This is a genomic window from Cernens ardua, assembly GCF_051251085.1.
In the GTDB taxonomy this organism is placed as follows: Bacteria; Pseudomonadota; Gammaproteobacteria; order Pseudomonadales; family Halomonadaceae; genus Cernens; species Cernens ardua.
In genome coordinates, this window is the sequence record NZ_JBPCZH010000004.1 from 230686 (window position 1) to 288356 (window position 57671).

Below are 57671 nucleotides of genomic sequence, written 5' to 3' on the forward strand. Positions count from 1 at the left end.
CGGTGGTTGCATTGTCGAATGCTCGGCACAGATGTTCGACACGTGAATGCAGAATATTGTTGAAACGCACCAGAGCGGGAAGACGTAGCCCTGCGTCTTTAAGTGCTTCTGTAATATCGACCAGTTTGATAGCGGGTGTGCCTTGCATGCCGAATGGGCGGGCGATTACATCACCATCTTCATCCAAATCAAAATAGCCACTACCCCATTGGTCAATGTTGTAGATACGCTTGGCATCCTTTATCGAGAAGTCATATTGAGAAGCGTTGATAGCCTGGCTTGAATAGGGGGATGAAGACATGAAAACTTCCTTCATTGGGGGATCTGTTGAGTAATGCAGTGGATGTTGCCGCCCCCGAGCAGTATTTCACGGGCAGGTATGCCGATGACGCTGTTGCGAGGAAAGATGGTCTTGAAAATATGGAGGGCCTCGGCGTCTGTTTTCTCATCCAATAGAGGAAATAGAATTTGGCCATTACTGATCAGAAAATTGACATACGAGCCCGCCAATCGCTCGCCGGCCATTCGGGGTATGGCAGCACCAGCCTCAATACCTGCCGCTTCTTCTTCTGTCATGTACAGCGGGCCGGGCTGTGGCAGTTTCCACACTTTTAGCGTGCGGCCTTTCGCATCCGTTTGCTGTTCCAGTATTTTCAACGCTGCACAAGAGCGTTCATACTGCGGATCGTCGGGATCATCCGTCCAATGCAATGCGACCTCTCCGGGGCGAACGAAGCAGCACAGGTTATCAATGTGACCATCGGTTTCATCATTGTAGGTACCGAATGGCAGCCAGATGATAGTGTCTACGCCCAATTGTGTACGTAGTACCTGCTCTATTTCCTTTCTACCAAGGTGCGGATTGCGGTTGGTATTAAGCAAACACTCCTCTGTGGTGATCAGCGTACCTTCGCCATCGACATGAATAGAGCCACCTTCCAGCACAATATCGACCTTTTCTACGGGGAAATGGAGATATTCGGCGATCTGAGCTGCGACGCGGCTGTCTTTTTCCCAATTGTCGTATAACCCACCTTCCAAACCACCCCATGCATTGAATTGCCAATCGATGGCTTTATGCTGCCCTTTTTCGTTAATAACGATAGTAGGCCCTACGTCACGGCACCAGGCATCGTCGCTTTCCATGGGCACAAGTGTAATGTGGCGAGGCACGATTTGCTGCGCCGTATCCATGTACGCTTCGGGGACGCCCATGAACACGGGGGTTTTACGACTGATGGCCTCTGCCACAGCGGCGAATGCCTGTTCAGCAGGTAATGCCTGCGTACGCCAGTTGTCCGTGCGATAGGGCCAGAGCATCCACACCGCACGCTGAGGTTCCCACTCGGCTGGCATACGAAAATGGCTTGTTTCAGATGTGAATACGGCCATCGTTATTTCCCGAGATGACCATCGGAGGTAGCAATAGCGCCATAGAGCGTTGGGCGACGGTCACGGAATAGCCCCCAGGCAGCTCGTTGTTCGGCAATTGCATCCAAATCAAACGTATGCACAAGTACGGTTTCATCGGTTTTATTGGCTTGCTGAACCAGCTCACCGGTCTGATCCGCAATAAAGCACGATCCATAAAATGTCATTTCATAGGGCTGCTGGTCAGCGCCTTTCAGGGTTTTGCTTTGCTCTGTGCCAATGCGGTTGGCCGTAATGACAGGCATCACGTTTGCCGCTGCATGGCCTTGTTGGACGCGTGTCCAATGCGGTTGGCTATTGATCTCGGGGTAGTCGGGTTCACTCCCTATGGCTGATGGGAAAAACAGGAGTTCCGCGCCTTGTAGAGCCATGCAACGCGCCGTCTCGGGGAACCATTGATCCCAACAGATACCTACACCGATGCGTCCGTAACGCGTATCCCACACCTTGAAGCCCGTATCCCCTGGAATAAAGAATTGTTTTTCCTGATAGGCGGGCCCGTTGGGAATATGGCTTTTGCGATACTTACCCAGCCGTGTTCCGTCAGCATCAATAACGACGATGGAATTGTAGTAGGCCTGATGTTCCCTTTCGAAGAAGCTGATTGGAAGCACGACTTCCAGCTCTTGAGCCAGAGCCGTAAAATGCGCCAACAGTGGGCTGGTGGACTCTTCTTCTGCCAATGCGTAATGTTCAGGGCTCTGATCAATACAGAAATAAGGCGAGGCAAAGAGTTCCTGAATCAAAATGATTTGTGCACCCTGCCGATGGGCTTCGCGTATCAGGCGCTCCGCAATGGCAATGTTTTCATCAAGTGTCCATGAGCACGACATCTGGCTCGTTGCTACCGTGACTGGTCTCATGCAGCTGTTCCTGTCAATAAAAGAGATAATGGAATGTGTGGTCACACTACAAGACATGCACCAAGTGCTGTTGTCTGGGTATTTATTCCATGGAGTGTTCTGGCTGTGCGTGGGTTATATTTTTATTATTGCCTGGCGTCGCTGGTAACTTTACTGGTTGTTGCCGAGCAAGGTTATTGTAGTTTTGAAAAAGTACCGTTTTGAGAAACGGTTCATAAGTGCTCTCTATCCATTTTCGATATCACGTATACCAATGCCCCTAACATAGAGATTGGATGAGAAATTGGCTAGCGTATTTCTTGAAAATAAATAAGTTTTTGCCGTTTGATTGCTCGTTTGTGTTATTCAGACCGGCTACAGGGTGAGCGATTGCATTTCCAGTGCATGTTATTCGAGCAGTAATAATAATGTCTTGGCAAACTTATGCTTGCCTTAATCCCCCCGTTTTCCGTTATGATTTATGCAACCTTTACAACTTTAAAGTGACACTCATGGTTGTCCATGGTGTCCTTATCACAAGGAATTGTCATGAATCTCGTAGATATTAGCCAATCGCGTTACAGCACCAAAGCCTATGATCCGGAGAAACCGGTTTCACCTGAAGCCCTGGAGCAATTGCTCGAAATTATCCGCTATACCGCTTCTTCAGTTAATTCCCAGCCCTGGCACTTTTTGGTTGTCAGCAGCGAACAGGGTAAGAAAAAGCTCGCAGAAGCTGTAGGGGAAGAGTATGCCTTTAACCAGACCAAAGTGTTGAATGCATCCCTCACCATCGTCTTCGCTTCCAAACAGTCATTGCCTGATGAATATCTGAATGAGCTGTTGGAACAGGAAGAAAAGGATGGCCGGTATTCAACACCCGAGGCAAAAGAAGGGACTGCCAACGGACGTTCATTTTTTGTCGGGCTACATCGCGAAGCGGGAGATGTTCCCGAATGGACAGCGAAACAGACCTATATCGCCCTGGGTGGTGCCTTGCTCGGTGCAGCGTCGCTTGGCCTCGATGCGACGCCTATAGAAGGTTTCAATGGCGAACGTGTTGATGAGGATTTTGGGTTGAAAGAGAAAAATCTCAAAAGCCTCGTAGTGCTGACTGTGGGGCATCATTCTGATGCCGACTTCAATGCCAAATTACCGAAATCCCGTCTTCCCGGGGAAACGCTGTTTACGCATTTGTAAGCCAAGGCATTCATAAGTATGGAAAAGGGCCGTGGAGAGGTTTATCCACGGCCCTTCTTTTGTTCAGTAAACGGGTTAATCGATGATATGTAGTTGGAAATACGGAGTTATCTATTTGCGTAGAGCTGAATACTCCTGCGATCAGTCCTATTCCTCATCGTCACTGAAAGTATCTTCGTCATCGTCGTCTAAATTGTTTTCATCGTCGTCATCATTGGGAGATGTTTTTTCTCCCAATGCCTGTTGTGACTTCACGTTTTTAGGCGCATTGGCATTTTGTGTGGAAAATATCCCGATAATGAACCCGCTTGTATCGGCGGTATCCATTGATGAAGTTTTTACCCTATCATGTGTTGGACTCACCGTATAACTTGCTTCTGTAATACGTGAGAACGCAACAAGTAGCAAAAGTAGAACCACTATTGCCTGAGCGGCAGGTGGTAACTTCTTCTCACGGGAAGGCTGATACTTCCACACCAGTACCAGGGTGAGAATGGCAAGTATGCACTCGATAATGGTCATGAAACTCCCTTTTTATCCTGATCTATAGTTGTCATGAGTGATTCGCAGGGGGGGCTATCTTCAGATATTCATCCATATTCTGATCTTTAGCGAGTATAGTTCACTCATTTATTTGTAACGCACGAATTTGTACAAGTATTCTTCCTGTACTTCATTGTCGTCCTGTATTTTAATTTTGCATTTATGAGTGACTGAATATACTTGGGAGTGTGTTGTTGTGTGGGCCAACAGTTCATCATCTGCGTGGGAGGCCTCGCTCCGCGTCCATCTGGCGAAAAAGAACACACGTACAGCACTAACGCATGCCTCTCATACGGGGCCGCTCAGGGTTCAACGGCCGTTTTATCCGGAAGGGGAGCTGTGTCATCTTTATTTCCTGCATCCTCCGGGAGGTATTGTCGGAGGGGATAAGCTGTCTTACGAAGTATCGGTGGCCTCTGGAGCTCAGGGGTTGATTACGGCTCCGGGAGCCAACAAGGTTTATCGTTCCAAAGGGCCTAAAGCCGAGATCAATCAGCATTTTCGGGTAGAAAAAGAGGCTACGCTCGAGTGGTTACCACCGGGCACAATCTTCTTCGCTGGTGCGAATGCAGCGTTCACCTCGACTTATCAGTTAGCGTCGGGCGCAGGATTGATTGCTTGTGAGACGCTGTGTTTTGGACGTCCTGTCATGGGCGAGACCTTTGATAGCGGTAATGTGACCTCGCGACTTCAGGTGACATTGGATGAACAACTGGTGATCAACGAGGTATTGCGCGTTTCCGCAGGTGCAGCTGTGTTGAGTGGATATGCGATGCAAGCGACACTGCTTGTTTATCCTGCCACTGATACCCTGCTGTCGCGCGTACAAGCGTTGGTCGCAACCTCTCGCTTTCCCGGTGGAGTAACATTACTTGAGAACATCCTCGTTATTCGCCTGCTGGCAGAAGACAATATTCCATTGGAACGTATGGTCAGAGCGTTATGGGAAGCGGTGCGCCACGACATTGTTGGAAAAGTACCACTTGCTCCGCGTATTTGGGCAACGTGAAATATTCCCCTTCTTTATGACGTGTACTCGTCGCCATAAGTGAGGTAAATACTTGACTATAATAATCCCGATAACTCAGGAACATGTCCCATCTCTGTTCGATCTACTGAAAACCAATAAAACCTATTATCGACATATGCATGAAAGTCCTACGCTAAAAAAAACGTACAGAATGTTGACGGCGCTCCCCCCTGGAGCTCAGCCAGAGAATAAGCGTAATGAAGGCATTATTCACGAAGGTAAGCTAATAGGATTTGTTGAAACAATTGCACATTATCCCGAGCACAATACAGGGATGATCGGCTTGCTTATCATTGAGCAAACGCATCAATGCAAGGGAATTGGTTCTCTTCTTTTGAAGCATGTCCTTGAGGGCTTCGAAAGTCAGGGCATCACAAATGTTTTCCTTAGTTATGCCAGAACCAATGAACAATCGCGTCTGTTTTGGGAGAAAAATGGATTCTCTCCAAATGGAGATGTTGATCAGTTTGACGATATTGATCTAGTGGCGATGGAAAAAAGCCTGTAATAGATTTGAAAGGCTGTTATAAAAAGAAAAATCGTCATAATATCCGCCACGCTGCCATTATTAGGCACGTAATAAAGCGGAGTGAATAAAACCATAACAACGTGTGCCACACAATGTCATTGTTATTTAATGCCATGATTATAAATGAGATAACGTCATGGAGCTGACTCCAAGAGAAAAAGACAAACTGCTGCTGTTTACAGCGGCACTGGTGGCTGAGCGCCGTTTGGATCGCGGGCTTAAACTGAATTATCCCGAGTCGGTAGCGATGATCAGTGCCGCGATCATGGAAGGTGCCCGTGACGGTCAAACAGTAGCGGAGTTGATGTCTTCGGCTCGGCATGTACTGAGTCGTGAACAAGTCATGGAAGGTGTCGCTGAAATGATCCCGGAAGTACAGGTAGAAGCCACGTTTCCAGATGGCACTAAACTCGTCACGGTTCATGATCCGATTGTTTAGCCGTTGGTGCTGAAAGGATAGTGGTAAGTCGATCAGCATCTTCAAGGCGCAAGGAGCGTAGTGCTGTGGCCATGCCTGCGGCTATCTGTAGACCTTGTTACTTGTATCTTCCCTAATAAGTACAAAAGTAAGTACAAGAGGAAAAAATGATTCCAGGTGAAATCAAAGTAGCCGCGGGGCATATCGAACTGAATCCGGGGCGCCAGCGAATTACCCTGAGAGTTGAGAATCATGGTGATCGTCCCATTCAGGTCGGCTCACACTATCACTTCTATGAAGTGAACCCTGCCCTTCATTTTGAGCGTGCGTTGGCTAGAGGGTGCCGCCTTGATATTGCAGCTGGAACCGCACTGCGTTTCGAGCCTGGGCAGGCACGTGAAATTACGCTGATCCCTGTTGTAGGCAAGCGGCGTATTTTTGGCTTTCGTGGTGAAATACAGGGAGATCTGGATTAATCATGAGTACGTCCAAGCCCCATCATTCAAACGAAAAAAATGCGACGCCCCTTACTGGCTCCGAGACGCCACAATCGAGCGATCGAACGACGCTATCGCGTCAGGCCTATGCCGAGATGTTTGGGCCCACCACGGGCGATCGCATTAGACTGGCTGACACTGACCTGTGGATCGCAGTAGAGGATGATCTGACTCACTATGGTGAGGAGGTCAAATTTGGTGGCGGGAAGGTAATCCGTGATGGTATGGGGCAGGGTCAGATGTCTGATCACGAGAGTATGGATCTGGTGCTCACCAATGCATTGATTATCGACCACTGGGGCATCATCAAAGCGGATATTGGCATCAAGTCGGGGCGTATTCATACCATCGGAAAAGCCGGCAATCCTGATATCCAGCCGGGCGTCACTATTCCTGTCGGAGCAGGTACAGAAATTATTGCTTCTGAGGGCAAAATTGTAACGGCGGGTGGTATTGATTCCCATATCCACTTTATCGCTCCACAACAGGTGAACGAGGCCATTACAGCAGGCATTACGACCATGTTGGGAGGCGGGACTGGCCCTGCCACGGGTACCAACGCCACCACCTGTACACCCGGGCGGTGGAATATCGCGCGTATGTTGCAGGCATCGGATACCTTGCCGGTCAATATTGGTTTGATGGGGAAGGGGAATGCTTCCCATCCTGAGGCCTTACGTGAACAAGTCGCCGCCGGTGCCATGTCACTAAAGTTGCATGAGGATTGGGGTTCAACACCAGCGGCCATTGATTGTTGTTTGGCAGTCGCCGACGAAGAAGATATACAGGTCGCTATTCATACCGACACCCTGAACGAAGGTGGATTTGTCGAGGATACGCTGCAGGCTATTGGTGATCGGACTATCCATACGTTCCATACGGAAGGTGCGGGTGGCGGTCATGCCCCCGATATCATCAGCGCCTGTGCCTTACCGAATATTTTGCCTTCTTCTACCAATCCGACGCTGCCTTATACCGGTAATACGGTCGATGAGCACTTGGATATGTTGATGGTGTGTCACCACCTTGATCCCGCCATTCCGGAAGACGTTGCCTTTGCAGAGTCACGTATCCGTCGTGAAACGATTGCGGCAGAAGATATTCTGCATGACATGGGAGCGTTCTCCATGACATCTTCAGACTCACAGGCCATGGGGCGAGTGGGTGAGGTTATTCTCCGGACCTGGCAAGTGGCACACAAAATGAAGGTCCAGCGTGGTGCCTTGCCAGAGGATACCGCTGAAGCCGATAACTTCCGTGTAAAACGCTATATTGCCAAGTACACCATCAACCCGGCCATTACTCATGGTATTTCACATGAAGTGGGCTCTGTGGAAGTGGGTAAACTGGCTGATTTGGTCCTTTGGGATCCGGCGTTTTTTGGTGTGAAACCCTCGATGGTGATCAAGGGGGGGATGATTGCTGTCGCCCCTATGGGAGATATCAATGGCTCTATCCCAACGCCTCAACCTGTCCATTATCGCGAGATGTTTGGGGCTTTGGGGGATGCACGCCATGCGACCCGCATGACGTTTCTTTCAGCGCGTGCAAAAGAAGAGGGCGTGGACCTTAATCTGGGGCTTAAAAGCCTGATCGGTGTCGCCAGGGGCACGCGTCATATTGGCAAACATGACATGATTCACAATGGCCTGACACCCGATATCCAGGTGGACTCACAAACCTATGACGTTCGTGCCGATGGCGAGCTCCTGACATGTGAGCCCGCTCATGAGCTGCCCATGACGCAGCGGTACTTTTTATTTTGATTTCTGATGATCAAAAAGAAACACTCGCAGAAAGCGTAGCCGTTCTGGGGGTCCCCAAATACGCGGTATAGTTTGATCCGGTATTGCCATAGATCGAGCTTGGGAAAACACCTGCCCAGTATTTTCGATTGGTCAGGTTTTCGATCATCAGGCTTACACTGAGCCTGTGACCATATAGGTCGGGTTCGACATAACGGGCGCCCATATCAATGGTCGCATATCGACCTGCCCAGGTATGATTTGTTGGATCAGCCGCGCGCTTGCCGACATAGTGCAGGTTGGAGAGCAAGGTAAGGTTTTCCAGTTGTGGCAGTTGATATTCCACCAGCATATTGGCCTGATAATGGGGGACGCCTACCACGTTTTTGCCACTGGTAGATTGATCATAGGCATCCAGCAGCTTGGCATTCAGCCAGGTGACGCCGCCCATGATATGGAGGTGCTGTATTGGATTACCGGTTGCCCATAGCTCGGCGCCGTAGTTGCGCTGCTTGCCTTCATTGCGGTAATAGCCGTCATTTCCGACGAAGGCCAGTGGGCGAGTAATGCGGAAGACGGCGGCATTGACGTCTACACGGTCACTGATTCGGCTCTTGAGGCCCAATTCCCATTGTTTACTGCGGATGGGAGAGAGCAACTGGAACTCGTTTTTGGCACCACTGGGCGCCATTCCGCCTATCTGTAATGAACTGGCGTACGCTAGATAGGTGGTCAGCTGCTGGGAGGGCTTATAGAGGAAAGCAGCGGTCGCGCTATTTCCACCATCGCTGCCTCCAGATGTACGCTCTCCTTTTTTGTTCCACGCCTTGTAGTGGAAGAAGCTGTGGCTGCCGTCCAGTTGCAATGTGAAGTGACGGTTTAAATCGATGGCATCCCCTATCATCACATTCTGCTGGCGAACAGTACTGGATTTGTAATGAGGCAATGAGGGGGTATCAGGTTTGTGGAATGCCTTTGGATGATTCAACGGCGCTGTCCCTATAACGGGGTTGGCCGATACGCCTTGAAAGGCCGAATTGTTGCCGTTAAGTGTGCTCCAGCGAAATCCATTTGTCGCTAACGTAACATGATGTTTGAGCGTGCCGGTATGGAAGCTGCCCGCCAGTGTGGCCAGGTTGCTCAAGACATTGAATTTCCACGCGGTTGCATTGATCCGTGTATATTTTTGTTCGTATGCCGTGGGTGAAATCATCACATTGGTGATGTTGTGGGTTTGCCTGAAGGCATTCTGATGCAAAAGCCCGAAGGTGAGCTGCCAATCGTTACCAAGGTTCTGGAGTACCTTGAAGCTTTGTGTATTGGTACGCATATTGGAGCCGGCATACTTTTGCCCATAGCCTCGCCGCCGTGCATCCATCGCACTGGGTAAGCCGTAATCAACGTAATTCTGGAAGCCACCGGGGAAGCCATGTCCTTCCCAACGATACATGCTGTCATGCAACTGGAGGGTCGTGGATGACGTGGGATGAATATCAACGTCCAGGCTTCCGAGTGTACGGTACAGGTGGGAGTCTTGTGCCCAGGCCTTCCCTTCTTCGTGCAGCAAATTGATGCGATAACCGACATAGCGTGAGGGTGAGCCGCCAAGGTCAAGGCTATTCATGATCCGGCCATGGTTGGTCACGCTCGTCGCGTAGGTATTCTGATATGTGCGCGTGGGACGTTTGGTGTAGTAATCGAAGTCACCAGCCGGATTCGCCGCACCATACTGAGGACCGGTCAATCCGTTGACGATCTCCATGTGATCATACATTTCCATGGGGATCGGTGTAGTGGCAACGATGTTAAAGCCATCCTCGTGCATGTTTTCGATGACACCGCCTTCGAAGCCACGTGATTGAGGTCTGCCTGTCCCATTGCCATCACGAAATTCCATCTGAGTGGATGGAAAGTATTTCAGCGCATCTGCGGTATCTTGCAAACCAAGGGTGCTAAAGAGTTTCTGATTCAATACATTGACGGAAAACGGGGTATCCTGCAAAGGTTGTCTTCCCAACATCCCTACAGTCGCATGATCGGGAAGGAAGGCGTGTTCGGTAGCAGCCTGTTGTATGGCTTCGGGGGAGGCTTTGACCACCTCTGTGTTTAGAATATAAGCAGGTGTCGTTCCCTGTAATGCCTTGTTTTCAGCAGATGGGAGAGCACCCGTACCTGAGAGAGTACCAGTCGCATAAGCATGCAGTGGCTGGATAATGGTAAAACAGAGTGTTGGTACAGTAAGCCAACGATAACGCGGATACCGATTAACGGATGCCATGGTGATATTCCCTTGTCATTTTCCCTTGAATCGGGACATTTATTCTTGTCGTCAGAACGCTTGCTAATCTGCGTAACTCGTACAGTTCCGGCGTATCGATTTCGTCTAGTGCGCCTGCTTTTTGATATGCTCTTTTAACGTGTGATAACGATGCCCTTTTATTCGTATGGCGCTGTCTATCATTACGGCAATAATGAGCCTAATCATTAAGGATAGTATGAATGCTTCTTGCTGGTATAGCCGTTGTTATGCCCAACAGAAGAATATCCAATTCGTGAGATAAGCGGTGGCTGCACGAAGAGGAAACAAGCCGAACTACATAATTAAAGTGATCAAGGCAGTTGAAATACTCCCAAAAACAAGGTGATGCGTCATGCTCTTTCTCACTCAACGGTTGGTAGATACCACGCCCCACGCTGACACTTCGGTACGTACGACTACATTGGATCTGGATACCCGCATGAAGAGCCGCGCCCGTATCCTGCTCAATGATGGTGAAGAAGCCGGTTTGCATCTGGAGCGCGGACTCCTGTTGCGCGGTGGTGATCTTCTTGCCAGTGAAGACGGTACGGAGATCATCCAGGTCATTGCTGCCGATGAAACTGTTTCCGCCGTTTATACCGATGATCCCCTGGCGTTTGCGACGGCCTGTTACCACTTGGGCAACCGGCATGTACCGTTGGAAATTGGTCGTGGGCGCCTTGCTTATCATCATGATCATGTACTGGATGATATGGTGCGTGGCTTGGGGCTGACGGTCACAACCGAAGACGCGCCGTTCGAACCTGTTTCAGGTGCTTACGCGCAGGGCCATCATTCGCATGGCCATGGACATTCTCATTAGTCCTGACAGTTTTTAATATTATCTTAAGTTAATGTATTTGACTGAGAGTGTCCATACAGGAAAGTATCTGCATGCCATGCCTGTGAGATATAAAACGCCTTTGGTACAACATGGAGAGGCCTGTGTCCCTTAGCCTGATGCGCTTATTGCAATTGAGTAGCCCTTCCTTGCCGATAGGTGGCTTTACCTATTCGCAAGGGTTGGAGTGGGCCACGGAAGCAGGCTGGGTAACAACGGTAGAGGCATTCAGGGAGTGGCAACTGCTTCAGCTGGAGCATTCACTGGTACGCGTGGATTTACCCATTCTACAGCGGCTTTATCAGGCATGTGCCCATCATGACATTGATACGTGTCGTGTTTGGGGGCAATGGCTGCTGAGTAGCCGGGAGACCATGGAAACCCGTCAGGAAGAGCAACAACGTAGCCAAGCCTTGTTCAGGGTACTTCAGGGGCTCTCTATCGCGCCTGAGCAAGACACATGGCGTGCAGCATTGCAGCTTACTCAAGCCAGTGGCTTCGCCTGGGCAGGCTGTATATGGGAGATTCCCTTGCGTGATTTGCTGGCGGGTTATGGCTATAGCTGGCTGGAGAACAGCGTGATGGCGGGGCTCAAACTGGTGCCTTATGGTCAGCAGGCCGCACAGGCTCTTCTGATTGAGATGAGCCAGATACTCGACGAGCAACTATCGCTGGCCATGGCTCTAGAGGATGACGAACTGGGGGGGAGTGTGCCTCTTGTGGCCATTGCCTCTTCGCGCCATGAAACTCAGCACACTCGCTTGTTCCGCTCCTGATGAACTGTTATGAAAGGCAGAGTACAGGTGCTTTTCGATAAAAATATATACAAGAGGGAAAGAATCAATGTCTGACTATAAACAGCCTTTACGTATTGGTGTGGGCGGCCCTGTCGGTTCAGGCAAGACGGCACTGCTGGAAAAGCTATGCAAGGCCATGCGGGACACTTATCAGTTGGCCGTAGTCACCAACGACATCTACACCCGTGAGGATCAGCGTATTCTGACAGAGGCAGGTGCATTGGCGCCTGAGCGTATTGTTGGCGTGGAAACGGGAGGATGCCCGCATACGGCAATTCGTGAGGATGCCTCGATGAATCTGGCTGCTGTTGAAACGCTTTCCCGTGATTTGAAGAATCTTGATATTATTTTTATCGAAAGCGGTGGTGACAACCTGAGTGCAACGTTCAGCCCTGAATTGGCTGATCTCACCATTTATGTGATTGATGTTTCCGAGGGTGAAAAGATTCCTCGTAAGGGAGGCCCCGGGATCACACGCTCTGACTTTCTGGTCATCAACAAGACCGATCTGGCGCCTTATGTCGGTGCATCTCTTGCTGTCATGAAAGAAGATACGGTAAGAATGCGTAATGGGCGTCCATGGACCTTCACCAATCTGGCGAAAGGGGAAGGTCTGGACCAGGTAATCGATTTCATCAGGCACGCTGGTATGTTGTCCGCATGATGCAACGATCCACAATGATAATAACAACTCGATCCCTAAAGTGCGGGCAGACCACGCGCGATGAAAATAAATACAAACAGGCTTCCAAAGCAGCGTATCTTTCCGATACGACGCAACTACAATCAGTGGGTAGCCAATCAGACACTGGAAGACTTTTCACTACGCTTTACGGCCAAATCAGCACGTAAGCGCCCTTCTACTGTTGCAATTACGGCGTTGGGATCGGCAGGTTTTCTGGTACAGGAGGCGATTGGAGGGCAGGCTACCTTACAGTATGGATTCACTAATACGCTGATAGCGTGTCTGGTGGTGTTTGCCTTGTTATTTTTGCTGTCGATCCCGATATGCAGAACGGCGGCGCGTGCAGGGCTGGATATAGATTTACTCACACGCGGCGCAGGTTTTGGTTATCTCGGGTCTACCCTGACTTCCCTTATTTACGCCACGTTTACCTTTATATTCTTTGCCCTTGAATCCACCGTTATGGCTCAGGCGCTGGACTGGTTCCTACATGTGCCCGTATGGATGGGTTATATCCTGTGCTCGCTGATTGTACTGCCGATTGTTTCCCATGGGATCACCTACATCAGCCGATTTCAGGTTATTACTCTCCCTATATGGGTGTCGCTGCAGTTATTGCCGTTCCTCTGTATTTACTACCATGATTCACACGCATGGTCACAATGGACTTCCTATCATTCACCAGGACACTCATCAGGCTTCAATCTTGTACAGTTTGGTGCCATTAGCACAGTACTGTTTGCGCTAATCGGGCAGACATGTGAGCAAGTGGACTATCTGCGTTTTCTACCCGTTAAAAGGCCAGTACGAACAGGTAGGCAACATGTATATACAGTCAGTCCGATGAAAAAAGTGAACGACGAACATACGCCGACCCTTGTTACGCCGTTCTTTTCATCTTCGGGGGATACTGATTCCTCAACTCAACAGACAAAACGCCAGGGTAAATTTCCTGTACGCATGGGCTGGTCGTGGAACGGAGCGCTACTTGCAGGAGGAGCGGGCTGGACACTGATTGGTTTGTGTAAAACATTAGCCGGCTCTTTTCTTGCTGTATTGGCGGTAGACAGTGGCCTGGATGTACTGCGGGCGGCAGAGCCACTACACATGTATCTGGTTGGATTCAGCTATGTGCCCTTCAAGGGAATTCTACTGACGGCATTTACGTGCCTCTTCATCGTCCTCTGTCAGCTGAGAATCAACGTCACTAATGCCTACGCGGGTTCGTTGGCCTGGTCGAATTTCTTCTCACGTCTGACTCATATCCATCCCGGCCGTGTCGTGTGGTTGGTGTTTAATCTGTTGATCGCCCTATTGTTGATGGAAGTCGGGATGTATCGTGCTTTCACCCTGATTTTAGGAAGCTATTCGATTATCGCGATCGGCTGGATGGGTAGTGTGGTTGCGGATATCTGTATCAATAAGCCCTTGGGTTTGTGTCCTGAAAAGATCGAATTCAGGCGTGGGTACCTGTTTGATATCAATCCTGTGGGGATTGGCTCGATGGCCATTGCTGTGTTACTGGGGCTGTTGGCCTATCTTGATTTCCTCGGGAGCACAGCGCAGGCATTGGCTTGTTATCTGACATTATTGACGACACTCGTAACGGTACCCTTGCTGGCATGGTGGACAAAAGGGCGCTATCACCATGCGCGCCCTGTCGATCACATTGTGGAAGGCAGGCAACATGCCTGTTGTATTTGTGGTCATGCGTTTGATGCTGAAGACATGTCCTTTTGCCCCGCCTATTACAGCCAAATCTGTTCATTATGCTGCTCGCTGGATGCCCGCTGTGGGGGGATGTGTAAGGAAAATGCGTCCGCAGCCGAGCAACTGACCTCATGGCTAAAGCGTATTTTACCCACGCCATGGTATCCCGCGTTGAATTCGCGCATGGCACATTTTGTGGGGCTCTTTGGTTCAGTGATGTGCCTGATCACTGGCATGATGACGCTGATCTATCGTCAATTACCGGGCGAAGGCCTGCAACCCGCTGCCATATTACCGGTATTTCTTCAAATCTATACCATGCTGATGATCCTGCTGGGCGTAATTTGCTGGCTGGTCGTACTGGCGCATGAAAGCAAAAAACTGGCGCGGGAAGAGAGCCATCGCCAGACAGCCATGCTGATGGAGGAAGTGGAAGCCCATGAAAAAACGGACCACGCACTGCAAAAAGCCAAGGAAAAGGCCGAGACGGCCAGCCGTGCCAAAAGCCGTTATTTGACAGGGTTGAGTCATGAATTGCGTTCCCCGTTGAATGCAGCCTATGGCTATGCGCAGCTGTTGGAGATAGACCGCAGCATCCCGGAGGACAAACGTCCGGCTATCAGTGCCATTCGGCGCAATACGGCGCATCTTTCTCAATTGATAGAAGAATTGCTGGATATTTCGCGGATCGAAGCAGGCAGGATAGAGCTTAAGCGAGGCCATTGCCGGATCAGGGAGATCATGGGTGATCTGTGCCTGATGGCTCAGAGCATGGCTCAGCAAAAAGGGGTCGTGTTTGAGGTGACAGGGGAGAAAACTCTCCCTGAATGGGTGACAACAGATGAAAAACGGCTACGACAGATTCTGACCAATCTTCTTTCCAATGCCGTAAAGTTCACTAATCAGGGGAAGGTGAGCCTGAGTATCAGCTATCAAAATCAGATTGCCCGCTTCAGTATTCGTGATACCGGTGTAGGTATTGCGGCTGATGATCTGAACCGCATTTTCCAGCCTTTTGAACGGATACTTACTCCCGGCCAGCCCAGCGTTGAGGGGTTGGGCATGGGGCTGACCATTTCCAGACTCCTGGCCGAGGTCATGGGCGGAGAGCTGGTGGCATCCAGCCAGCCGGGGCAAGGGAGCCACTTCCAGCTCAGTCTTATGTTGTCCCGTGTTCAGTCCCAGGCGATCACCCCTGCCACTACACCGTGGGTTGTTGGATACAAGGGGGCACGCAAGACTATTATGGTCGTGGATGATGATGCAGGTCATCGCCAATTGATGCAGGATGTCTTGAGCTCTCTTGGATTCAACGTACGAACGAGTGCTGATGGCATGGATTGCTTGCATCAACTTCAGCAAGTGCTGCCCTCCACACCTGAGCTTGTGTTGATGGATGTCGGGATGCCGGGCATGACTGGCTGGGAAACGGCTGAAGCGCTAAGGCAACAACAATATTCGGGAACGATCGTGATGTTGTCTGCCAGTGCGGATACTCAGGAATCCATGGATATTCCCAGAGATTTTCATGATGACTATATTCTTAAGCCCTTTGTAATGGAGGAGTTGTTGCATACTTTTGCACAACATTTGGCGCTGGAGTGGGTCCATGAACAGCCTGACTTCAGGTACGTGAAAACCTCACCCTCCCTGTCGACGCCCGGAATGGCAGCGCACGCAATAAAAACAGACGTTCAAGATGATAATAATGCGGCTGATGTTCTGGACAAGCGCACTCACCATGAATCGTCATACTCGCTTGATCAATGGCGAGATGAGACGTTGGCACTTGCCGAAGTTGGGCACTTGAGTGGATTACGCCAACAGTTAAAGAAAGCGCATTCAGATGAACGTTTTGATGCAATGCAGTTGAAGGCGCTGGATATGGCTCTTGCCAGACTGGATTTCCGCGACATCATTCGACTACTGGAGAAACAGCTATGACTTCGTTGGATTATCCACAACGTCAGGATGTCGTTCTGGTGGTTGATGATTCTCCTGATTCACTCGGCATGATTCATCAGGCGCTTGAGCAGGCAGGTATTACAACCCTGGTGGCGCTGGATGGTGAACAGGGGATTCAGATTGCCACTCGTATGGTGCCTGATCTGATTTTGCTTGATGCGCTGATGCCCACGCTGGATGGTTTTGAGACGTGCCGTCAACTGAAGGCACGACCTGATGTTGCCGGTATTCCCGTGATCTTTATGACGGGGCTTTCCGAAACAGAGCATGTAGTAAAAGGGTTTGATTCTGGCGCGGAGGATTATGTGACCAAACCCATCCATCCCGCTGAGTTGATTGCCCGAATCCGAGTACATTTACGCAATACACATGAAGCACGTGCAACACGTCGAGCATTGGATTATCTGGGGCAGAGCTCTTTCTCGATGAATGAAGCGGGAGAGTGGGCGTGGGTGTCATCACAGATAGGCCAATGGCGTGAAGCCTATGGTGACGCTGCCGAGACAATACCAGGAATCGTCACTCAATGGTTGAAGCAGACACCTCTACCGGGAGACTTGCAACGCTTGGGTATCGGGCCATGGCGATTGCGATTTTTAGGCCTGATGGAGGAGGCCTATCTGTTTCGATTAACCGCCGACGATGGTGAAACAGAAGCTGACCTTTTAAAGGAAATGCTGCGTCTGACACAACGTGAATCGCACGTGCTGTTGTGGATAGCACAGGGAAAAACCAATCGGGAGATTGCCCAAATCCTTGAATTGAGCCCACGCACAGTGAATAAGCATCTTGAGCAGATCTATCGGAAAATAGGGGTAGAAAATCGTACCCAGGCAGCGGCCATGGCGCTACGTTGTTTGACGCGTTTGTGAGTAGTGCAGTTAGCGTATGCAGTAAGGCAAGGGGAATATAAAAAGGCCGGAGGCGAGTCGCGATCCAACGACATACGCTCCGGCAATGAGGATCTCTGACATACTCAGGTAGTACGTCAGAACGGGCAGGTGCAGGCAATTTGGTTGCCCACACCTATGAGTTGGCTACTACGACATTTCTTTCACTTTGGTGGTTGCACAGAGGGAACAGACAACGCCGTTGAATTCCCGTGAATAGATCACATCCGGACGCTCATAGGTTTGCTCGCAACTGACGCAATGATAATCACCGGCTGCGGGTGCACCGCTTTCATCAAAGCGCGGTGCCTTGATGCCATCATCCGTTTTCTTCAGGTAGAACTTTCCGCCGGTAATGACGGCCATGACGGGTGTTGCTACAAAGGCAACGACAATAGCTACCAGAGGAGAGTATGAAGAGAGCAGAGAACCCAGTGCTCCGAAGTACGCCAGAATGGAAAGCCCTGCCGAGAGAATGAACGCCACAGTGCCTACCGGGTTGACGTTGTACAACATGCCGCGGCGATATTCGGGCAGTTTGGGTGACAACTTCAATAGATATTTATTGATCACAATGTCAGTTGCCACAGTGACGACCCATGCCACAGCGCAATTCGAATAAAAGCCAAGAATGTTGTCGAGTACCGAGAACATATTGCCTTCCATGAGCGCCAGTGCGATAGCGACGTTAACAAATAGAAAGACAAGGCGGCCGGGATAGTGTTTGGTGACGCGAGTAAAAGCATTCGTCCACGCCAAAGACCCGCTGTAGGCATTGGTGACATTGATTTTGATCTGGCTGATAACGACAAGAATAACGGCGAGTGTTAGTGCCGCCCAGCTTGGCATCATTAAACTGAAATCGCCCATGAATTGTTGGATAGGCTCTGATGCTGCAGTCGAACCGATACGGCCGACGACGTATACCGCCAACAAACAACCGATGGCTTGCTTGAGTGCGCCCAGAATTACCCAACCTGGCCCTGCGGCGATAACCGATAACCACCAGCTTTTGCTGTTTTCTGGTGTGCGGGTAGGCATGAAACGAAGGTAATCTACCTGTTCCCCGATCTGAGCCATGAGCGATAGCGCCACACCCGCGCCCAACATGATATCGGAGAGATGCACGCCGCCATCGGATTGGCCAGAATAACTGAGCCATTCGGAGAAAAAGCCCGGATGCGTGCCCAGAAGATACAGTACCGGCCCAATCATCATGATCAGCCAGATGGGGGAAGTCCATACTTGCAGCGTGCTCAGGACTTTCATCCCGTACATGACGAGCGGAATCACAATCACTGTCGAGATCAGGTAGCCCAACCATAGCGGTATATGCAGCCCCAACAGGAGCCCCTGTGCCATGATCGAGCCTTCCAGAGCAAAGAAAATGAAGGTGAAAGTTGCAAAGATGATACTGGTCAGGACAGAGCCATAAAACCCGAAGCCGGCCCCGCGTGTCAGCAAATCCAAATCAATATTGTAGCGTGCGCAATAAAAGGCAATGGGCATTCCGGTGACAAAGATGACGACTGCCGCGACCAATATGCCTAAAAGGGCATTGATGGTGCCATGGGATAGCCCCATGGTGGCACCAATGGAGAAGTCAGCCAGATAGGCGATGCCCCCCAACGCAGTAATTGAGACTACAGCAGGGCTCCAGCGGCGAAAACTACGTGGTGCATAACGTAACGTGTAATCTTCCAGTGTTTCATTGGCGCTATGGCTATGACCACTGTTATTGCTACCTGTGGGTGGGGAGTTCACTTCGTACTGGGTTGTCATTCGGTATCTCCTGAGAGCCTTTCTACCTGCGGTGAATGCAGATCTACTCTCCAGCCGGATTGTTTATAAAAATTGTTGTTATGGGCACTGCTCTTTATAGAGGGGGCTTCCATCCATCCTGTAGGGAAAGATGGGATGAGGCCTGTACTACATTCCCTCTATGGAAGGACTTTTTATTATTCCCTTACATCATGCCTGTTTATCTGATGATTTCAGTACGTCAAATGACGTATATCGCCCGGGGAGGATGCCCAGTAGGCAGCGTGATCATGATTCCGCACAGTATGTTCAGAGGGCTTATCCGTCAGTTCACCCTCATCCGCTAATCGGAATGAAGATCAACGTCTGGTCTTCCTCATGTGAAGGGCCACAATATGCGTCATGGAGACATATCAAGTAGTGCGGATAATGTAGGCGTTGCTGTCGTGAATTATGCGATGCCGCGGTTACATGACCGGGAAGCCGTACTGGAGAATGCTCATGCGATAGCCAATATGCTTATTGGTATGAAGCAGGGGCTTCCGGGGATGGATCTCGTTATATTCCCTGAATACAGCACCATGGGCATCATGTATGACCCGCAGGAGATGATGGCGACTGCGACGACCATCCCCGGGCCTGAAACGGATATTTTTGCCGCCGCCTGTAAAAAAGCGAATACATGGGGTGTTTTCTCCATTACTGGAGAGCAGCATGAGGAACATCCGCACAAGGCACCCTACAACACGCTCGTATTGATTAACAATCACGGCGATATTGTTCAGAAGTACCGTAAATGTATTCCATGGTGTCCGATCGAGGGTTGGTATCCCGGAGACACGACGCATGTCAGTACGGGGCCCAAAGGGTTAAAAATCAGCCTCATTGTGTGTGACGACGGTAACTATCCGGAGATATGGCGAGACTGCGCCATGAAAGGTGCCGAGCTGATTATTCGCTGTCAGGGCTACATGTATCCCTCTAAAGAACAACAGATCATCATGTCCAAAGCGATGGCCTGGGCAAATAACTGTTATGTGGCCGTCGCCAACGCGGCCGGCTTTGATGGTGTTTACGCTTATTTCGGGCATTCTTCCATTATCGGATTTGATGGCCGCACATTGGGAGAGTGTGGAGAAGAGCCAATGGGCGTCCAATATGCTCAACTCTCTGTCAGCCAAATTCGTGATGCCCGGCAGAATGATCAGTCCGAAAATCACCTCTTCAAGCTCCTGCATCGTGGCTATACAGGCGTATTCCATTCAGGCGATGGCGAACATGGTGTCGCTGAGTGCCCATTCGATTTTTATCGACAATGGATAAATGACCCATATACAGCGCAGAAAAACGTGCATGCGATAACACGCAACACGATAGGTACTTCACAGTGCCCCGTAGGTGTTTTGCCCACCGGTGACTAGAAATACTTGTAAAACAATGACAAGAACATTCGGCGTTAGCCGTCGATACCAAGCAAGGAGAGTTATCATGGGAAGTACAGGAAGTGTAAGTGCCTGGGAAGAGGCCCTGTTGGTGGCTGCCATTCAATATCCCGTACCTGTTATTGCAGGCCCGGAAGATATTCAGGTTCAGGTGGATAAAATTTGCCGGGCGGTCGCTTCTACCAAGGCGGGTTATCCTGACCTTGATCTGATTGTCTTTCCCGAATACTCCACGCAGGGGTTGAATACGAGTATCTGGACGTACGATGAAATGCTCCTGACACTTGAAAGCCCAGAGGTTCAGCGCTTCAAGGATGCGTGTCGGGCAAATGATGTGTGGGGGGTATTCTCCATTATGGAGACCAATGAAGATCCCTCCTTACCCCCGTATAACACAGCGATCATCATTAACAATGAAGGTGACATTGCGCTGCACTATCGTAAGTTGCAGCCCTGGGTGCCCATCGAACCCTGGAGCCCGGGAAATCTGGGGATGCCTGTTTGCGATGGCCCGAAAGGTTCGAGGCTTGCCGTTAACATTTGTCATGATGGCATGTTTCCTGAGCTTGCGCGTGAAGCGGCCTACAAAGGTTGTAATGTCTACATCCGTATTTCCGGGTATTCCACACAAGTCAATGACCAGTGGATCTGGACGAATCGCACGAATGCCTGGCAAAACCTTATGTATACCGTCTCTGTAAACCTTGCCGGTTACGATAATGTGTTCTATTACTTTGGTGAGGGCACAATTTGTAACTATGATGGAAATGTCATTCAGCAGGGGCAGCGTAACCCGTGGGAGATTGTAACTGCTGAACTCTTCCCCCGATTGGCAGATAAGGCTAGAGAACACTGGGCGTTGGAAAACAATATTTTCAACCTGGGTTGCCGGGGATACGTCGGTAAGCCCGGTGGAGAACGCGCCAATTATCTGACCTGGGTAGAAGACCTTGCCAATGGTAATTACAAGCTGCCGTGGGATGACAAGGTCAAGGTACGGGATGGTTGGAAATACTACCCAGACGGCGTGAAGCTAGGGCCCATGCCAAAAGAGTAAAGGGAAGGTTGCAAGGCGGTCATGAAGGCGGTCATGAAGGAATTGGGGCACATAGTCCCTTATGAGCAACACCCAACGATGTACGATCCTTTTCAGCTGAGTTCAGTCATGAACCCAGCTGTTTTTTATTGCATCGCTGGCAATGGTGCGTTGTTATTTGACGTGTACAGTGATGGTGCGGGTTTTCCAGGAAGCTTTATTGAAGGACTGCCCATAAATAAGCTGCAGTTTCGCCGTACCCACATGCTGGCCGATAAAGGTATAGGTGTAATGTCCACCTACCCCGACCATACCTTCTTCGTGCTGATTTTCCTGATAATGACCATCGATGAGAATCAGGTTGGAGGGTAATTGTTTCACCATCCATGTATAGCCTGTGGTGGGATTTGCCTCGAGGGAAATATGAGCCAGTTTCCCTACCTGTGCATTTAATGTCTGTGGGGCCGTGCTTTTCATTGTGGTGCTTGCCATTGCAGTACTTGTTATTGCCGTTCCTGCCAATAATGCCATGGATAGGCTGACGGCTTTCATCAGGATACGCATAAAGACCTCCTTGTCTATTGAGTAAATCAAAGTGCCGGGTTCTCCCGCAGTATAGTCTGCTTGCCGAATTCGAGGCCAAAAAAAGCCCGGTCGAGAAAACCGGGCATTATAAGGATCATTGCAAGGGAACAATTACCTGTTGAGACCGATGCTGGATGAATTGGTTCATTTTTGAGTGAAATATTTACAGATTTTATAGTAGCCCTATACACCTGTTAGCAAATGGCTATTGTGTTGATGCTGTTTTCTTCCTTATCCATTCAATTTGAAGCGAGTATAACGATGACAACCAAGATACGCTTTCATGAGGGAACCTCCATTGAGCCGGATGTGGCGGCACTTACGCGAATTTTAATTGATAGCGTTGATCTGGGCGCTTCCATAAGCTTTATGGCGCCATTATCGGTTAAAGATGCATCATATTTTTGGCTCGAAAATGTTAATCCAGAGGTGATCGATGGTCATCGGGTCTTAATGGTTGCCGAAGTAAATGGGCAGGTTTCGGGTACTGTACAAGTGATTACAGCTATGCCTCCCAATCAGCCCCAGCGGTGTGAAGTTGCAAAAATGATTGTGCACCCAGATGCACGCGGCAAAGGCCTGGGACGACGCTTGATGGAAGAAGCCATCGCCTATGGGAAACGTAGCGGGAAAACATTGATGACACTCGATACCCGAACCGGGGATGTCGCTGAGCATCTGTATTCTACATTGGGATTTGAAGTAGCCGGAGTGATTCCTGACTTTTCCTATGATCCCAATGGAAAAGCACTTCGGCCAACGACCTATATGTATCGCTATTTATAGCGTTGAAAACATGTACAGATTCTTGTGACACGACAAGTACTGTCACTCGAACAAAATCTTCCGGATGTATCAGGGCTCCCGGCGTGGTTTGAAGGCCTGATAAACAAGCAGCAAAACTCAAGGCAGCGTTTTTTTGTACATCCAAAACAAAGCCCTCAACCATGTAGGCCGAGGGCTTTTTATTTACTAAGATCCTGCCATAAGCGCGTTGCCAATATCGTATTGCCTGAAATGGATTGAGTGTACGATACGTTCAGGCTTCTGCGGTATCCTCTTCTTTCGGTTTTTTCGTTTTAGACACTAAATCAGCGACTGAGCCAATGATCTCTTTTGGGCGGAAGGGATATTGCTCCAGATGTGATTTGTCGGAAATCCCCGTCATTACCAAAACCGTATGTAACCCTGCTTCCATCCCGGAAATTATATCCGTATCCATACGGTCCCCAATCATACCGGTACCTTCGGAATGCACGCCCAGTTTGTTTAGCGCAGAGCGGAACATCATCGGATTGGGTTTTCCCACGATGTATGGCTTTTTATTGGTTGCACAGGTAATCAAAGCGGCAATAGAGCCTGTCGCCGGCAATGGACCTTCGTTACTTGGCGTCGTCGGATCCGGATTGGTCGCGATAAAGCGTGCGCCCTGATTAATCAGCTGAATCGCCTTGGAAATCGCTTCAAAGGAGTATGAACGTGTTTCACCCAACACGACGTAGTCCGGTTGAGTATCCGTCATGATGAAACCGGCTTCATGAATGGCTGTGGTGAGGCCTGCTTCTCCAATGACGTAGGCAGAACCTCCCGGATGTTGATCCTTGAGGAAGGTGGCCGTTGCCAGAGCCGATGTCCAGATGCTTTCCTCAGGAATATCCAGCCCCGCGTAACGGAGTCTTGCGCTCAGGTCGCGTGGAGTATAGGTGGAGTTGTTGGTCAAGACCAGAAAGGGCGTTTTATTCTTACGCCATTGCTGAATCAGCTCGGCGGCCCCCGGAATCGCTTTGCTTTCGGAGACGAGCACGCCGTCCATATCAGTTAACCAGGCATTGATGGAGCGATGGCTCATGCGTTTTATCTCCTGACAAAAAGGGAAAGGAGCATAGTAAACCGGATAATGGGTTGATTCACCCCACTTTTTTCAAAAATGAGCTGAGAAGGTATGAATTTTATTTACCTGTTACGACATCATGACGTTTCTAACTACCCTTACCACTTTGGGAATATTGATCAACACTTCTTGTAACGACATGATAATCATGGGTGTCAGCGGTTTTTGGGACCACTCTATATGATTAACGTTATATATTGCTTTATCTGTTAGTCGGGCATTTATTTCCAGCTGCCCCTTGTTGCGGTTGGTTGAGTAGTGCATGAGGCACGAAAGAGAGGAAAAGATGATTCGTGAAATCCTGAGAATGGGTGATGAGCGTTTATTGAAAATGGCACCGCCGGTACCTCCCGAGAAAATTGGTACGGAAGAGCTGCATACGCTGGTCAATGACATGTTCGAAACCATGCGTGCCTCGGGGGGCGTCGGTTTGGCGGCCCCCCAAATCGGTGTTGATTTGCAGCTGATGGTTTTTGCCGTTGTACCGAGTGATAAATTCCCTGAGCGTCCAGAGGTGGCGCCATGTGCGTTGCTGAATCCGATTGTGACGGTTGAGGATGAAACACTGGAGAGTGACTGGGAAGGATGTCTCTCGATCCCTGGCTTAAGAGCCAAGGTAGATCGCTATGCCACGATTCGTTACCAGGGAATTGACCCTGATGGTCAGCCGATTGATGTCGTGGCCGATGGTTTACATGCACGCATCGTCCAACACGAACATGACCATTTGATAGGGCGGCTTTATCCATCACGTATTACTGATTTTACTACGTTTGGATTCAACGAAGAGATCGCCAACAGATCAAAAGAGATGTAGAAACTGTATATCAAGACTTAATTTCCGTGCGTATTGGCCGAAAATACAGATGTAGGTTTGAATCCATAGGGAGTCGGGCAGCATGGTGTCGTACACATATATGAATTCCAACGTAGGGAAACTTCTGTTAGCCGCTGATGCTAATGGATTGCAGCTTGTACAGTTTGAAAACACACGTTATCCGCAACAGGTGACCGACGCTTGGCAAGAAGATGCTCAGCATCCCGTGTTGAAAGAAGCCCGTTCCCAATTGGAAGCCTACTTTGAAGGCGAGCGCAGGCATTTTGATTTGCCGCTTTCACTACAGGGAACAGCGTTTCAGAATCGCGTTTGGCAGGCGCTTCAGGAAATACCCTATGGCGATACCTTGAGTTATACCGAACTTGCCACTGCTATTGGCTCCCCTAAAGCCATTCGTGCGGTGGGGGCTGCCAATGGGCGTAACCGTATACCCATCATTATCCCTTGCCACCGAGTCATTGGTAGTAATGGGCGACTCACTGGTTTTGCAGGGGGGCTGGAAACGAAGGCCTTATTGTTGTCACTGGAATGTTCGAGACACTAGGATGAAGCAACCGCTACCCGAGCAGATTGAAGCGCCCCGGCTAATGTTGCGGCAAATTACGCGTGCCGATGCACCATTTCTCTTTGAAGAAATGAAGTGCTCATATCATTACCTTGCTGCATGGGCCTCGTGGGTCAAACCTGATCTGACACTGGCTGATCAGGAAGCCTTTTGCCAACGGTCATATGACGATTTCCTTATGGGGATTGGTGCTACCTATGGGTTGTGGTGTACCGATGAGCTGTGGTGTACCGATACGGCTGAATCTGTATCCAGGCATACACAGTCCACACCGGATGATACTAGAACATTTGTCGGTACCGTGGGGCTATCCTCAATTGATTGGGCTATCCCCAGCGCCTGTATCGGCTATTGGGGAGCAGAAGTGATACAAGGACACGGTTTTATAAGTGAATCAGTAAGAGCAGTGATCCAGCATTATTTTGAAAAAATGAATTTTGAACGCCTTTGGCTGACCTGTGATGTATTGAATGAGGCAAGTCAGCGTGTTGCAGAGCGTTCGGGAATGCAGCGCGAGGCTCTGTATAGGCACACTCGACGTAATCCTCAGGGGGCATTGAGTGATATGTTCTGCTATTCGATCATTCGTACGGATGTCACTGGGGAGCTATCGACAAGAAGGCAAGGATCAGGGGATACTCGTTCAGGCCAGTAATGGCAATGTTTTCTATTCCTTTATCAGGCCTTTCTATGCGCTATTGCGTCTTGACTGGTCAGTGACTGATGGAGCTTAAGCATTCATGACCGATATTCCCCAGAGGTTGGAAACTTCCCGGTTGATTCTGCGTCAACTCGAACCTGATGATGCCGAACCGCTTCATGACGAACTCAAGCGCTCCTATGAGCATCTTGCCCCGTGGCTGGAGTGGCTAACGCCCAACATGACATTGGAAGAGCGCCAGGAATTTTGTGAATGCGCCTTCAATAATTTCCGCGAAGGTAATGGTGCCATCTATGGTTTATGGATCAGGGAGACAGGCCGGCTTGCCGGCGTCATGAATGCGTCCAACCTCAATAAATCGGTACCCAGCGCAGAAGTAGGGTATTGGGGAGCAGTAGAAACAAAGGGGAAAGGGTACATTAGTGAGGCTGTTCGTGCGATCAGTCATCATCTGATTGATGTTTCTGGCTTCGAACGTGTCTGGCTGAGTTGTGATGCCAACAATGTGGCTAGCCAGCGTGTTGCAGAGCATTCGGGTATGCAACAGGAAGGTCGGCTCAGGAATGCACGCCGTGATCTCAAGGGTAATTTGAGCGATACCCTGATCTATTCCATCATCAGGGATTAAAAAAACATCACCCTGTCAGTAGGACTGGCAGGGTGATGTTGTCTGGGATTTTAACTGCCTTCTGCTATCCAAAACTGTCTGATACAGAATGATGAGTAGCCTGGGTGGGTGCGTTCCCGGCAGCTAACCTTGCTCAGGCGTCCGGGTAGGATTTCTTCATATCGATGACGAAGCGGTATTTCACATCGCCCTTCTGCATACGCTCGAAGGCTTCATTGATCTGGTCAATCGTAATCACTTCGACATCACAGCCGATATTGTGTTCGGCACAGAACTCCAATAGCTCCTGAGTTTCGGCAATACCTCCAATCAGTGAACCTGCCACCACTCGGCGTTTCATCACAAGATTCATTGCATTGATGGTGGGTTCGATGGGTTCAATAAGGCCCACAAGAATGTGTACGCCATCAAACTTCAACAGGTTGAGGTAGGGGTTAATGTCGTGAGCGACCGGAATGGTATCGAGCAGATAGTCAAAATAGCCGGCATACGCTTCCATTTGTGAATCATCAGTAGAAACCACCACGTGGTGTACGCCATGGCGTTTGGCTTCCTCCACTTTGGATTCAGAACGGGTGAACAGGGTGACTTCGGCACCCAGTGCAATGGCCAGTTTGACGCCCATGTGTCCAAGGCCACCCATACCGATCACACCTACCTTGTGGCCGGCTTTTACGCCATGGTATTTCAGCGGTGAATAGGTGGTGATACCGGCACACAGAATAGGGGCAGCTGTCGTGAAATCAAGCTTCTCGGGTACGCTTACAACAAAGTTTTCACTCACCACTATCTGAGTCGAGTACCCCCCCTGAGTGGTTGTGCCATCCTGACGATCCGGACTGCCATACGTCATGGTAAAACCTTCGAGGCAGTATTGTTCCAGCCCTTGTTTACAGGCTTCACAGGTCTGGCAGGAATCTACCATACAGCCTACACCCACAATCTGGCCCGGTTTGAAGGCTTCCACTTTGTCGCCCACCGCGGTGACGCGCCCAATAATTTCGTGTCCGGGCACAACAGGGAAGGTACTGAAGCCCCAGTCATCGCGTGCGAAGTGCAGGTCACTGTGGCAAACGCCGCAATACAAAATCTCGATAGCAACGTCGTCAGCGCGTGGGATACGACGGTCAAATGTGAATGGTTCAAGAGGCGTAGTAGAGGACAGTGCAGCATAGCTCTGTGTATTGGCCATAAATCTCTCTCTAATGATTTCAGAACATGGTTGATGGAGGGGTATTAATTGCTTTTTACTAAATAGATGAAGGGTGGATAAAGGCGCAGGTAGTAGGCTGAACATGGCGATATGACATTTCCGACCCCTTCGTTATTCATCTTTTACTAGTGTGATGGCTATAAAGGAATATAGCTAGCTCACTTCTGCTTTATCCTTGCCTGATCCTATGGAAAATAGCATTTTTGCTAACGAATCAAGCGATATGCATGCATAATGTTATGATGTAACGAACAAGGAAGCATTCTGAACGCATCTGTTTTGAATGCACCTGTTTTGAATTTAATTACTCTGAATAACACTGTTTTGAATGAAAGTATCAGGTCATTACATCCACTGCATCTGTGATGGCAGGTGATACATCTGTAGAAACATCCTGTTTATAGTGCCGTCCAGTGGAGAGTTGGAATGTCTATAGATCAGACGTCTTTAGGGGCGCTTGTCACTGAGCTGAGCGGTATGGTAACTCATGAGGGGCTGACCTCGACCCCTCTTGAGGGCGTTAATCTGATGGCAGCTTTCTCACACTATCCTCGTACCCCATTGATGTACGAAGTGGGGTTGATCATTGTGGCGCAAGGGGGAAAGATCGGGTATTTGGGAGAGCGGGAAATCCATTATGGGGCGGGCCATTATCTGGTACAGGCCATGCCGCTCCCTTTTGAATGTGAGACACGCGCGACGCCTGAAGAGCCTTTGCTCGGGTTATCCATTCGCTTGGATCGTTTGCATCTGGCTGAACTGGTTGCTCAATTACCGGCTCAATCCTCCGTTATGCCACCCGACCCTATGGCGGCAGTGGCTTTAAATGAAGAGGTAACGGATGCCGCATTGAGGCTGGTGCGTTGTTTGAAGGATGCTGTTGCTTGTCGGGTATTGGGCGAGGGGCGTTTACGAGAACTCATCTTTGCAGTGTTAAAGGGGCCTCATGGCGATTCCCTGCGTCGCCTGATTGTTGACCGAAGCCATTATCTGCGTATTGCTGAGGCATTACAGTTTATGCAGGAACACTACACCCATGCATTGAGTGTTGAGCAAATAGCGCGTCAGGTGAACATGAGCACGTCGCATTTTCATCACCATTTCAAGCGAATTACTCAGGCAGCCCCTCTTCAATACTTGAAGCAATTGAGGCTGCTTAAGGCCAGGGCTCTATTGGCGGAAGGCTCTCTTCAAATAGGACAAGTGGCAAGTCGGGTGGGATATCGTTCAAGCTCGCAGTTTTCGCGCGAATATAAACAGTATTTTGATAAAAGCCCCATGCAGGATAGCCTGCACAGAGCATAGCGTTAACACAGGGCTTAGCGTTAGCAATGTTGCCTTGAGCATACTGACGCCTACAAGGAGTTGTGTGCATCGTATTGGTGTGTGTCAGCACTCAGTAGGCCATTACTGACATATGCAGATACTCAAATGGATAAGCACTGACCCACTCAGCTTGAACAGGCGCGCTTGCGCATGGCCTGTTCATGTCCAACAATGCGTGTATCAGTTCTCGGTTTCAGTCTCGACTTTTTTGCCGCCGGGAGCCTTGCCCCAGTACTTCAGTTTGGACGTTTGACCAATACCCGGATTGAAGCAATTGCAGGGGTCCAGTTTTTCATAGAAGTTGGCCAGATCCGGTTTTGCGTGGTACAAGTGTCCAACATTGTGTTCCGCCGGATATTCTGCACCCCGTTTGTCGAGCCCCTTCCACATATCGTGTTCGACATCCATGCAGTCGTTCCCTTTTTTCACCACGTAGTCCTGGTGCATGACGTGGCAAAGGAAATGACCATAATAGAGTTTTTTCTCCAGCCGGTTGTCGATCTCGGGGGGAAGGTGTTCGAACCAGTCTTTATCATTTCGGCGCAAAGCAACATCCAGCGCGACAATGTCTTCAACTTCCTTGTGGTGAACCGTACGATAACGAATGGCTGCTCCTGCCGCAGCGAAACGCTGTAGAAATGCCTTGGTGCCCTCTTCATCAGTACACTCGAAGAAATCAGCCTGATTTTCTCCGTATTCTTTCAAGGCATCGGTCAGGAGTTCACGCGTGGATTCCAACTGGTCTGATGGGATGCGCAGCAGTAGATAGTGCTCGAAACGGTCGCGGTATTCACGCATGCGTTTGGGCAAGTGGTCAGGAAAGAAGTGGAAAAGCCACTGACTGAGCCTGTCCGTTAATCCATGAATATTGAAGCGACCAAGAAATGCATCCATGGCGCCTTTCATCGCGAAGATTTTCGGTAGTCGATCCGTCCCCAGTTTCTCAATCATGACGAAGGTATCTTTGCCATAGACGTCTGCGATATCGAAGGCCTCGCGGTGTAAATACTCTCCTGCAATGGGTAATTCCCGATCGGGTGAGAGGAACTCGCGACGAATTTTACTCAAGGCCTCTGTACTGTTGGTACCAATATAGAAGACTTTTGAGGGGATGGCTTCGAAGGTATCAAGTCGGACAGCAAAGAGACTCAGTTTCCCTGCATTACCCGAGGCTTCGTGAAGACGTTGGGGGTCTGCATTGAAGCGGGCAGGTGTATCAGCATCGATGTCACGGACATGTTCCTGATAGTTTTGATCCGAAGCGGCACCTGCATCGTTGGAGATATCGGCTTGTGTGAAATCTCCCTTTTCAAGGCGAGTCAGGATTTCCTCCGGGTCATCGCCCAATTCCACACCCAGGTGGTTAACCAGCTTGAGTTCACCATCCGCTGTACGCTGTGCATAGACAGCCAGCTCTGTATAGGCTGGGCCACGGCGTACTAATGCACCTCCCGAGTTATTTGAAACACCGCCAAAAACGGAAGCCCCGATACAGGATGAACCAATAACGGAGTGAGGCTCGCGGTTCAGTGGGCGTAATTCTCTTTCGAGATGATACAGCGTGGCCCCCGGGAAACAGATCACCTGTTTACCATCATTGATTAGATGGATCTTGTCCATTCTACTAGTACTGAGAATGACGATATCGCGATCATAGTCGTCCCCGTCAGGAGTAGAGCCGCCTGTTAGCCCTGTGTTGGATGCCTGCATGAGAACGATAACATCAGCTTCTTCACAGGCTTTGAGGATTTTCCACTGTTCAACGAGTGTGCCGGGTTGCACGACAGCCAGTGCTGGACCATCGCCAAAACGAAATCCTTTGCGGAAACGCTCAGTGCTGGAAGGCTCTGTCAGCGTATGTTTGCTGCCAACAATGCCTTTGAGACGTTCGATAAGGGATGTTTTTTCATCCTGTGTCAATTTCTTTGCGGGTTTGGGTTGTGCTGCCATGAGTGTAGTCCCCCCCTCCATGTTAAAATTCTTCATCTACCACGTTACGCTCAAAGCGCTGAAGCTGGCGAGTCGATTATTGGGCTCGCCAGTCGAAATCCATCAATAAATACATTTTAACATACCAATAATATATGGTTTTTAGTTTTTCAATACTAAAAAAATATCACTATCGACGTTTGCATGAACTTTCCTTACCCTCTTAGTACTTTAATGAGTACCTGAATTAGTACCTGAAACATGGCAATACCCGAAATATGGGGTGTCGCAATACAATGACTTTAGCTCAGATTAAATGATCACCTGATTTCATACGTTCTGTCGGAAGCGGTCATTGCTGAAACACCTCTCTGCCTATATCTCTCTGCTTATATATAGTGTCAAGGAAGTAAAACATGCGTTTTGGATGTCGATCGATAACTCTGCTGGCCCTAGCGACTACTCTGAGCGCTCTGTCTGGCTGCGCTGTTCTTAATTCACAGGGGGCTACCCAACATGCACAGGGCGAGGGTGCGCATCGTCAGTCGGGCCTGAAGATCGGGAATGCCGCATTACCCGCCTTTGCCCAAACGTCAGGAAATACTGCTGACAGTTCCTCCGCCAGTGATCCCTATGCAGACGCCGGCTCACCAGAAGCGATCATCTATACTCGTGAACCGTATGTGGTTGTCAGACCCGGGGATACAGCCCATTGCCGTCGGTTGGTCGTCCCTGTCGGAAAAACGGTATCTGTGCGCCTGCCAGCCAATACGAAAAGCGGGCTTGCATGGCAATTGGATAATCGTCCCTCCGGTTTAGCATTGCTGACGGCGCCCAAGGCAGAACAACGCGATTCTTCTGATACAAAACTCATTGCAGGGTCGAAAACCGATGTTGTCTATGATTGGCGCTTCAAGGGGGAGTCCCGTGGGCATGGCGTGCTTCGTTTGTTGTATCACAACCCGAACGCACAGCAGGAAGCGGCAAAACGCACTTTCCAGTGTGGTATCACCGTCGAATAGATACTGGCTAAACAATCCAGAGGACAGGCCAGAGGATAGGATAGGCTGCGGGTTCTCACTCTGTTTGAAGCGAGCGAATGGCCGTGCTGTCCTGTTTTGTCAGGAGGAGGGGAGTAGACGACGTATTAGAGCGGACAAGGCTTGTTAGGTCGCCATTACAAAGGTTACAAAACGCGACGATTTTACAATTTAAGTGACTGGTAATGTGGTTACCTGCGGATTATCGTCTTTAGATGGCCTATTTACTTTAGAACAGGGCCCGACTAATGATGATAGAGGTAATGACCATGAGTTTAGCTTATTGCGTAGTCCCCCACTATGACCAGGAAGAGCCGACCAGGGTAAGGGGTTGGTGTGTGGTAGAACGTTCCAGCCACGCGGATAGATCCCTGGGCTGCTATCCTTCTCAGGAAGAAGCCCAGGCTGTTTGTCAGCGTCTTTCCGGGCAGGTAGAAAACGAGGTCGCCTGATCAGGTAAACCCGATAGGGTGAATATTCATATTGTTTTTTCATCGCCAGAAGTGGGCCAGCGTTTTTCCACTTCTTCTGTATCGTATGCTTCCGCCAAGGCCAGTTTCAGTTCTTCCGTGAGCTGTGCCTGATTCAGCCTAATACTGCTATTTGTCTCATGCAGTTTGTCAAGTAACAGGGCAAGGCTTGTTTTAACGGCATTCACTGCAGCATCCACTTCTTCTTCGCTGGCTTCGTGATCAATGGGCTCGGCCCCCAATACCTCCTTGGCGGCCTCAACCACTTCGTCCCCATACTCTTCGCGTAACCATACGCCTACAGGATGTGTAAGCCCCTGTAGTTGCTCATACGAGAGGTTTGCCTTTGCATCCTCGAGTTGTGCAAAGACTTTACCAATGGTTAGTGCTGTAAATCCAACGGCCGAGATCTGTGCCTGCGTGGGGATGGTAGTACTCATGTTTATTCCTTGGTCATGATCCTGTGACTGATCAGAGTCAGCGTAACAGGGATCGCTCTGTTGTCTGTGCAAAGGCTTCACGGATGTTGGCTTCGGGAAGATGCTCGCCGATAATTACGATAACACTTCTGCGCTTTTCTTTGCCCCATGAGCGTCCCCAATCAAAATTATACAGTTTGAAGACTCCTTGAAAGACCAAACGTTCTTCTGCACCATCAATATCAAGTACCCCTTTGTAGCGCAATAAACGATGGCCATGTGTTTCAAGTAGATCGTTCATGAAGATACTGAAGGTATCAATATCGATGGGATACAGGCTTTCCAGCACCATGGAAGAGATACTGGACGTATGTAAACTGTTTGCAGAATCACTCGTCACCGATGGAGCATGGAATTGCTTTTTCTTTTGCCCTGAATGCGACGCTGGCGTGAACAGCAATTGATCCGGTTCAGCTTCCAGTTCGAACCCTTGCAAGCCAAAGACTTCATCAAGAGGAACCTCGCCCTGAGTGATAAACAGGATAGGGGCCCGCCTGTTGATGTATCGCAGCTGTTCGGTTAACGCCTGCTTCTGTTCAGCTGAAATCAGATCACTTTTGGTCACCAGCAATTTGTCGGCAAAGCCGATTTGTGCCTGCGTAATGGGGCGCTCAAGCTGTTTGGAGGCGTGTAGGCCGTCTACCAATGTCAGAATACCTTCCAACTGATAGCGCTCCCGAACAAACTCTTCGGAGAGAAACAGCTGAGCAATGGGCCCGGGGTCGGCCATGCCTGAGCACTCGATGATGAGTCGGTCAAAGGCTAGCTCACCTGAATCCCGCTTATCCAAAAGAGTGATCAGTGTACGCTCAAGATCAGCACCGATAGAGCAGCAAATACAGCCATCGGCCAGCGTCACGATCGTTTCGGCGGCATCTCCAAGCAGTTGATCATCGATACTCGCTGAGGCGAATTCATTTTCAATGACGGCAAGCTTCAAATGGCTATCCGCTGCGAGTATATGCCGGAGCAGGGTCGTTTTCCCTGCGCCCAGTGCACCACTGAGCAAGGTCACAGGGATAAGTGGATATGGGCTTTCTGTCGTTTGATTATCGGCGCCGGAGTGTTCCGGCACCGTCCTGGTGGATGTCATGAGGGTATCGCTTAATCAATGGGACGGGTTTTTTCTTCAAGCCATTGGCCGACCTTTTCATCCAGATGGGGCGTGAGGCGTGCTCTCACCTCTGCATGATAGTCATTCAGCCAATCCACTTCTTCCTGAGTCAACAGTTCCCGGATGATAGGGCGAGTATCGATGGGGCATAATGTCAGGGTTTCGAACGTAAGGAACTCGCCGAATTCACCATCCGCTGTGGTGAGCTCCCTATTGGCCACCAGGTTTTCGATACGAATACCCCAACGACCGGCGCGATACAGCCCGGGTTCAATAGAGGTAATCATGCCCTTGCGCATGGCGCGCTCGGGGGTTGGCGGTGTTGGATAGGCAATACTTTGTGGCCCTTCATGTACATTCATGAAATATCCCACACCATGGCCGGTGCCGTGGCCAAAATCGAGTCCCTGTGCCCACAGCGGTGCCCGTGCGATCGCATCAATGGAGGGCGCCTTGATACCCTCGGGGAAGCTGGCACGGGAAAGTGCAATCATTGCCTTGAGAACGGTCGTGTAATCACGCTTTTGCTGTTCATTGGGCGTGCCGATGGCGATGACACGGGTAATGTCTGTCGTACCATCAAGGTATTGTGCCCCTGAATCGATAAGTAGAAGGCCATCGCCCTTGATCTCCGAATAGTCATTCGGCAAGGCACGATAATGAGGCAATGCGCCATTTTCGTTGAAACCGGCGATCGTTGGGAAACTCAGAGAAACATAGTTTTCCTTGGCTGCACGGCGTGCTGTCAGTCGTTCGTCGACTGTCAGTTCCGAAACAGATTCACCCGCAGCGAGAGCTCGTTCGAAGTCCTCGAAAAACTCACACAGCGCAGCACCATCCTTTTCCATGGCGTGACGCACATGGGCAAGATCAGCATCGCTTTTACACCCTTTCGCAAGTGTGGTCGGGCTGATACCGGTAATCAGTTCGGCGCCTTCTGGCAGGGCTTCATAAAACTTCAGACTGACTTTTTGTGGGTCGAGCGAAATAGTGGCATCTTCTGGCAACGTTTTGAGCGTATCCAGTATTTCCTCATAGGCCACCAGCGTAATCCCTTCCTCTTTCAATTCGGTTTGCAGAGCTGATGGAATCTTGTCCAGATCGACGAAGAGCAGGGCCTGATCCTGACCGATCAGCGCATGAGCAAGAAACACGGGGTTATAGTCCACATCACTGCCACGTAGTGTGAAAAGCCATGCAATATCATCGAGGCTGGATAGTAGCTGCCATTCTGCATCGCGCTTTGTGAGCGCGTCACGCAATTGAGCAAGTCGTTCAGTCCGCGGGGTCCCCGCATATGGATCGGGGTGGGCATAAATGGGCTCTTTAGGCAATGGGGCGCGGTCTTGCCAGATGTCGTCGACAACATCGATATCAGTGATCAGAGTAATACCCTTGGGGGCCAATGCTTCCTCGATCTGAGCGGCTGCCGTAACCGATACAACGGCGCCATCGATCCCAACCCGGGCTCCTGAAGGGAGAACCTCGGCCAGCCAATCATAGTAAAGGCGGTCATGGGTCATCTTCTCAAGGTGGATGCCAGTACCCTGCAGTTGTTTTTCGGCCTGTACCCAATAACGGCTATCCGCCCATAGTGCGGCATCATCAGCCAGTATGACCAATACTCCAGCAGAGCCGGTAAATCCGGACAGCCATTCACGTTGTGAAAAATGTTCCGGTACATATTCAGATAGATGAGGGTCAGAAGAGAGTGCAATCCATGCGTCCAGTGAGGCTTCTTTCATTTTTTGACGCACAGCGGCCAGGCGGTCAGGAACCGTAGTGAGATGAGTGATGGAAGTGTCCAAAGTAATAATCTCTTAATATTAATGGCTAATGGAATTCGTGGCGTGTGACTGTTATATCTTTTATATCACGACAAACCGGTGTGGGGTGGATGACCCTACCGTACACTGGCAGTTCAGGCATAAGACCAATTGTTAAGAACCTTGACCATGCGCAGTGACATGCAAGCTGGCGAGGGTTTCAGAGGGGAGGATCTTGCGGCTTCCCCAGTTAAAACATGGTGCCCGCCAAAGCAAGGTGGTACCGTTTTCTTTAATTTTAAGATGGATGAATACATTGTCCAGCATTCAGCCACGGAGTTTCCAGTGATGCCAAATACCTTTGCAATCATTTTTATGGGTGTATCAGGCTCTGGCAAGTCTACAACGGCGGAAGAGTTCGCAAAATTTATCAGGTGTCCCTTCGCTGAAGCTGATGATTTTCACTCCAAGGCCAATATTGCCAAGATGTCAGCGGGTATTCCGCTGCAGGACGAAGACCGCTGGCCATGGTTACGCTCCATTCAGGAGTGGATTTCGAACGAAAGCGCACAAGGCCACAATGTTGTATTGACCTGTTCTGCACTAAAGCGTAGTTACCGTGAGTTACTCGGTCAGGCCAATGCGAAAGTACGATTTGTCTTGTTGGATGTTGATCGTGACGAATTGGTCAAACGTATGACATCAAGAGAAGATCACTATATGCCTGTGTCATTACTCGATTCGCAATTGGCGACACTTGAACGTCTTGCACCTGATGAGCCGGGGATTACCCTGGATGCCAACATGCCGACACAGGATATTATCGCGAACGTTTCCGAGTTTATGGATATTGAAACGGCAACCTCCTCTTGATTGTATAATGGTGGGCAGTTTCTATTGGTACTATAACGATACTGGGCCGGGCATGAGCGATACTGGGCCGGGCATGAGCGATACTGGGCAGGGCATGAGATGAGTATCCTGTGTAGCTGCCCAGACGTTGTGCTCTCGCAGAGTGTATTTCGTGCTCCGTTCCGCGCTATGGATAGCTTCATGGTAGTTCGTCCTCAACCCCATTAATGTATGGGGGGACAATGCATGCGCAATTTGGCGTGCTGTTAGCGGTTTTTGCCGTTTTTAGATGTTGTGTTTTCGATATTGTGTGACAGATGAGTCCACATTTCACGTTATTTGTTGTTTGTTGCCTTCCATTCATTACGGTTTTTTATTTACATTGTGGTTATTAACATTGTTTTTTATTTATCTTGTTGATCATGTCTTTTGAATATTGTCTTTATCCCATGACTTCCACTTTTTCTCGCTTGTTCCAAACATTCGGTTTGCAACGTTTTGGTATTCACCGTCTGCGTCATCATGCTCTGTCGGGATTGATGATGTTGGTATTGATGACAGGCATATCTGCGTTATGGGCACCAGTTGCCTCAGCCATCGTAGTGTCATCCCAGGGAGCTGTTTCTCCCAATTTCATGTACAGCTTTTCGGGTTATGTTGTTTCTGAATCACGCATGTGGGTACCTGTAGGTTCGCACTTGCGTGTAGATCTGGTGGATACGACAGATCCCGCTCACCAGGTTGTAGTGGCATCCAGTGCCAGTTCCTTGCGGCGCGCGGTGCCAATGCCGTTTCATTTGAATTATCATCCGACCCGGATTATTCGAACCCACCACTACGGGTTAACAGCAACAGTTACCTCACCACGTGGAGCACGCCTTTGGCAGACGGCTTCGCCTCAGGCAGTCAGCTTTGATCAGCGGCTTCAAGTCCTGGGTTCTCCATTCGTTCTCGGGGTTACACGTGGTTAATGGTTGTTTATAAGCGGAAAGTATGGGAAAAATAGCCCTCCATGGTTTTCGTTTTTTTATTGCCATGATGAATATCAACAACCCCCAGCAAGTGTCCGGTGGCGGTATACCGTTGTGAGTGCTCATGCTTTGGGCTATTTGTTTAGGCCGCTCAAAGCTGATTTCTCGACACTTTGGGTACTATATATCCGCGCTGGTTTATGACTTGAGGTCATCGATGGGTCTACGAGGCAAGAACCCCTTCCGTGCGCTAAGGCGATGTTTAAGCGTCTATGCACGCCCCATGAAAAGTGATCATGGACGAGGAGGTCTGGTAATCAACCCTTTCAGAGGTGTTGGCTCCAGTCGTGAAGTATTCGTCATGGGCAGGGTGTTTTATCAACATGGCTTTGGTTCCAGTATTCGCGAAGGAACGTTCTATCGGGATGTGATTGACTCTTTGCGACGTCTCATGCGGCGTGGCATGGGGGGGATCAACGTTACTGTGCGATTCAATGATTCTCAAACCATTGTCAGCACCGATGATGATGGCTACTTCCGTGCCACTGTTTCTGTGGATGAAGGCCTTGAAGTGGGGCGGGTCTGGTATGAAGCAGAGCTCCGAGTGCTTGATGACAACTCGGTGAAGGCATCGACTGAAATATATATACCGCCTGCCGATGTCGATTTTGGTGTCATTAGTGATATTGATGATACGGTGATGCATACCGGTGTTGCCAACAAGGCGATCATGCTCTTTCGCCTGTTTCTTGAAAAGGCAGACAGGCGCGCGGCCTTTCCCGGTGTGGCGGCTTTTTATCAGGCACTCTATAACGGGGATGATCACCGTGAGCGCCCGTTGTTGTATGTCTCCAGAGCGCCCTGGAGTATCTACGAGATGCTCGAAGAATTTTTCCGTATCAATCGTATTCCCGCGGGCCCTGTGCTCTTCTTGCGAGAGTGGGGAATGTCACTGACACGGCCATTTCCTCGGCGAGCCAAGGATCACAAGCGCATCATGATTCGACGCATGCTGGCACTTTATGAGGATCTGCCCTTCATTTTGATCGGAGACAGTGGCCAGCGGGACCCAGAGGTATATGCCACCATCGTACGTGAATATCCGACGCGTATAAAAACCATCTATATTCGTGCAGTGAGTGAAGACAGCAGTCGTGATGAAGCCATTCAGCGTCTTGCCGACGACGTGTCTCAGGCAGGCAGCACGCTTGTTCTGGCAGAAGATACAGCCACCATGGCACGCCATGCGCTGTCCCAGGGGTATATTTCCAAGGAAGCATTGGCTGACGTGCTAACGGAAGAGCAAAGCGAACGTTCCTTCCGTTTCTGACGTTCGCTCGGTCAAAGGGGCGTGGGGCCCCCTGTTTCCCTATTCGATGGGGCCACCCTTGATGGTTTTTTCCATACCCGCCATGATATCGGCGCCGGTTTCAACGGAAAGCTCCTCGTACCACTCCTGAGTAAGCGTTGGATTCTTTCCATGCGTAATATCACAGCGCTTGTGAGCGCGTTCTATAATGGATGCTGTGCGAGATACACGTTGCTGATCAAACTGCGCCAATGCGGGCGCGATCTCCCCATCATTGGCGGCCAGTAGTTCGGTCAATACCCACGCATCTTCCATGGCCTGACAGCCACCCTGTCCCAGATCAGGCGCCATCGCATGCGCGGCATCCCCAATCATCACGACGGATTGGTCATGAAAGCGATCTACCGGCTGGATATCGTGGATTTCAACACGCGCAATACCATCGGTGTCGCATTTTTCGATCAAATCCTGTACCGGTTTGGCCCAACCGGAGAAGTGCTCTTTCAGTTCATTCCGGTACGAGGAAGAAACATTCGGCGTTCCTGCAGGCAGTGGTACATCGAGGAAAAAGTAGAATCTGTCTTTACCCATCGGCATGAAGGAAACACGTTTGCCATCACCGACAAATTGCGTCCATTCATCAGGATCAAGATCAATATCACTGGTCTTGATTCGACCATTCCAGTTGACGTATCCGCAGTATTGACGCTCTATCTGCCTATCCAGAATCTGATTTCTCAGTCGTGAATGGGTACCATCTGCCGCAATCAATAAATCAGCACTTTCAGCCTTGCCGTTATCGAACAGTACTTTTAGCCCTTGTGGAGTATGCTTATACCCCTTGCAGCGCTGGCCAAGGGTAATGTTTTCGATCCCAACAGCCTTGACCAACATATTCTGCAAAGCGCTTCGTGCAACGGGTTTTGCTGCCCGCCCTACACTGTTATAGAGCGGTTCGAGGCTGAATCTGGTGAGCCGTTTCCCCTGATGATCATAGTAGCTCATGGTTTTCATGTCACCGCTGGAGCGGTCCAACTCGGAGCCCAATCCCAGCGCATCCAGTACTTTTACGCCATTGGGCCACACTGAAATAGCAGAACCAGCAGGCGCCAATAATGCGACCCTGTCATAAAGATGCACCTGATGCCCTTGACGCTGCAATGCTATAGCGGCCGTTAATCCTCCAATTCCTGCACCCGCTATAACAATATTCAGCTGCTTCATCGATGGCTCCTCATTCATGACTGGTGAGAGATAGTAGTGGTATGCCGAATGATCATCTCTCATTCTTGTTGTGATTAGTGATCAATAATACGGTCCTGGATCATCAGGGAATTGTATGACTTGCGAATCCCAAGACTCAAGAGCAATGCGGGAAGAACGCATTACCGAGGCTATTCTGTCCAGAGAAAATTACCCTGATAAATATTATAAAGCACTCCACAAGTGATAAGTAGTGACTATGGATAAGCCATGACTACGGATAAGCAGTGACCTGCTGGCTAGCTCATACAAGTACGGCAAACGGCTAGTTGTAGGCTATGTCATCACCCGCAGGCGTGCCGTGCAGGGCTTGATTCATGTGCCAAAGATAGGATAGGTGCTGCTTTGCATGCTTGCGTAGGCTTCTTTTAGCCATTTTTCTGAAGTTCCCTTACGATGGCGATCACTGAAGATTTCGAGCGAAACAGGGCCTTGATAGCCGATCTCGAACAGGGCTTGATAAAAGGTGTCGAGCTTGAACTCTCCTGATCCCGGTAGCCTTCGACCGTGCTGGCTCCAGTCTGCCAATTGTCGCTTACATACATCATCATGGCATTGTCCCAGGAAAACGTCCCTATTGGGGGCATCCGCCAGATGTACCAGAAACAACCGATCTGCAGGAATATGATATAGGTGATCCAGCGGATCATTGCGAGACAACAGGTGAAAGCTATCAATGACCAGCCCTAGTGCGGGATGATCAAGCTCCTCGATGATCTTCCAGGCCTGCCAATAGCTATAAATGGTATGGCCCCAGGCCAACGCCTCATACCCAATGCGTTTTTGGCGTGCCTGCGCCAATTCAGCAGCAGCATGCAAATCGGCCTTGTGCCGTAGCGGGTTCGGATTGGCCTTGGCATTGCTGGTACTGCTCATTAGAAGAAGGTCTGTCTCCAGCACCTCCATAATCGAGAAAAAGTACGCCAAACGCTCACTTTGCTCTGAATAGTCACCCATCCCCGTGAATTCTTGCAGGGGCTGTAGGCAGATGGGCGTAAGTCCGAGGGTATCGAGTTGCTCTTTTATTTGTCGGACATCCAGCCGACTACTTTCAATATCGGTAATGTGAATATCGACGCCCTCGAATCCTGCTTTCGCAATGAGCGAAAGTTTGTCCGATAAGTCACCCTCCAATGCGGTGGTCGCGATGCTCGTCAGGGTATGAAGTGGCTTTGCCATAGTGTAAAGGCCTCGGTATGTGTCACTTCCATCATGAATGGCAGGGAAATGGCAATTCGGGCACGCAATGGTGTGAATACAGTGGGTGAGTTTCCACTCGGGAAACTAGCGCTTTTTTAGCCTTTTTGAATACCACACTGTCCAAAGAATAAGTATGCCATATATTCCGTACCCTACCACTGGAGAAACAATCATATAAGTGCCGATGCTCATCATGAAGACCAGAGCACAGGAGAGCAGTGCACTCAGTATCAGGCCTGCTCCCCATACAAGCGTCATCAGGATCAGTGGGCGACGTTTTTGAGGATGCTTCATTGCCAGATTGAATTGGGCAATATGCTCCGGATTACGTGCTTTTATCTGTGCTCGGGCGAGTACAAGTATAAGAGGGCGTTTGATCAGTACCGATCCAAGGAAAAACAGGCCAATGAGGGCATTAACGAGATTTTCCCTGATTTGCAAGAATTTGGCTGAACCACCCCCCGCCATTGCAAGTAGGGAAAGAGCGATACCTGCGATCACGAAGATGGATATTGCATCGATGCGTTTTTCACGAATGATTTGGACCAATGACCAGATAATAGGAGGAATGGCAGATATGATCAGCGCATGGGTATTTCCCACAGAAGGCGATAGCCAGTCATAAACAAGATAAGGCAGTAGTACGCTGACTCCCATTTCCAGCAGAAAGGGACTGATGCGTTTGCTTGGCATGGTTTGAATCTCGTTCGTCGAAGTTGGATCGTGTTTTCAAGCCGATTTTAAGAAAAATAGCCCTTGGGAATGTCAATAAATCGTGTATGTGGAGAAAATTTTCAGGTTTTCCTCGAAGGTGAATCGAAGTCACGCTATTATGATGGCTAACTTTAAAATTACCTTAAATGACTGTGATCCCTTGATGAGCCTCTCTTTTTCGTCCCAGCCTATCAAAATACATTTTCCTTTCAGTCCATCTCGTCTTATCGGGTTTATCGTTTCCTTCCTGCTGTTGCCGGTCATGCTGTCCATGACGTCTTTGGCTCAGGCACAGGAAGCTCCTTTGGGTGTTGAATCCCCCTCCTGGATATTGATTGATGGTAATTCGGGGCAAACGCTGGCTGAACATAATCCGGATCAGCGTCGCTCTATTGCGTCTCTAACCAAATTGGTGACCACTCTCGTGGTGTATCGCGCGATTGAAGCGGGACAGCTCCACTGGAATGAAATGGTAACGGTTCCTCAGGCTGTCAGACAGTTGGGTTCTGATACTTCTCGCATGTACCTGATTCCCGGGCAGCAGGTGTCTGTGAATGATCTGATGCATGGGTTGATCATTGTGTCAGCCAATGATGCAGCAGTAACACTTGCGATTGCCGAAGCAGGAAGCCTTGATAATTTCGTTGCGAAAATGAATGCGACGGCACGAAGCCTTGGCATGCATAACACGCACTTCGAAAATGTTGATGGATTAACAGAGGCGGGTCACTACTCAACGGCACGAGACCTCAGCAAGATTGCCATGACAGTAGCCAACGAATTCCCGGGGTATTTTCAGATTTCGTCACAACCCTCATTCAAATGGGGAACGTTCCACGGTGAAGCGACCAATGCACTGGTGGGGCCCCACAGTAATATTGATGGTATGAAAACCGGCTACACGCAGGCGGCAGGTTACTGCGTGATTGCTTCAGAACACCGCCCCAATGCTGACGGTAGCTCTCACCGTATCTTTGCCGTTGTGCTTGGGACCGATACCTATAACCGTCGTTTTCAGGATGCCAATAAACTGTTGGATTACGCCTATAATTATTTTTATGACGTGAATGTAGCGAGTGCCGGTGTTCCCATTGGCCAACTACCCTTGGTGAAAAGCAGTGAAAACAGTGTGGGTGTGACGGTTGATCGTAATCTTGTTCTTTCGATGCCCAACAGTATTCCAGCTAACCGCCTGAAAGGTACAATCATCGCGAATCATGCCGATTTGGAAGGCCCGATCAAGTCGGGGCAGGTCGTCGGTAAATACCAGATTTCATTGGGAAATCATGTCATTTCCAGCGGACCTGTCTTTGCCACTGAGCCTGTCGAGCGTGCAGGTTTGATTTCTCGATTCTTCTCGACCATTGGCTCCTGGTTCTCCAGTGCGCCGGCCACTTCGGTTCCCTTCAAGATCGGTTGATTCTGGCTCGATGGGAACCAGTAATAAAAAAGCGACTGCTCCGTATAGGGAACAGTCGCTTTTTCATCTCTCTTACGCCGCCTTGAGAATACTCGAATGTATTGGGTCGAGCCTACTGTATAAACAAGGCGCGTTACAGACCCGATTACAGGCGGCTTGCAATCGCCTTGGCAAAACTTTGGGTTGTACCCTTCCCACCCAGGTCGGCAGTAAGGTTATCCTTGGCTGCCAATGTATCGACGATAGCCTTGCGTAGGCGATCACCTTCTGCCTTTTTGTCCAGATGGTCCAACATCTGTGCGGCAGCCAGAAGCAGAGCGCAAGGGTTTGCCAGCCCTTTGCCTGCGATATCAGGCGCCGAGCCGTGTACAGCTTCGAAGATGGCGATATCTTTACCAATATTTGCGCCGGGGGCCAGCCCCAAACCGCCTACCAAACCAGCACAGAGGTCAGACAGGATATCACCAAATAAATTGGTAGTGACAATCACATCAAACTGCTCTGGACGCATCACCAACTGCATGCAGGCATTGTCCACAATCATGGTGTCTGTTTCGATGCCCGGATATTCTTCGCCGACTTCCTTGGCGATATCCAAAAACATACCAGAGGCACTTTTAATAATATTTGCCTTGTGAACAATCGTGACCTTTTTGCGTCCCAGGTCCTTGGCCAGTTCATAAGCATATCGTGCAATACGTTCACAGCCTTTGCGAGTGACTACGATTTCCGAACGTGCTTCATCTTCCGACCGTGTTTGACCTTCGGCACGATAGGCACCTTCGGTATTTTCACGAATTGTGATCAGGTCAATATCACTGTAGCGGGATTTTGTATTCGGGAAGCTAATTGCTGGGCGAACGTTGGCGTACAGGTCGAAATGGCGACGTAATTGTACGTTGATAGAGCTGAAACCACGGCCTACAGGAGTCATCAGAGGGCTCTTGAGGGCAACGCCATGACGCTCAATGGCGTCCAGTGTTGCTTGCGGAAGGAGTTCTCCCTGGGACTCCAGGGCAGTCGTGCCGGCTTCAACATAGTCATAGTTGAAGTCCAGACCGAGGGTATCCAGTATTTCGAGCGTTGCATCCATGATTTCAGGGCCAATACCGTCACCACGGATTACTGCTATCGTTTGACTCATCTCTCTTTCCTGTCTTTTCGTTATATCAGCCTACAGTTGCAGACCGCATTTTAGGAAGGTCTATCGTTAAGGAACTCTTGTTATTGTAGACAATATGAGCATGGATTGGGAGCGTTTAACTATCAGACCTAAGATGGATTTTAAGTTTCAAATAATTGATTTCTGAAAATTGTGGTATCTAGTGTGTAAGGGAGCCTGCACCAATAAAATGCTCTTTCCAATAAGGGTAATTGAGATGGGCATACTCTACGGTTCTGCCTCGCCCGGGGGCATGAATCATCAGGTTTCGCCCCAGGTAAATTCCTACATGCGTCGCGGTAGAACCATACCCGAAAAACAGCAGGTCTCCCGGTTGAGCTACTTTGACACGACGTACGGCATGGTATTGTTCATTGCTGGTGCGGGGGAGGCTGAGGCCCGCCGAGCGATAGGAGAGATCCGCAAGCCCACTGCAATCCAGCCCGCCTCCGGGCGTATTGCCGCCCCAACGGTATGGCACCCCAAGCATTTTATGTGCCGTTGAGACAATCGCTGCCTGACGATACGAGAGGCCCTTTAAATTCAGTGGATGATCATTGATTTGTAGAGGAGGATTGGAGGCACACCCCGCCAGGGATGTGATAAGCACGAAAGCCAACAGGACAAGGACGCTGTATGTAAGCCTTGGCATTGGGCGACGTCGCTTTTGATAATGGCCCAAGGAGGAGACGTGTTTAACATAGGGGCCAACGGCTGGAGTAAAGTGGGGCATCGTCATAGGGCTCTCGTATATGGGTGGCTTATCTCGTTAGCAACGGATACATACCGTTCAATAGGAATGAGCTATCGTTTTAACGTTAACCTTAAATAGTGCGTCTATCCATGTCACGACTGAATGATTCGGTTCTTTTATTCACTTTATTAACTGGTCTATGCGTATTTTGCATGGAAGACAATCTCTACTGGATAGTTGTTATCACTGGGCGTATCTTCGCGCGATTGCTTTTTTTCAATCTGTACTACGTTTTTTCTGGCTTTTTGAACCTGAGGAACTATGTTTCCTATTTGCGCTGTCTCGTATAGGGCCGTTCTGAATGAATGGGATAGTGCTTAGTGAAATAGTGGGCTGTTGTCCGCTGGTCAGTCGCATCAATTCAAAGAGCATGGATGACGTTCGGAATTGATGTACTTGGGGTGTTTTATCTCAAGCCGCTAGAGGTTTATGGTAGGGCTGGCAGTCCTCTTGATACGTTTTGTTGTGAATGTGAAATTCATCGTTTAAGGGCGTTTTTATGAATGTACGTAAAATTGATTGGGATAACCCCTTCAAGAATACGGCGTCTAGCTTGTTTTCATCACGTAGAAATACACGAAAACAACCTAAAATGGGATGTATTATCACTGCTCGTTATCATGGCGCTGATGTCCGCATGAGAGTGGTAGAACGAGATGGCGACAAGAGCTCTATTGCCGAAGTTATCGGTGTTGACGACAAGAATACTATTGAGGATATTCGTTCACAATTGAACGAAGGTGACACCGTTGTAGTACCTGATAGTAAAAGAGCCGTTGTTCGATACTGTTGATAGATGTGTGTATTTTAGTCTTCAATATGTTTTGAACTTTGGTAACGCGTTGAAATCGAAATGTTTTACGTCGTTATGGATTCATAAAAAGACTCGCGATCACTAAGTCGCGAGTCTTTTTTTATGTCGCTTTCGAAAAATGTATATTAGGCAAAAATGAGGCTTGAATATTTCAGGCGTTACTTACTTCTGCTTCGTGATGTTCTAGCTCATCAATCAGGACGCTAATATTATCCTTGTAATCAATGGGGATAGCGATGATTTGTACCCCCCCTTCTTCGAAGGCCTGCTCCAATGCCCCTTTGAAATCGGCAATGTCGGAAACAAAGGTGCCTTTCGCCCCGAAGGATTCAGCATAACGGACGAAATCCGGATTGCTGAATGTCATGCCAAAATCGGGGAATTTATCCACAGCCTGTTTCCAGCGAATCATTCCATAGGCATTATCGTCGATGATGAGATTGACTAGGTTGAGTTTCAGACGTACGGCGGTTTCAAGCTCCTGACTGTTCATCATGAATCCCCCATCGCCACTGACAGTCAGTACACGACGCTCAGGGCATAGCAATGCAGCAGCGATGCCTGAAGGCAAACCGGCGCCCATGGTGGCCAGCGCATTATCCAGTAACAGGGTGTTGGCCATATCGGTTCGATAGTTGCGGGCGAACCAGATTTTATACATACCGTTATCCAGCGTAACGATGCCATCTCGGGGCATGACGGAGCGGATATCCGCTACTACACGTTGGGGTGTCCAACGTTCGTCAGTCGCATGTTGCTGAATATGCTGCAGAATATTCCCACGTAGTGACAACAGCGCCCCTGCATTGGGTAAATGGTCCTTCACCTTTTCTGCCAGGCGAGTTAATGCATTGCCGATATCACCGATGACTTCTGTCTGAGGGAAATAAACAGATTCGACATGTGCCGGTTCATAACCGATGTGTACGACTTGAGGCCCGTTTTCACCCATGATGAAAGGTGGTTTCTCGACGGTATCGTGACCGACAGAAATGATCAGGTCCGCCGCATCGATGGCATCATGGACATAGTCCCGCTCACTCAGTGCAGCCGTTCCCATGTAAAGATCGCTCATATTACTGACAGCACCCTTGCCCATCTGTGTGGTAATGAACGGGATACGTGTTTGAGCAAAAAACTCGTTCAGCTTCCCTACCAATCGCGGACGTGAGGCTGCCGCGCCTAACATGACCAACGGGCGTTTTGCATCTTTCAAAAGAGCAGCCGCTGCATCCAGTGCGCTATTAGCAGCAATCGAAGGGGTAAAATCGTGAGGGGGGATCAAATGAGGATCCGGTACGTCTTCTCTGGCAATATCTTCCGGCAACTCCAGTAGTACTGGCCCCGGACGCTCTTCAGTAGAAACACGGAAGGCATCGCGTATCAGTGTAGGAATCGTTTTTCCAGAGACAATCTGACGCGACATTTTGGTCAGTGGGCGCATGGTGGAAACAATGTCGACTATCTGAAAGCGCCCCTGACGCTCGGAAAGAATGCCTTTTTGCCCAGTCAGCATAATCATTGGCATTGCACCAAGGTGTGCATACGCTGCACCTGTGGTCAGATTCAAGGCACCCGGACCAAGCGTCGTCAGGCAAACCCCCGGTTTACCTGTCAGACGACCATGTGTTGCCGCCATGAAGGCAGCCGCCTGTTCATGGCGAGTGATGGTCAATGTAATGGATGAGTTGCGGATGGATTCCACTATATCCAGATTTTCTTCGCCGGGTATGCCATAAATCCTGTCGACACCTTCGTTTTCCAGCGCTGCAACGAGAAGGTCTGAAGCTTTAGTCATTTTCTCTCTCTCATATGTCATCAGTTGTTATTCGATAAGGTGTTGTTGAAAAAGACAGCCTTGCAATCGGTATAGCTATTTTCGATATAGCAGCATGATTATTTTAATTTTATTTTAATATAATGCGCTTGTTGTGATTAATTTGCACCCCCATGATGCTTGGCCCATATCGCTAACGATTACAACAATGATCATTATGCCCGCGCCTAACCTGAAGCAAGGTACTAAATCTTCTTCTGGCTTTTGTAGCGATGTGACTACTTTATGTGATCATATTTGGCTGCCGATATCGAATCGATTTCCGTTTTGGATGCAGTTTATGCGTTATATATACGTTGAGCATTTGCTTAGACAATCTTGTTGTTTGGCAGATTGTCTATATCGCGCCAACATATTGGGACGCTTTTTTACATTCTTGTACGGCGCATGTTTATCGCTCGGATAGTAAATGGAACAGAAAGCCTTATCCAATTGATAGTCAGGTAAATGAATGGTGAGGATGAAATCGTCGTTACTGCTGAACGATAATATTAATGTATTGGCACGCCGCGTTGTGCCTGCCAGTGTGAGTAGGAGAAAGGATAATGACATTGCGTTTGGGCGACACTGCCCCTGACTTTACTCAGATTAGTACAGAAGGGGAAATTCATTTTCATGACTGGATTGGTGATCATTGGGCCATCCTGTTTTCTCATCCGGCTGATTTCACCCCTGTGTGCTCCACTGAACTGGGCGAAGTGGCCCATTTAAAACCTGAATGGGACAAACGTCATACCAAACCGATTGGTTTGTCAGTGGATGGATTGAGCGATCATGAAAAATGGGATGCTGATATCAAGGATATTTCTGGTTCGAACCTGAATTTTCCTCTGTTAGCGGATAAGGATCATAAGGTTGCTGAACTCTATGACATGATTCATCCCAATGCCGATAATACGGCGACGGTTCGTTCAGTTTTTATTATTGATCCACAGAAAAAAATTCGCCTGATTCTCACTTATCCTGCCAGTGCCGGCCGTAATTTCAGGGAAATTCTCCGCGTGCTGGATAGTCTTCAGTTGACCGACAAAGAGAAAGTTACTACACCGGTTAACTGGAACGAAGGTGACCGCGTCATTATTGCCCCTTCGGTGAAAGATGAAGATGCGAAGAAACTGTTCCCGCAAGGTTGGGAAGCGGTGAAACCCTATCTGCGGCTGGTTGATCTCAAGAAAAAATAATCACGTTTTGAAAAAATGTGGCTACAAAAAAGGCGGCGATCCCTTTAACAGGGACGCCGCCTTTGTTTAGCGTTGGCTTGTACAGGCTTTTACTCGATTAGCCGTTACGTCCAGCACGTTTACGCTCGTTTTCGGTCAGGTGTTTCTTGCGCAGGCGAATGTGGTTGGGCGTTACTTCCACCAACTCATCATCGTCAAGGAATTCGATAGCCTGTTCCAGCGTGAATTTAACCGGCGGCGTCAGCACCAGCGCTTCATCAGCACCGGAGGAGCGCATGTTATCGAGTTTCTTCGCCTTGGTCGGATTCACGACCATGTCATCGGCACGGTTGTTGATACCGATCAACATACCTTCATACACTTCTTCACCATGACCAATCAGCAGTTTGCCGCGATCCTGCAGCGTGTAGAGCGCATAGGCCAGGGCTTTGCCGGTTGCCATGGACACCAGTACACCATTACGACGTTTGATGGTCGCATCAGGTTTCAGTGCGCCATAGTGATCAAAACGGCTGGTTAGAATACCGGTACCTGAGGTCAGGGTCAGGAACTGGCCACGGAAGCCGATCAGGCCACGCGCTGGAATGATAAAGTCCAAACGCACACGCCCTTTACCATCCGGGTTCATGTTGGTCAGCTCACCTTTGCGGTAGCCCAGCTCTTCCATGACAGAGCCCTGATGCTGCTCTTCACAGTCAATAATGACTTCTTCGTAAGGTTCCTGTTTCTCACCATCGATTTCGCGGATGATGACTTCCGGGCGACCAACGGCCAGCTCGTAACCTTCGCGGCGCATGGTTTCGATTAGTACAGAGAGGTGAAGTTCACCACGTCCGGAAACAATGAATTTCTCGGGAGAGTCACCCGGCTCCACACGCAACGCCACGTTGTGAATCAGCTCTTCGTCCAGACGCTCCTTGATATTACGACTGGTTACGAATTTACCGTCGCGACCGGAGAAGGGTGAATCGTTCACCTGGAAGGTCATGGAGACTGTTGGCTGGTCCACCGTGAGCGCAGGAAGTGCTTCCACCGCAGAAGGATCACAAATGGTATCGGAGATGCCGAGTTCATCCAGTCCGGTAATGGTGATGATGTCACCAGCCGTGGCTTCTTCTGTCTGAACCCGTTCCAGCCCGAGGTAAGTCATTACCTGACCGACTTTGCCGCGGCGCGTTTTGCCATCAATATCAATGATGGAAACCTGCTGGTTGGGTTTGACCGAACCACGCTTGATGCGGCCTACACCGAGAACACCCACATAGCTGGAGTAGTCCAGCGCAGAAATCTGCATCTGGAATGGGCCATCCAGTGTTACTTTGGGTGGCTCGACGATATCGACGATAGCCTGGAACATGGGGGTCATGTCTTCAGCCATATCGTTCGGGTCCAGACCGGCAAAGCCGTTCAATGCGGAGGCATAGATAATCGGGAAGTCGAGCTGTTCATCGCTGGCGCCGAGGTTATCGAAAAGATCGAAGATCTGGTCAATAACCCAGTCAGGACGGGCACCCGGGCGGTCAATCTTGTTCACCACAACGATGGGTTTCAGCCCCTGATCAAATGCTTTCTGGGTAACGAAGCGGGTCTGGGGCATCGGGCCATCCACTGCATCAACCAGAAGAAGCACCGAATCCACCATCGACATGACACGTTCTACTTCACCACCGAAGTCAGCGTGTCCGGGGGTGTCCACGATATTGATGTGGTAATCATGCCATTGAATAGCGGTATTTTTTGCGAGGATGGTAATACCGCGCTCTCTTTCCTGGTCATTGGAGTCCATGATGCGCTCCTGACCTTCGGTACGGCGGTCAAGCGTACCTGACTGCTGCAGAAGTTTATCGACCAGTGTGGTTTTACCATGGTCAACGTGCGCGATGATCGCAATATTGCGAAGATTCTTGATTCTTGGGTCTAGTTCTTGGTCTGACATGTTCGTGATCCTTGTTCATGTACACGGACATGCACACACTTTAAGAAGTTCCGCAACCGAGTGTCCGTGGAATAAGAGGCCATATTGTACGCGTAGTTAGCCTTTCGTCATAGCTTATTGCGCATTATGTTGGAAAAGTGTAAGCAGGTTAAGCATCAATAGTCTGAAATAGGCACAATTTAATCGCTACACGGAGACAGTCATGTGGTGAGTAAGACGTGGCGATATTTTTAATGTGTTCGCTTTTGGTGCGTAAAAAATATTTTTTTGGGATATTTTGGTGCAAACCGTTTTTTTAAGGGCGTGTCTCCTATGGAAATGGGCCCGATGGAAGCAAAGAATGATTTTCGTATAAGCCAAATCATTCTTTTAATCAATGAGTTGGCATGTCTTTTTATTGAAATGCGTCATTCTGGCATACTCCATGCATCAAAAAAGAACACATGAACCAGCATCCGTCACAAATGATGTGATGCATCCAGACAAATGTAACAGGAACTGGTTATATTCGACATGTAGCCAATGAAGCTGCAAGTTTGTATCGGGTACTGTGTAATACAAGCCTGTCATTCAGGTGCATGGTGTGGATTTAAAGGCGCTATGTCACGAGCCTTAATCGGCAGTGTCGGTCAGCATGATGTTGTGCGGTGGAATGCCATCGTGAGTTATCTGCTGTTTCAGGCGATCAAGTTAATACGTTAGTGATTGGAGACTACAATGTCAGAGAAGACGCTTGCCCTCATCGAAGAACATGACGTCAAATGGGTCGATCTTCGCTTTACTGATACCAAGGGCAAGGAACAGCATGTCACTATTCCTGCTTCCGCGGTTGATGACGAGTTCTTTGAAATCGGACAGATGTTTGATGGCTCTTCCATCGCCGGCTGGAAAGGTATCAACGAATCCGACATGATTCTGTTGCCTGAAGACGGTACAGCCTATCTGGATCCCTTCACCGAAGATGCCACTATTACACTCCGTTGTGACATCATTGAACCTGCTACCATGCAAGGCTATGAGCGTGATCCCCGCTCTATCGCCAAACGTGCCGAAGCCTATTTGAAAAGCACCGGCCTGGGTGATACTGCATTCTTCGGCCCTGAGCCTGAGTTCTTTATCTTCGATCAGGTCAAATTCAAGAACAGCATGAATGAAGTGTCTTTCAAGATCTCTTCGGAAGAAGGCGCCTGGGCGACCGACGAAGATTTCGAAGACGGCAACATGGCTCACCGTCCGCGTGTCAAAGGTGGCTACTTCCCCGTACCTCCGGTCGATTCATTCCACGATCTGCGTGCAATGATGTGCAACACGCTGGAAGCAGTGGGGCAGTCTGTTGAAGTTCACCACCACGAAGTGGCTAACGCAGGCCAGAACGAAATTGGTGTTAAATTCAACACGTTGGTTAAAAAGGCGGATGAAGTTCAGACCATGAAGTATGTGATCCACAATGTGGCACACGCTTATGGTAAAACGGCGACCTTCATGCCCAAGCCGATGGCAGGTGATAACGGTTCAGGTATGCATGTTCACCAGTCTTTCTGGAAAGACGGCGAAAACATGTTCGCGGGCGACGAATACGCTGGCTTGTCTGAAACAGCCCTGTACTACATCGGTGGTGTTATCAAGCATGCGCGTGCATTGAACGCATTCACCAATGCGTCTACCAACTCATACAAGCGTCTGGTTCCCGGTTTCGAAGCACCGGTAATGTTGGCCTATAGTGCCCGTAACCGTTCTGCTTCCCTGCGTATCCCTTACACGTCCAGCCCCAAGGCCAAACGTGTAGAAACGCGCTTCCCTGATCCGACCGCTAACCCTTATCTGGCCTTTTCTGCACTGCTGATGGCTGGTATCGATGGTATCAAGAACAAAATCCATCCTGGCGATGCGCTGGACAAAAACCTGTATGATCTTCCTCCGGAAGAAGCCAGCCAGGTGCCGACGGTGGCTTCCAGTCTGGAGCAGGCACTTGATGCACTGAAAGAAGACCATGAATTCCTGACCGCAGGCGGTGTATTTACTGAATCCATGATCGAAGCCTATATCGATCTGAAAATGGAAGAAGTAAACGCTGTTCGCATGGTGCCCAGTGCTGTTGAGTACGAGCTGTACTACAGCGTGTAATCGCTACTTCAGCTTATAACCTGCGGAAAGATCCAGGGACTGGTCCCAAAGGGACCGGTTCTTGGGAATGAAGGTTTGGTGAATCCATGGCCTTTGATAATCCGGTATTGCGATGATGTCTGTGCTTCGGTTATCACATTGATAGCTTGTTCATCCTGATGCGATTGGACGTAGCTGTTGTTAAAGAACCCCGGTGTTGGGAAACACTGGGGTTTTCTTTTTTGACTTGCACGATTTTGGTGCATAGGGCTAAGGTTTACTTGGGGGCAATGTGTTGAATTGGCTCATTTTAGCCTCTTTATTGCTTGTATGCTCTGTGCTGGCGTGTTTCTTGCACCGTGTTATACAGGATGACCGCCGAGGCATTTTTCTTGCATTGACCTTACTTTGACGTACCAATTTGGCTGGATTTGATGATGATGGATGGCTTCTACCTACGCTTGTTGGAGCACTTGACGACTGCCGTCGTCCTGTTGGACGGGCAGTTGCGAGTCCGTTGGTTGAATCCGGCGGCGGAAGCATTAACCGGTATCAGCTTTCATCGGGTGGAACGTGAACCTCTGGATTGCCTGGGAGGGCAGGATAGTCAGATCCTGACGCGTTTGGAAAAAGCATTGAAAACGCAGCGCCCCTATACTCAGCGTGAAGCTGTATTGAGTCTGGCGAATGGTGATCAGATCAAAGTGGATTATACGGCAACCCCTGTCTCAGCAGATGAGCTGGTGATTGAACTGGAGCCTATCGAGCTGCTATTGCGCATTGCAAGGGAAGAAGCGTTGGCAGCGCGTAACGAGACAGTGAAAGTGCTCACCCGAGGGTTGGCACACGAGATCAAAAACCCACTGGGAGGGATTCGTGGTGCGGCCCAACTATTGGAGCGTGACCTCCCCGACCCTGCACTGGCCGAGTTTACTCATATTATCGTTGAGGAAGCTGATCGTCTTCGAGACCTCGTGGACCGCATGTTGGGGCCTAATACTTTGCCTAATTATATGCCGGTCAACATTCATGAAGTCATCGAGCACGTTCACACATTATTGAGTGTTCAAACCCACAATGTTGAGATTGTGCGTGATTATGATCCTAGCCTTCCCAATGTATTGGGCGACAAATCACAACTGATTCAGGCCGTATTGAACGTTGCACGTAATGCCTTGCAGGCGATGGAGGAGAGCGGTACACCTTCACCTCGATTACTGCTGAGAACACGAGCGGGTCGCAAGTTCAGTATCTCCAATGAACGCCACCAGCTGATGTGTGAAGTACAGATTATTGATAATGGCCCCGGTATCCCGGAGCACCTGCGTGAGTCCCTGTTCTACCCCATGATTACCGGCCGGCAGGAGGGAACAGGGCTGGGGCTCTCGATTTCCCAGTCCATTCTTGGGCAACATCAGGGGGCCATTGAGTGTGACAGTATTCCGGGCAGAACCGAATTCAGGCTGTTGCTGCCTATGGTGCAGTCTTGAAGAGAAATCTTTTATCTCAAGAAGAGGCGTCGGTGGTTGCACAATGAACGCTGTCGTCAATGATGAAAACAATAGGTGCCTCTATTGTGTAGGTACCATTCAAGTAGGGTGAGGAGTCGTCATGAGTGACGTAGCAAGCGTTTATATCGTCGATGATGATCGAGCGATTCGCTGGGTGCTGGAGCGAACATTGGCACAGCCTGACCTTAACGTGCGTAGCTTTGAACGTGCGGATGAAGCGTTGAGTGCAATTGAACAGCATCCTCCTGAAGTGCTTATTACGGATATTCGTATGCCGGGTACCGATGGCTTGTCGCTCTTGGCCAGAGTCAAGGAGGTGGCAGCAGAAACGGCGGTCATTGTCATGACAGCCCATTCTGATCTTGATAGTGCAGTTGCTTCCTACCAGGGAGGCGCCTTTGAATATCTACCCAAGCCTTTTGATGTGGACGAAGCGCTCTCTCTCGTTCGCCGTGCCATTGCACACGTTCGCGAGCGCAGTGCCCCCGTGGAAGAACCGGAAGGCATTACGACAGAGATCATTGGTGAAGCACCGGCCATGCAGGAAGTCTTCCGAGCAATAGGGCGGCTGTCCCACTCCAATATTACAGTCATGATCAATGGTGAGTCCGGGACAGGTAAGGAAAGGGTTGCCAGAGCCCTTCATCAACATAGCCCACGAGCACGAGGCCCATTCATTGCGTTAAATATGGCAGCCATTCCCAAGGATCTGATGGAGTCCGAGCTGTTCGGCCATGAAAAGGGAGCGTTTACGGGCGCCTCTGCACAACGTCGAGGGCGCTTCGAACAGGCGGATGGTGGTACGTTGTTTCTGGATGAAATTGGCGACATGCCGGCAGATACGCAAACGCGTCTTCTGCGTGTACTCTCGGATGGCGAATTTTATCGTGTAGGGGGACATACGCCTGTACGGGCCAATGTGCGTATTATCGCGGCGACACACCAGAACCTTGAAAAGCGGGTAGAAGAAGGTCAATTTCGCGAGGATTTGTTTCACCGCCTGAACGTTATTCGTATTCATATTCCCCGCTTGTCTGAACGTCGCGAAGATATCCCAAGACTCGCGCGTCACTTTCTTGCTGAAGCAGCCAAAGAGTTATCCACTGAACCTAAAATACTGACGCCTGAAGCTGAACAGCGGCTCTCTAACTTGCCATGGCCCGGGAACGTTCGGCAGCTGGAAAATACCTGTCGCTGGTTGACGGTCATGGCATCCGGGCGTGAGGTGCTGGTGGAAGATCTTCCCCCTGAGCTAAGAGAAGGTGATATCGGTGAAATTCCTTCAGGCGATTGGCGTGGCGCGTTTAGAGCCTGGGCAGATCGTGCCTTGGCAGGCGGGCAAACACACCTGCTGGAAGAAGCCGGGCCGGATTTCGAGCGTATCCTGATCGAAACGGCGCTTAAGCATACCGGTGGACGCAAGGGCGAGGCCGCCGAATTGTTGGGGTGGGGACGTAATACGCTGACCCGGAAACTGAAAGTGCTACTGCCTGAACTGGCAGATGGTGAATAAAGGCTACGATAAAAAATTTCGTTCTGTGAGGAACTAAGTGACGTATCGTAAGTCTTATCTATCGGGAACAACATGTTCCCGTTCCCTTGCAAAATCCCTGTTTGAGCCTACCTCCCCGGTAGGCTTTTTTTATGTCTTTCTGTGTGGCTGTGGCGCCAGTCATTACTTATTTACTCACAGTGTACTCGCGCGCGATTGACGCTGTCGCTTTTCCCCATACCGATGCTTTGGTTCTCTGTTGGTGTGCTTCAAAGGAAGACTTATCGACGAACGCTTCCTCCACTTTCCATATGAGAGGGTTTTCAGTTTCGATAACAGCAAATGAGTGGCAGCCTGTTTCTGCTCTGGAAAGTCGAATATGTTCTGGGAGATGGTTTTTTATTGTTTACACTCCATTGAGGTTCTTTGGTAACCCCTCTACCCATGCTTGTAGTGCGTGTGTATCAGCCAATGAGCCTGAATAAGGAAAATTCGGAATCCAGGTTTGCCAGGACGCCCGTAATCTATTCCGCCATACCTTGGTGGGTACGCCGATTTCCAGACGTTGATCAGGACTTAGTGCATCACGACGCTCCATGTATACCGTGTCACCATCCGTTTCGCGACCAATATGAATAGCGCCCAGAGAGCGGAAAATATCCACACCATCAAGCCCCGCCGAGAAGCATTCATCATCCGTAAGCACATAGACGGTCAAGTCGAGAGGTGCGGTAGGGTGTACTGAGATGGGAGCGTCATTCCTTTGTATGAAAAAAGGCTCCTCTTTTAGCAAGGCTTCTCGCAGCCCCTCTGTGATCAAGTTTAGGAAATAGTCAACCTGATCATCCAGTACACCTGCCTCACTCATGTTTGAACGGACTTTCTCGAACCACTTTAGATTCTCAGGCGTTGCCCGGTAATCGATACTATCTGCTAAAGCGAGAGATTCAACGGCTGCTTCTCCCCACAGGATAGCGGCGACATGA

General features: G+C 49.6%; 52 protein-coding genes (2 of these 52 only partly in view). 30 read left to right on the top strand and 22 right to left on the bottom strand.

The annotated features are described in order from the left end of the window. The 3 genes in view from speA to aguB are tightly spaced (at most 11 nt apart) and all read right to left on the bottom strand, a layout consistent with a single transcriptional unit that may run on beyond the window. Positions 1-301, bottom strand: partial view of a biosynthetic arginine decarboxylase gene (speA, locus tag LMG33818_RS09040; protein WP_442323050.1) — the 5' portion only. Its footprint begins 1646 nt before the window's first position; the window shows 301 of its 1947 coding nt (coding positions 1-301); the start codon lies at positions 299-301; the stop codon falls past the left edge of the window. An 11-nt stretch (positions 302-312) separates the two neighbouring features. Further along, positions 313-1392, bottom strand: a complete 1080-nt coding sequence (gene aguA / locus LMG33818_RS09045) for an agmatine deiminase (RefSeq protein ID WP_442323051.1) — start codon at positions 1390-1392, stop codon at positions 313-315. A gap of 2 nt (positions 1393-1394) precedes the next feature. Beyond that, positions 1395-2294: an N-carbamoylputrescine amidase gene (aguB, locus tag LMG33818_RS09050; protein ID WP_442323052.1), complete on the bottom strand. Its 900-nt coding sequence runs from the start codon at positions 2292-2294 to the stop codon at positions 1395-1397. 528 nt (positions 2295-2822) lie between these two features. Between aguB and nfsB the strand changes: the two genes are divergently transcribed. After that, positions 2823-3473, top strand: coding sequence for an oxygen-insensitive NAD(P)H nitroreductase (nfsB, locus tag LMG33818_RS09055; protein WP_442323053.1), 651 nt, complete (start codon positions 2823-2825; stop codon positions 3471-3473). A gap of 147 nt (positions 3474-3620) precedes the next feature. Here nfsB and LMG33818_RS09060 read toward each other — a convergent pair whose 3' ends face one another. Then, positions 3621-3995, bottom strand: coding sequence for a hypothetical protein (locus tag LMG33818_RS09060; protein WP_442323054.1), 375 nt, complete (start codon positions 3993-3995; stop codon positions 3621-3623). 217 nt (positions 3996-4212) lie between these two features. On the opposite strand from LMG33818_RS09060, the gene LMG33818_RS09065 reads away from it, so the two are divergent. The 5 genes from LMG33818_RS09065 to ureC all read left to right on the top strand — a co-directional run bounded on the left by LMG33818_RS09065 (position 4213) and on the right by ureC (position 8256). Then, a complete protein-coding gene (locus LMG33818_RS09065; protein ID WP_442323055.1) occupies positions 4213-5025 on the top strand; it encodes an urease accessory protein UreD in 813 nt (270 codons plus the stop codon). Between the two features lie 52 nt (positions 5026-5077). Further along, positions 5078-5554 (top strand): GNAT family N-acetyltransferase, encoded by a 477-nt coding sequence (locus LMG33818_RS09070; protein WP_442323056.1) that lies wholly within the window; start codon positions 5078-5080, stop codon positions 5552-5554. Positions 5555-5711: 157 nt separating this feature from the next. Then, positions 5712-6014, top strand: coding sequence for an urease subunit gamma (locus tag LMG33818_RS09075; protein ID WP_442323058.1), 303 nt, complete (start codon positions 5712-5714; stop codon positions 6012-6014). Positions 6015-6160: 146 nt separating this feature from the next. Beyond that, positions 6161-6469: an urease subunit beta gene (locus LMG33818_RS09080; protein ID WP_442323059.1), complete on the top strand. Its 309-nt coding sequence runs from the start codon at positions 6161-6163 to the stop codon at positions 6467-6469. 116 nt (positions 6470-6585) lie between these two features. Further along, positions 6586-8256 (top strand): urease subunit alpha, encoded by a 1671-nt coding sequence (gene ureC / locus LMG33818_RS09085; protein WP_442323136.1) that lies wholly within the window; start codon positions 6586-6588, stop codon positions 8254-8256. Positions 8257-8266: 10 nt separating this feature from the next. Here ureC and LMG33818_RS09090 read toward each other — a convergent pair whose 3' ends face one another. Next, positions 8267-10513: a TonB-dependent receptor gene (locus tag LMG33818_RS09090; protein ID WP_442323060.1), complete on the bottom strand. Its 2247-nt coding sequence runs from the start codon at positions 10511-10513 to the stop codon at positions 8267-8269. A 373-nt stretch (positions 10514-10886) separates the two neighbouring features. Between LMG33818_RS09090 and ureE the strand changes: the two genes are divergently transcribed. From ureE to LMG33818_RS09115, 5 genes are all read left to right on the top strand, one after another. Then, positions 10887-11357: an urease accessory protein UreE gene (ureE, locus tag LMG33818_RS09095; protein WP_442323061.1), complete on the top strand. Its 471-nt coding sequence runs from the start codon at positions 10887-10889 to the stop codon at positions 11355-11357. A gap of 122 nt (positions 11358-11479) precedes the next feature. Further along, positions 11480-12151, top strand: coding sequence for an urease accessory protein UreF (locus tag LMG33818_RS09100; RefSeq protein ID WP_442323062.1), 672 nt, complete (start codon positions 11480-11482; stop codon positions 12149-12151). Between the two features lie 67 nt (positions 12152-12218). After that, the gene (gene ureG, locus LMG33818_RS09105; RefSeq protein WP_442323063.1) at positions 12219-12836 is read left to right on the top strand and encodes an urease accessory protein UreG; all 618 of its coding nucleotides are present in this window, start codon (positions 12219-12221) and stop codon (positions 12834-12836) included. A gap of 60 nt (positions 12837-12896) precedes the next feature. Beyond that, the gene (locus LMG33818_RS09110; RefSeq protein ID WP_442323064.1) at positions 12897-16511 is read left to right on the top strand and encodes a hybrid sensor histidine kinase/response regulator; all 3615 of its coding nucleotides are present in this window, start codon (positions 12897-12899) and stop codon (positions 16509-16511) included. Next, entirely contained in the window at positions 16508-17404 is an 897-nt protein-coding gene (locus tag LMG33818_RS09115; protein ID WP_442323065.1) for a response regulator, read from the top strand. Before LMG33818_RS09110 ends, LMG33818_RS09115 begins: the two co-directional genes overlap by 4 nt. Positions 17405-17572: 168 nt before the next feature. Here LMG33818_RS09115 and LMG33818_RS09120 read toward each other — a convergent pair whose 3' ends face one another. Beyond that, complete coding sequence (locus LMG33818_RS09120) at positions 17573-19204, bottom strand: purine-cytosine permease family protein (protein WP_442323066.1); 1632 nt, start codon at positions 19202-19204, stop codon at positions 17573-17575. A gap of 374 nt (positions 19205-19578) precedes the next feature. Between LMG33818_RS09120 and LMG33818_RS09125 the strand changes: the two genes are divergently transcribed. Continuing rightward, positions 19579-20604: an aliphatic amidase gene (locus tag LMG33818_RS09125; RefSeq protein ID WP_442323067.1), complete on the top strand. Its 1026-nt coding sequence runs from the start codon at positions 19579-19581 to the stop codon at positions 20602-20604. Positions 20605-20671: 67 nt separating this feature from the next. After that, a complete protein-coding gene (locus LMG33818_RS09130; protein WP_442323068.1) occupies positions 20672-21682 on the top strand; it encodes a formamidase in 1011 nt (336 codons plus the stop codon). A 153-nt stretch (positions 21683-21835) separates the two neighbouring features. On the opposite strand, the gene LMG33818_RS09135 is transcribed toward LMG33818_RS09130, so the two are convergent. Further along, on the bottom strand, positions 21836-22225 hold the full coding sequence (locus tag LMG33818_RS09135; protein WP_442323069.1) for a protease inhibitor I42 family protein: 390 nt from the start codon (positions 22223-22225) through the stop codon (positions 21836-21838). Between the two features lie 282 nt (positions 22226-22507). On the opposite strand from LMG33818_RS09135, the gene LMG33818_RS09140 reads away from it, so the two are divergent. Continuing rightward, entirely contained in the window at positions 22508-23032 is a 525-nt protein-coding gene (locus LMG33818_RS09140) for a GNAT family N-acetyltransferase (RefSeq protein WP_442323070.1), read from the top strand. Between the two features lie 253 nt (positions 23033-23285). Here the strand turns inward: LMG33818_RS09140 and LMG33818_RS09145 are convergent, their stop codons facing one another. Further along, positions 23286-24095 carry an HAD-IIA family hydrolase gene (locus LMG33818_RS09145; RefSeq protein ID WP_442323071.1) on the bottom strand — a complete coding sequence of 270 codons (810 nt, stop codon included), beginning with the start codon at positions 24093-24095 and terminating at the stop codon, positions 23286-23288. 304 nt (positions 24096-24399) lie between these two features. Here LMG33818_RS09145 and def point away from each other — a divergent pair, with 304 nt between their 5' ends. The 4 genes from def (at position 24400) to LMG33818_RS09165 (ending at position 26829) form a co-directional block, all read left to right on the top strand. Continuing rightward, a complete protein-coding gene (def, locus tag LMG33818_RS09150; protein ID WP_442323072.1) occupies positions 24400-24954 on the top strand; it encodes a peptide deformylase in 555 nt (184 codons plus the stop codon). A 100-nt stretch (positions 24955-25054) separates the two neighbouring features. Next, positions 25055-25519, top strand: a complete 465-nt coding sequence (locus tag LMG33818_RS09155; RefSeq protein WP_442323073.1) for a methylated-DNA--[protein]-cysteine S-methyltransferase — start codon at positions 25055-25057, stop codon at positions 25517-25519. Between the two features lies 1 nt (position 25520). Then, the gene (locus tag LMG33818_RS09160; protein ID WP_442323074.1) at positions 25521-26195 is read left to right on the top strand and encodes a GNAT family N-acetyltransferase; all 675 of its coding nucleotides are present in this window, start codon (positions 25521-25523) and stop codon (positions 26193-26195) included. An 85-nt stretch (positions 26196-26280) separates the two neighbouring features. Further along, complete coding sequence (locus LMG33818_RS09165) at positions 26281-26829, top strand: GNAT family N-acetyltransferase (RefSeq protein WP_442323075.1); 549 nt, start codon at positions 26281-26283, stop codon at positions 26827-26829. Between the two features lie 133 nt (positions 26830-26962). Here the strand turns inward: LMG33818_RS09165 and LMG33818_RS09170 are convergent, their stop codons facing one another. After that, complete coding sequence (locus LMG33818_RS09170; RefSeq protein WP_442323076.1) at positions 26963-28021, bottom strand: NAD(P)-dependent alcohol dehydrogenase; 1059 nt, start codon at positions 28019-28021, stop codon at positions 26963-26965. A gap of 447 nt (positions 28022-28468) precedes the next feature. On the opposite strand from LMG33818_RS09170, the gene LMG33818_RS09175 reads away from it, so the two are divergent. Next, positions 28469-29347, top strand: coding sequence for an AraC family transcriptional regulator (locus LMG33818_RS09175; protein ID WP_442323077.1), 879 nt, complete (start codon positions 28469-28471; stop codon positions 29345-29347). Positions 29348-29548: 201 nt separating this feature from the next. On the opposite strand, the gene dld is transcribed toward LMG33818_RS09175, so the two are convergent. Then, the gene (gene dld, locus LMG33818_RS09180; RefSeq protein WP_442323078.1) at positions 29549-31318 is read right to left on the bottom strand and encodes a D-lactate dehydrogenase; all 1770 of its coding nucleotides are present in this window, start codon (positions 31316-31318) and stop codon (positions 29549-29551) included. Between the two features lie 395 nt (positions 31319-31713). Between dld and LMG33818_RS09185 the strand changes: the two genes are divergently transcribed. Both LMG33818_RS09185 and LMG33818_RS09190 read left to right on the top strand, forming a co-directional pair. Continuing rightward, positions 31714-32319: a protease inhibitor I42 family protein gene (locus LMG33818_RS09185; protein ID WP_442323079.1), complete on the top strand. Its 606-nt coding sequence runs from the start codon at positions 31714-31716 to the stop codon at positions 32317-32319. A 287-nt stretch (positions 32320-32606) separates the two neighbouring features. Continuing rightward, positions 32607-32789 (top strand): hypothetical protein, encoded by a 183-nt coding sequence (locus LMG33818_RS09190; RefSeq protein ID WP_442323080.1) that lies wholly within the window; start codon positions 32607-32609, stop codon positions 32787-32789. A gap of 26 nt (positions 32790-32815) precedes the next feature. Here LMG33818_RS09190 and LMG33818_RS09195 read toward each other — a convergent pair whose 3' ends face one another. Genes LMG33818_RS09195 through LMG33818_RS09205 form a run of 3 tightly spaced genes read right to left on the bottom strand, consistent with a single transcriptional unit; the run spans position 32816 to position 36208 of the window. Then, the gene (locus LMG33818_RS09195; RefSeq protein WP_442323081.1) at positions 32816-33247 is read right to left on the bottom strand and encodes a hypothetical protein; all 432 of its coding nucleotides are present in this window, start codon (positions 33245-33247) and stop codon (positions 32816-32818) included. A gap of 37 nt (positions 33248-33284) precedes the next feature. Next, positions 33285-34379 (bottom strand): GTPase, encoded by a 1095-nt coding sequence (yjiA, locus tag LMG33818_RS09200; RefSeq protein WP_442323082.1) that lies wholly within the window; start codon positions 34377-34379, stop codon positions 33285-33287. A gap of 11 nt (positions 34380-34390) precedes the next feature. Continuing rightward, positions 34391-36208, bottom strand: coding sequence for an aminopeptidase P family protein (locus LMG33818_RS09205; RefSeq protein ID WP_442323083.1), 1818 nt, complete (start codon positions 36206-36208; stop codon positions 34391-34393). Positions 36209-36514: 306 nt separating this feature from the next. Here LMG33818_RS09205 and LMG33818_RS09210 point away from each other — a divergent pair, with 306 nt between their 5' ends. From LMG33818_RS09210 to LMG33818_RS09220, 3 genes are all read left to right on the top strand, one after another. Beyond that, a complete protein-coding gene (locus LMG33818_RS09210; RefSeq protein WP_442323084.1) occupies positions 36515-37039 on the top strand; it encodes a gluconokinase in 525 nt (174 codons plus the stop codon). A 428-nt stretch (positions 37040-37467) separates the two neighbouring features. Then, on the top strand, positions 37468-37989 hold the full coding sequence (locus tag LMG33818_RS09215; protein WP_442323085.1) for a YbaY family lipoprotein: 522 nt from the start codon (positions 37468-37470) through the stop codon (positions 37987-37989). A gap of 217 nt (positions 37990-38206) precedes the next feature. Continuing rightward, positions 38207-39319: an App1 family protein phosphatidate phosphatase gene (locus tag LMG33818_RS09220; RefSeq protein WP_442323086.1), complete on the top strand. Its 1113-nt coding sequence runs from the start codon at positions 38207-38209 to the stop codon at positions 39317-39319. Positions 39320-39358: 39 nt separating this feature from the next. On the opposite strand, the gene hpxO is transcribed toward LMG33818_RS09220, so the two are convergent. From hpxO to LMG33818_RS09235, 3 genes are all read right to left on the bottom strand, one after another. Next, positions 39359-40522, bottom strand: coding sequence for an FAD-dependent urate hydroxylase HpxO (hpxO, locus tag LMG33818_RS09225; RefSeq protein WP_442323087.1), 1164 nt, complete (start codon positions 40520-40522; stop codon positions 39359-39361). Positions 40523-40876: 354 nt separating this feature from the next. Continuing rightward, positions 40877-41740: a sugar phosphate isomerase/epimerase family protein gene (locus LMG33818_RS09230; protein ID WP_442323088.1), complete on the bottom strand. Its 864-nt coding sequence runs from the start codon at positions 41738-41740 to the stop codon at positions 40877-40879. Between the two features lie 105 nt (positions 41741-41845). Next, complete coding sequence (locus LMG33818_RS09235; RefSeq protein ID WP_442323089.1) at positions 41846-42454, bottom strand: VC0807 family protein; 609 nt, start codon at positions 42452-42454, stop codon at positions 41846-41848. Positions 42455-42638: 184 nt separating this feature from the next. Between LMG33818_RS09235 and LMG33818_RS09240 the strand changes: the two genes are divergently transcribed. Further along, entirely contained in the window at positions 42639-43895 is a 1257-nt protein-coding gene (locus tag LMG33818_RS09240; RefSeq protein ID WP_442323090.1) for a D-alanyl-D-alanine carboxypeptidase family protein, read from the top strand. Positions 43896-44040: 145 nt separating this feature from the next. Here LMG33818_RS09240 and LMG33818_RS09245 read toward each other — a convergent pair whose 3' ends face one another. Beyond that, a complete protein-coding gene (locus tag LMG33818_RS09245; protein WP_442323091.1) occupies positions 44041-45039 on the bottom strand; it encodes an isocitrate dehydrogenase in 999 nt (332 codons plus the stop codon). Between the two features lie 178 nt (positions 45040-45217). Then, positions 45218-45796 (bottom strand): C40 family peptidase, encoded by a 579-nt coding sequence (locus tag LMG33818_RS09250; protein ID WP_442323092.1) that lies wholly within the window; start codon positions 45794-45796, stop codon positions 45218-45220. Between the two features lie 514 nt (positions 45797-46310). On the opposite strand from LMG33818_RS09250, the gene LMG33818_RS09255 reads away from it, so the two are divergent. Next, the gene (locus LMG33818_RS09255) at positions 46311-46604 is read left to right on the top strand and encodes a hypothetical protein (protein WP_442323093.1); all 294 of its coding nucleotides are present in this window, start codon (positions 46311-46313) and stop codon (positions 46602-46604) included. A 172-nt stretch (positions 46605-46776) separates the two neighbouring features. On the opposite strand, the gene LMG33818_RS09260 is transcribed toward LMG33818_RS09255, so the two are convergent. Next, entirely contained in the window at positions 46777-48423 is a 1647-nt protein-coding gene (locus tag LMG33818_RS09260) for an acetolactate synthase large subunit (RefSeq protein WP_442323094.1), read from the bottom strand. Between the two features lie 584 nt (positions 48424-49007). On the opposite strand from LMG33818_RS09260, the gene LMG33818_RS09265 reads away from it, so the two are divergent. Continuing rightward, positions 49008-49643, top strand: coding sequence for a peroxiredoxin (locus LMG33818_RS09265; protein ID WP_442323095.1), 636 nt, complete (start codon positions 49008-49010; stop codon positions 49641-49643). A 97-nt stretch (positions 49644-49740) separates the two neighbouring features. On the opposite strand, the gene typA is transcribed toward LMG33818_RS09265, so the two are convergent. Beyond that, on the bottom strand, positions 49741-51579 hold the full coding sequence (gene typA, locus LMG33818_RS09270) for a translational GTPase TypA (protein WP_442323096.1): 1839 nt from the start codon (positions 51577-51579) through the stop codon (positions 49741-49743). Positions 51580-52296: 717 nt separating this feature from the next. Between typA and glnA the strand changes: the two genes are divergently transcribed. The 3 genes from glnA (at position 52297) to glnG (ending at position 56706) form a co-directional block, all read left to right on the top strand. Continuing rightward, positions 52297-53703, top strand: a complete 1407-nt coding sequence (glnA, locus tag LMG33818_RS09275; protein WP_442323097.1) for a glutamate--ammonia ligase — start codon at positions 52297-52299, stop codon at positions 53701-53703. Between the two features lie 413 nt (positions 53704-54116). Further along, on the top strand, positions 54117-55172 hold the full coding sequence (gene glnL, locus LMG33818_RS09280; protein ID WP_442323098.1) for a nitrogen regulation protein NR(II): 1056 nt from the start codon (positions 54117-54119) through the stop codon (positions 55170-55172). 121 nt (positions 55173-55293) lie between these two features. Then, positions 55294-56706: a nitrogen regulation protein NR(I) gene (glnG, locus tag LMG33818_RS09285; protein ID WP_442323099.1), complete on the top strand. Its 1413-nt coding sequence runs from the start codon at positions 55294-55296 to the stop codon at positions 56704-56706. Positions 56707-56872: 166 nt separating this feature from the next. Here glnG and LMG33818_RS09290 read toward each other — a convergent pair whose 3' ends face one another. After that, positions 56873-57088 carry a putative quinol monooxygenase gene (locus LMG33818_RS09290; RefSeq protein WP_442323137.1) on the bottom strand — a complete coding sequence of 72 codons (216 nt, stop codon included), beginning with the start codon at positions 57086-57088 and terminating at the stop codon, positions 56873-56875. Between the two features lie 3 nt (positions 57089-57091). Beyond that, positions 57092-57671, bottom strand: partial view of a S41 family peptidase gene (locus LMG33818_RS09295; RefSeq protein ID WP_442323100.1) — the 3' end only. It continues 950 nt past the right edge of the window; the window shows 580 of its 1530 coding nt (coding positions 951-1530); its start codon lies off the right edge, out of view; the stop codon is at positions 57092-57094.

Excerpts from the sequence above, each read along its gene's own strand:
- aguA (WP_442323051.1), bottom strand. The coding sequence starts at position 1,392 with ATGGCCGTATTCACATCTGAAACAAGCCATTTTCGTATGCCAGCCGAG.
- aguB (WP_442323052.1), bottom strand. The coding sequence starts at position 2,294 with ATGAGACCAGTCACGGTAGCAACGAGCCAGATGTCGTGCTCATGGACA.
- nfsB (WP_442323053.1), top strand. The coding sequence starts at position 2,823 with ATGAATCTCGTAGATATTAGCCAATCGCGTTACAGCACCAAAGCCTAT.
- LMG33818_RS09060 (WP_442323054.1), bottom strand. The coding sequence starts at position 3,995 with ATGACCATTATCGAGTGCATACTTGCCATTCTCACCCTGGTACTGGTG.
- LMG33818_RS09075 (WP_442323058.1), top strand. The coding sequence starts at position 5,712 with ATGGAGCTGACTCCAAGAGAAAAAGACAAACTGCTGCTGTTTACAGCG.
- LMG33818_RS09080 (WP_442323059.1), top strand. The coding sequence starts at position 6,161 with ATGATTCCAGGTGAAATCAAAGTAGCCGCGGGGCATATCGAACTGAAT.
- ureC (WP_442323136.1), top strand. The coding sequence starts at position 6,586 with ATGTTTGGGCCCACCACGGGCGATCGCATTAGACTGGCTGACACTGAC.
- LMG33818_RS09090 (WP_442323060.1), bottom strand. The coding sequence starts at position 10,513 with ATGGCATCCGTTAATCGGTATCCGCGTTATCGTTGGCTTACTGTACCA.
- ureE (WP_442323061.1), top strand. The coding sequence starts at position 10,887 with ATGCTCTTTCTCACTCAACGGTTGGTAGATACCACGCCCCACGCTGAC.
- ureG (WP_442323063.1), top strand. The coding sequence starts at position 12,219 with ATGTCTGACTATAAACAGCCTTTACGTATTGGTGTGGGCGGCCCTGTC.
- LMG33818_RS09110 (WP_442323064.1), top strand. The coding sequence starts at position 12,897 with ATGAAAATAAATACAAACAGGCTTCCAAAGCAGCGTATCTTTCCGATA.
- LMG33818_RS09115 (WP_442323065.1), top strand. The coding sequence starts at position 16,508 with ATGACTTCGTTGGATTATCCACAACGTCAGGATGTCGTTCTGGTGGTT.
- LMG33818_RS09120 (WP_442323066.1), bottom strand. The coding sequence starts at position 19,204 with ATGACAACCCAGTACGAAGTGAACTCCCCACCCACAGGTAGCAATAAC.
- LMG33818_RS09125 (WP_442323067.1), top strand. The coding sequence starts at position 19,579 with ATGCGTCATGGAGACATATCAAGTAGTGCGGATAATGTAGGCGTTGCT.
- LMG33818_RS09130 (WP_442323068.1), top strand. The coding sequence starts at position 20,672 with ATGGGAAGTACAGGAAGTGTAAGTGCCTGGGAAGAGGCCCTGTTGGTG.
- LMG33818_RS09135 (WP_442323069.1), bottom strand. The coding sequence starts at position 22,225 with ATGCGTATCCTGATGAAAGCCGTCAGCCTATCCATGGCATTATTGGCA.
- LMG33818_RS09140 (WP_442323070.1), top strand. The coding sequence starts at position 22,508 with ATGACAACCAAGATACGCTTTCATGAGGGAACCTCCATTGAGCCGGAT.
- LMG33818_RS09145 (WP_442323071.1), bottom strand. The coding sequence starts at position 24,095 with ATGAGCCATCGCTCCATCAATGCCTGGTTAACTGATATGGACGGCGTG.
- def (WP_442323072.1), top strand. The coding sequence starts at position 24,400 with ATGAGGCACGAAAGAGAGGAAAAGATGATTCGTGAAATCCTGAGAATG.
- LMG33818_RS09155 (WP_442323073.1), top strand. The coding sequence starts at position 25,055 with ATGAATTCCAACGTAGGGAAACTTCTGTTAGCCGCTGATGCTAATGGA.
- LMG33818_RS09160 (WP_442323074.1), top strand. The coding sequence starts at position 25,521 with ATGAAGCAACCGCTACCCGAGCAGATTGAAGCGCCCCGGCTAATGTTG.
- LMG33818_RS09165 (WP_442323075.1), top strand. The coding sequence starts at position 26,281 with ATGACCGATATTCCCCAGAGGTTGGAAACTTCCCGGTTGATTCTGCGT.
- LMG33818_RS09170 (WP_442323076.1), bottom strand. The coding sequence starts at position 28,021 with ATGGCCAATACACAGAGCTATGCTGCACTGTCCTCTACTACGCCTCTT.
- LMG33818_RS09175 (WP_442323077.1), top strand. The coding sequence starts at position 28,469 with ATGTCTATAGATCAGACGTCTTTAGGGGCGCTTGTCACTGAGCTGAGC.
- dld (WP_442323078.1), bottom strand. The coding sequence starts at position 31,318 with ATGGCAGCACAACCCAAACCCGCAAAGAAATTGACACAGGATGAAAAA.
- LMG33818_RS09185 (WP_442323079.1), top strand. The coding sequence starts at position 31,714 with ATGCGTTTTGGATGTCGATCGATAACTCTGCTGGCCCTAGCGACTACT.
- LMG33818_RS09190 (WP_442323080.1), top strand. The coding sequence starts at position 32,607 with ATGAGTTTAGCTTATTGCGTAGTCCCCCACTATGACCAGGAAGAGCCG.
- LMG33818_RS09195 (WP_442323081.1), bottom strand. The coding sequence starts at position 33,247 with ATGAGTACTACCATCCCCACGCAGGCACAGATCTCGGCCGTTGGATTT.
- yjiA (WP_442323082.1), bottom strand. The coding sequence starts at position 34,379 with ATGACATCCACCAGGACGGTGCCGGAACACTCCGGCGCCGATAATCAA.
- LMG33818_RS09210 (WP_442323084.1), top strand. The coding sequence starts at position 36,515 with ATGCCAAATACCTTTGCAATCATTTTTATGGGTGTATCAGGCTCTGGC.
- LMG33818_RS09215 (WP_442323085.1), top strand. The coding sequence starts at position 37,468 with ATGACTTCCACTTTTTCTCGCTTGTTCCAAACATTCGGTTTGCAACGT.
- LMG33818_RS09220 (WP_442323086.1), top strand. The coding sequence starts at position 38,207 with ATGGGTCTACGAGGCAAGAACCCCTTCCGTGCGCTAAGGCGATGTTTA.
- hpxO (WP_442323087.1), bottom strand. The coding sequence starts at position 40,522 with ATGAAGCAGCTGAATATTGTTATAGCGGGTGCAGGAATTGGAGGATTA.
- LMG33818_RS09230 (WP_442323088.1), bottom strand. The coding sequence starts at position 41,740 with ATGGCAAAGCCACTTCATACCCTGACGAGCATCGCGACCACCGCATTG.
- LMG33818_RS09235 (WP_442323089.1), bottom strand. The coding sequence starts at position 42,454 with ATGCCAAGCAAACGCATCAGTCCCTTTCTGCTGGAAATGGGAGTCAGC.
- LMG33818_RS09240 (WP_442323090.1), top strand. The coding sequence starts at position 42,639 with ATGAGCCTCTCTTTTTCGTCCCAGCCTATCAAAATACATTTTCCTTTC.
- LMG33818_RS09245 (WP_442323091.1), bottom strand. The coding sequence starts at position 45,039 with ATGAGTCAAACGATAGCAGTAATCCGTGGTGACGGTATTGGCCCTGAA.
- LMG33818_RS09250 (WP_442323092.1), bottom strand. The coding sequence starts at position 45,796 with ATGACGATGCCCCACTTTACTCCAGCCGTTGGCCCCTATGTTAAACAC.
- LMG33818_RS09255 (WP_442323093.1), top strand. The coding sequence starts at position 46,311 with ATGAATGTACGTAAAATTGATTGGGATAACCCCTTCAAGAATACGGCG.
- LMG33818_RS09260 (WP_442323094.1), bottom strand. The coding sequence starts at position 48,423 with ATGACTAAAGCTTCAGACCTTCTCGTTGCAGCGCTGGAAAACGAAGGT.
- LMG33818_RS09265 (WP_442323095.1), top strand. The coding sequence starts at position 49,008 with ATGACATTGCGTTTGGGCGACACTGCCCCTGACTTTACTCAGATTAGT.
- typA (WP_442323096.1), bottom strand. The coding sequence starts at position 51,579 with ATGTCAGACCAAGAACTAGACCCAAGAATCAAGAATCTTCGCAATATT.
- glnA (WP_442323097.1), top strand. The coding sequence starts at position 52,297 with ATGTCAGAGAAGACGCTTGCCCTCATCGAAGAACATGACGTCAAATGG.
- glnL (WP_442323098.1), top strand. The coding sequence starts at position 54,117 with ATGATGATGGATGGCTTCTACCTACGCTTGTTGGAGCACTTGACGACT.
- glnG (WP_442323099.1), top strand. The coding sequence starts at position 55,294 with ATGAGTGACGTAGCAAGCGTTTATATCGTCGATGATGATCGAGCGATT.